The organism is Streptomyces sp. NPDC005533, from assembly GCF_042871845.1.
Classification (GTDB): Bacteria; Actinomycetota; Actinomycetes; order Streptomycetales; family Streptomycetaceae; genus Streptomyces.
Window position 1 is genome coordinate 2,576 of record NZ_JBIAJH010000034.1, and the last position, 54,759, is coordinate 57,334.

Below are 54,759 nucleotides of genomic sequence, written 5' to 3' on the forward strand. Positions count from 1 at the left end.
GAGGAGCCGGAGGGCCCCCCGGTGTCGACCTGGGGGACGGGGACCACTCCGGCGGAGTCTGATCAGCCGCAGGAGGAGCCGGAGAACGCCCCGGCGAACGAGGAGCCGGAGGGCCCCCCGGTGTCGACCTGGGGGACGGGGACCACTCCGGCGGAGTCTGATCAGCCGCAGGAGGAGCCGGAGAACGCCCCGGCGAGCGAGGAGCCGGAAGGCCCCCCGGCGGAGTGATGAGCCGCTGGACGTTCTGGAGAAGGTGTCGCTGGTCCCGCCGCGCGGGGATCCGTACGCAGTTACCCCTCCAGGATCACCAGCGGGATCTCGCGGGGCCGGGCGGCCCGCTGGTCGTCCTCGAACGGCGGCCAGAGGGCCGTCATCATGTCCCAGTACGTCTCCCGCTCCTCCGGCGTCGCCGTGCGCGCCACCGCCTTCACGGTGGCCGCGCCGACCTGGACGCGGACCTCCGGGTGGGCCGTGAGGTTCAGGTACCAGTGGGGGTGCTCCGGGGCGCCGTGACCCGCGGCCAGGACGACGAAACGGCCCGCGTCCTCGCCGTAGATCAGCGGGGTGCGGACGGTGCGGCCGGTACGGCGGTCCACAGTGGTGAGCAGCAGGGTGGGCACCCCGCGCCACAGGTGACCGTCGGCGCCCGCGGTGGTCACGTACGCGCGGACGTGGTCGAGCCGTGGCCCGGGTCGCGGGTCCGTGGGGTGTTCCCAGTCGACATCGAGTGCGTGCATTTACCTGTCCTTAGGGTCGTGGCCCCCTGGCGGCTAACGAGCATTAACGATTCTGGATGCGCACGACCCGTAGCGCACCCCTGTAGGTCTGGACCAAGCTCGTCGCATGGATCTGGAGCTGAGGCACCTCAAGATCGTCAGGGCCGTCGCCGACGCCGGGAGTCTGACCCGGGCCGCCACCGCCCTCGGCCTCGCGCAGCCCGCCCTCAGCACGCAGCTGAAGCGGATCGAGCGGGCGCTGGGCGGGTCGCTGTTCGTGCGCGGGCGCGAGGGCGTACGCGCCACCCCGCTCGGGGAGCTCGTCCTGGAGCGGGCGCGGGTGCTGCTGCCCGCCGTGTGCGAGCTCCAGGAGGAGGCCCGGCGGTTCGCCCGGCAGGGGGCGCACGGCCACCGGCTCGGCGGGACGCACGGTCCGCTGCTCGGCGGGCTCGTGGACCGGCTCGCGCGCGCGGAGCCCGGGGTGCCGGTGACCACGTACACCTCCTGGTCCGAGCGGGAGGTCGCCGGCAGCGTCGCCGACGGGCGGCTGGACTTCGCGCTGGTCGGGGTCTGCGGGGAGAGCGCGCCGCCCGAGCCGGGGCGGCTCGCCTGGATGGAGGTGGCGCGGGACCCGGTGCACGTGATGCTGGCCGAGGACCATCCGCTGGCCCTCGCCCCGCGCGACGAGGTCGACCTGGCCGAGCTGGCCGCCGAGGCGTGGGCGGACGTGCCGGGGGACGGGTGCTTCGGGGACTGCTTCGCCGCGGCGTGCGTGCGGGCCGGGTTCGCGCCCGCCTGCGTCTACGAGACCGACACCGCGTCGTGCGTGCACCTGGTCCAGGTCGGGCGGGCGGTCGGACTGTGCCGGGCGACGTTCCCGCCGACCCCGGGGGTGGTCACGCGGCCGCTGGCCGGGACGCCGCTGGTGTGGCGGCACCTGCTGGGCTGGCACCCGGCCGGGCGGGCCGCCGCCCGGGCCGCGGAGGTGCTGGCGCAGGCTCGGGGTGCGCATGCGGAGGCGTTGGGCAGGGCCGGGGGCCTGCGGCCCGCTCTGCCGTGGTCCGCGGCCTAGCCCGCCGCCCGGCCGCGGCTCCGCCCCGGACCCCGCGCCTCAAGCGCCGGCGGGGCTGAAAGATCGGGGCTCCGCCCCGGGCCCCGCGCCTCAAGCGCCGGCGGGGCTGAAAGACCGCGGCTGGGTGGGGCGGGGGCCGTGGGGCGGTCTTCGGCCCCGACTGCCTACGGCAGGTAGCGCTCGATGACCTGCGGGCCCTCCTTCTCCATCAGCTCGCGTGCCTTCGCGACCCGCTCCGGAGTCGGGTCGTGGCCGGTCACCATCACGAGGTCCTCGGGGTCGTACGGCCGTTCCCCGCCCGTGAAGAGCCGGTCCGACCGTGTGGGCTGCTCGTCGGGTTCACTGACCATCGCGTACCTCCTACGGTTTCCCCTGGCCCCATGGTCCGACCCCCGGCCCATGAACGCACCTCGGCGCCCGCCACGCCGCGGGCATAGCACCGGGGGAGGGGCCAACCGGCAGCTCCCGCCCGCCGGTTCGGGTTCCTACGGTTTCCGCAGACGCCACCGGAAAGCCCCGGAAACCGAGGAGACCCCCCATGCTCAAGCGACACGCCCGCACGGCGTGTACCGCCCTGGCCGCCGCCGGGCTGCTGCTGGCCGGGACGGGCGGCGCCACCGCCGACTCGGCCCCCGCCGCCCCCTCGGCGGCGGCCACCCTGCGCACCGCCGACGCCCCGCCCGAGCTGCTCGCCGCCATGCGGCGCGACCTCGGCCTGACCCCCACGCAGGCCAAGGCCCGACTGGCGCACGAGGCCGAGGCGGGGGCCATGGCCGCCCGGCTGCGGGACCGGCTCGGCGCGGCCTTCGCCGGGGCCTGGGTGGACGGGGCCGACGCCGCCACCCTCACCGTCGCCACCACCCGCGCGGCCGACACCGCCGCGATACGGGCCACCGGCGCCAGGCCGCGGCTCGTCACCCGCGCCCTGGCCGACCTGGACTCCGCCAAGGCGGCCCTGGACCGGGCGGCCACCGCCGGGACGCCCGTGCGCTACGTCGACCCGCGTTCCAACACCCTGGTCGTCGAGGAGGCCGAGCCGGGCGCGGCAGCGCGGCTGCTGGCCGCCACCGGGACCGACGCGGCCCTGGTCACGGTGGTCCGTACGGCCGAGGCCCCGCGTCCGCTCTACGACCTGCGCGGCGGCGACGCGTACTACATGAACGGCAGCGGCCGCTGCTCGGTCGGCTTCCCCGTCACCAAGGGGACCGTGAACGGCTTCGCCACCGCCGGGCACTGCGGTCGCGCCGGCACCACCACCAGCGGCTTCAACCAGGTCGCGCAGGGCTCCTTCCAGGCCTCGGTCTTCCCCGGCAACGACATGGCCTGGGTCGCCGCCAACGCGCAGTGGACCTCCACCCCGTACGTGAAGGGCAGCGGAGGTGCGAACGTGCAGGTCACGGGCTCGGTGCTGCAGCCCGTCGGGGCCTCGGTGTGCCGTTCCGGCTCGACCACGGGCTGGCACTGCGGCACGATCCAGCAGCACGGCACCAGCGTCACCTACCCCGAGGGCACCATCTCCGGAGTGACCCGTACGACGGTCTGCGCCGAGCCGGGCGACTCCGGCGGTTCCTACCTCTCCGGCAGCCAGGCCCAGGGCGTGACCTCGGGCGGCTCCGGCGACTGCTCCGGCGGCGGGACCACCTTCTTCCAGCCGCTGAACCCGATCCTGTCGGCGTACGGACTGACCCTCAAGGTCACCGGCAGCGACCCGGGCCCGGGCCCCGGCCCCGGCGAGCCCGAGCCGGGCGGCACCTGGCGGGCGGGCACGGTCTACGCGGCCGGCGCCACCGTCACTTACGGCGGCGCGAGCTACCGCTGCCTCCAGGGGCACCAGGCGCAGCCGGGCTGGGAGCCGCCGAACGTCCCGGCCCTCTGGCAGCGCCTGTAGCGGCGGGAGGGTGCGGGCCGGTGCCGTGGCTGCCAAGGGGGGAGTCACGGCACCTCCGCCAGCCCCGGGTCAGACGAGGACCGCGGCCAGGGTGCCGAGGGCGCCGAGCACGGTCAGCAGGCCGCAGATCGCGAGGTTCACCGTCCGGTGCTCCCAGAAGACCGCGACGAACTCCCGGATGGTGGCGCTCGGCCAGTAGTACTTCGCGGTGGGCGAGCCCAGCACCTGCCCGTTGACGCCGGTCTTGCGCGCCAGCATCGCCGCCCGGAAGGCGTGGAAGTTGTTGGTGACCACCACGCACCGGTAGTCCGGATCGTGCGCCTCCATGAGCTCCCGGCTGAAGCGCATGTTCTCCTCGGTCGTGGTGGAGCGGTCCTCCAGCAGGACGTGCTCCGCCGGCACGCCCTCCGCGATCAGCCAGTCCGCCATCGCCCGGGCCTCGGTGACCTTCTCGTCCGAGCCCTTGCCGCCCGAGACGAGCAGCATCGGCGGCCGGCCGCCCCGGGCCAGCTGGGCCGCGTAGATCTGCTGTCCCTTGCGTAGGCGCGAGGCCAGCAGCGGCGGCACGCGGTCCCCGCCGATGAGGCCCGAGCCGAGCATGACCACGTGGTCGACGTCGCCGCGGACCTTGATCCGGCCGTAGAGGAAGGCGTAGCCCAGGAAGCAGAAGAAGACGAAGGAGACGTAGCCGGCCACCACGGTGAGCGTTCCGGCGATGCCGCCCAGTACGGGGGAGCCGACGACGCCGACGAGGACCAGCAGGGCGATCAGCGCGAAGATCGCGAGGCCCGCGAGCATCGACAGCAGGTTGGCCGGCCGCAGGCCCTCCTTGCGGACCATGGTCACGCCGTTGCGGACGAGGAAGACGCCGAGCGCCAGGATGCCGAACGCGGGTGAGGCGAAGGCGAGTACGGCGACCGTGACGGCCGCCCAGGTGGGCAGCCTGCCCACCTGGAGGAAGAGCGCCGAGCAGGCGCTGAGGAAGGTCAGCCCCAGGAGCACGGCGTTGCTGAAGCGGCGCCGGTCCCGCCGGACGCTGATGCAGAACGCGAGGAACAGCAGGGCGGAGAGGGCGAAGGCGACCATGCCGCCCATCGTAGGTGTCCGATCTACCGGTGATCCCGGGCGGTGCGGCGCACGGAACGTCCGGCCAGCACGTCCGTCCGGCGCCCGTCGCGCAGGACGAACCGCCCCTCGATCAGGACGTGCGGGATGCCCGTCGGCAGCACCCGCGGCCGCTCGTACGTGGATCCGGCGGCGACCGTGCCGGGGTCGAAGAGGACGAGGTCGGCGCGGTACCCGACGCGGACCAGGCCGCGGTCGGGCAGGCGCAGGCGCGCCGCGGGCCGGCCGGCCAGGTGCGCCACGCACTCCTCCAGGGAGAGCAGGCCGAGTTCTCGGACGTAGTGGCCGAGGTAGTGCGGGAAGGTCCCGTAGGCGCGCGGGTGCGGCTTCGCGCCCTGGAGGATGCCGTCGGATCCGCCGGTGTGGACGCGGTGGCGCATGATCGCCCGGACGTTCTCCTCGTGGCCGACGTGCTGGAGGACGGTCGGCGCGAGCCGGTCGTCCAGCAGCAGCCGGCGGGCGGTCTCCCAGCCGTCCAGGCGCGTGCCGACGTACCGGGCGAGGGCGGGATCGGCGACGCCGGATATCTCGACCGTCGCCCAGTCGACGGGGACGCCGTGGCAGCCGTCCGCGCCCTCCACCTCCATCGCCCGGCGGATCCGCCCGGCCTGGGCGTCGTCGCGCAGGCGGGCCAGGACCGCCTCCGGGCCGCCCTCGTTCGCCCAACTGGGCAGGAGGGCCACCAGGGTGGTGCAGCCGGGGGTGTACGGGTAGCTGTCGAGGGTGATGTCGGCGCCCTCGGCCAGGGCCGCGTCGAGCAGGGCGAGCAACTCGGGCGCACGGCCCTCGTTCTCGCCGAAGTTCATGGTGGCGTGGGCCAGGTGCAGGGCGCAGCCGGCTTCCCGGGTCAGCGCGATCATCTCGGCGTACGCGGCCGGCGCGCCGCGGCCGTACGAGCGGTGGTGCGGGCAGTAGTAGCCGCCGTACTCCGCCACCACCCGGCACAGTGCGGTCAGTTCGGCGTCGGAGGCGTACATGCCGGGGGTGTAGGTGAGGCCGGAGGACAGGCCGACGGCGCCCTCGGCCAGGCCGTCGGCGACGAGCTGCCGCATCCGGTCCAGCTCGGCCGCGGTCGCGGGGCGGTCCTCCCAGCCGAGGGCGTAGGCGCGGACGGTGCCCTGCGGGACGAGGTAGGCGGCGTTGACGGCGATGCCGTGGCCGCCGTGGGCCCGGTCCAGGCGGTCGAGGTAGCCGCCGACCGTGCGCCAGTCGAAGTCGACGTCGTCCCCGGGGCCGTTCCACCCCGCGATGGCGGCCCGTACCTCGCCGAGGGTCCGGTCGTCGGCCGGCGCGTACGACAGGCCGTCCTGGCCGAGGACTTCGAGGGTCACGCCCTGGGCGGCCTTCGCGCTGTGGTCCGGATCGCGGAGCAGGGCGAGGTCGCTGTGGGCGTGCATGTCGACGAAGCCGGGCGCGAGGGCCAGGCCGTGCGCGTCGAGGGTCCGGCGGCCCCCGGGGAGCGAGCCGATCTCGGCGATCCGTCCCTCGTGGACGCCGACGTCCGCGGTGTACGAGGGCCCGCCCGTGCCGTCGACGACGCGGGCCCCCCGGATGACCAGGTCCACCGGTCCGTTCCTAGAAGAAGGTGCGGACGTAGTCGGTGACGGTGCCGTCGGCCTCCACGACGGGGATCAGCGGCCACTTCTCGAAGATCGTGCAGGGGTGGGACATGCCGAGGGCCACCCAGTCGCCGACCTGCACGTCGTCCGCCGAGTCGGTCTCCAGCCAGGCGTGCTGGTCGGACAGTTTGACCACGCGGATGCCGGTGGCGGGGCGTTCGACGCCGGTGAGGGCGTCACGGACCAGCTCGGCCTCGGGCAGGCCCAGGTCGTAGGCGATGTCGCGCTTGCCGGCGTTGACGAAGGCCTGGGTGGGGGAGGGGCGGGAGACGACCTGGGTCCACAGCCGGAACGCGGGCCGCAGACCGCCCTCTTCGGGATGGCGGTTGAAGGGGGTGAGGCGGGTGTACCAGCCGTGGTCGTGGGAGACGTACGCGCCGGACCGGAGCAGCTTCAGGGTGGGGCGGGACAGCTCCGGCAGCTCGGCGAAGACGTCGGCGACGGCGTCGAACCAGGCGGAGCCGCCGGCGCTGACGACGATCTCCTCCAGGTCGGCGGCGAACCGCCCGGCCTTGTCGAACTCGACGGCCAGGGCGGTGAGCCGGCGCAGGTACGCGTGGACGCGGTCCGGGTCGGCGTCGGGCACCTCGGCCTCGTAGCCGCCCACGCCGACCAGCCGCAGGGTGGCGGTGGCGGCGACCGCGTCGGCGACGGCGCGGCAGTCCTCTTCGGTACGGGCCCCGGTGCGGGCGCTCTCGCCGGCGCCGAGCTCGACGACGACGTCGACCACGGCCGGGGCGTCGCGCAGGGCCCGGTCCATGAGGTGGACCCCGCGCACGGAGTCGACGTAGCAGACGAAGCGGAAGTCGGGGTCGGCGGCGAGCTCGCCCGCGACCCAGCGCAGGGCGGCCGCATCGACGAGCTCGTTGGCGAGGAAGATCCGCTGGATGCCGAAGGCGCGGTAGACGCGCGCCTGGTGGGGAACGGCCGCGGTGATGCCCCACGCGCCGTGGTCCAGCTGGCGGCGGAAGAGCTGCGGGGCCATGCAGGTCTTGCCGTGCGGGGCGAAGGCGAGGTCGTGCCGGGCGGCGTAGGCGCCGAGCGCGGCGAGGTTGTGCTCCAGCGCGTCGGCGTCGAGGGTCAGGACGGGCGTGGTGAAGCCGCCGGTGTGGAGGTCCCGTCGCTGGGCGGCGAGCTGCCCGACGGTGAGGCCCTGCGTCAGGGCGTCCGGCGGGAGCCCCTTGAACCGGTGGTCTACGGGCTCGTCGGCGAGGTCCTGGACGGGGTCGCTGGCGCTGGCCATGCGGATGCCTCCGGGGGGTTGCGTGATGTGCAACGGTCGTTGCGTATGCCGCTGCATGCTGTCTAACATCCCGGGTGACGGCGGGTCAACGCGCGGCGCGGCAGCCGGGGCCGAAGATCAGCCCCCCCCGGCGTCGGGGGCGCCGGGGCCGGGGCGGAGCCCGGCGGCGAAGCCGTACCAGCGGCGACAACGGAGGCACGGCATGAGCCAGTCGGTGGAGCGGGCGCTCCGGATCCTGCCGCTGCTCGCGAAGGGCCCCGCCCCCCTGGGGGCGGTCGCGGACGAGCTCGGCGTGCACAAGAGCACCGCCCTGCGCCTGCTGCGCACGCTGGACGAGCACGGCTTCGTCTACCGCCAGCCCGACGGCCGCTACCGGCTGGGGTCGAGGCTCTTCGCGCTCGCCGCCGAGGCCGTCGAGAACCTCGACGTCCGGGAGATCGCGCACCCCCACCTCGTCGAGCTCAACCGGGCCACCGGCCACACCGTGCACCTCGCCCTCCACCAGGACGACGAGGTCGTGTACGTCGACAAGGTCGACAGTCGCTACCCCGTCCGCATGTACTCCCGCATCGGCAGGCCCGTCCCGCTCACGGTCGCCGCAGTCGCCAAGCTGCTCCTCGCCGACCTGCCCGAGGCCGAGCGCCGGGCCCTCGCCGAGCGGATCGAGTACCCCCGCTACACCCCCCGTTCCACCCCGGACGCCGCCGCCTTCCTCCGCGAGCTGGACCTCGTGCGCGAGCAGGGCTGGGCCACCGACCTCGGCGGGCACGAGGAGTCCCTCAACTGCCTCGGCGCGCCCGTGCACGGGCCGGACGGGCGGGTCGTCGCCGCGCTGTCCGTCTCCGCGCCCGGCGTGGTCGTCTCCGCCGAGGGGCTCCTCGCCCTGCTGCCGCAGGTACTCCGTACCGCCGTCGCCATCAGCCAGGACTACTCAGGAGCACAGGAGAGCACGTGACCGCGAACACCGCAGGCACCGCAGACACCGCGAAGACCGCCATCACCCCCGGCACCCACACCGTCCCGCCCGCGAGGTTCTCGCACGGCGTGCGCAAGGGGAACATCCTCCAGGTCGCCGGCCAGGTCGGCTTCCTCCCGCACGTCGAGGGGCAGCCGCCCACCCCCGCCGGACCGACGCTGCGCGAGCAGACCCTCCAGACGCTGGAGAACGTCCGCTCCGTCCTGGAGGCGGGCGGCGCGAGCTGGGACGACGTGCTGATGATCCGCGTCTACCTCACCGACACCGGGCACTTCGCCGAGATGAACGGCGTCTACGACGCCTACTTCGAGCAGCAGGGCCTCAAGGAGGCCCCCGCCGCCCGCACCACCGTCTACGTGGGCCTGCCGGCGGGGCTGCTCGTCGAGATCGACGCCCTCGCCGTCCTCGGCTGAGCCCCGGCCGGACACGCGGGCGGGGCGCCCCCCTGGCGGCGGGGCGCCCCGTTCACACGCGTGCTACGTGCAGTACTGCGCTTCCTTGCCGATCGAGCGGTACATGCAGTCCGCGTTCTCCAGCAGCTGGAGCACGGCGTCCTTGTTCCGCGCGGTCTCGCGGTCGATCACCTCGTCCGGCGGGTAGAAGCCGCCCCCGCCGCTCTCCGGGTACATCTCGAAGGTGTAGGCGAAGATCTTCTGGTTGCCCCACAGCCAGTCGTCGATCGTGCCGTCGGTGATGTACAGGTCGCTCGACTGCTCCGGCGTGTAGCCGTTGCTCGCCGCCATGCTCGTGCCGATCTTCTTGTAGACGGCGAGGTCGTCGGCGGTCAGGCCGGGTGCGGTGTCGTTGTAGGTCCAGCCGAAGGGCCACAGGACCAGTTCGCTGTACGTGTGGAAGTCGATCGCGGCCTTGATCTGCTGCTTGCCGCCGATCACCCGGCTGCGGACGAAGTCCGAGACGACCTTCACCTCGGGCGCCGACTCGGCGGCCGCGCCCCGGTAGGTCTCGGAGCTCTTGCTGCTGCTGGAGCCGCCGCAGCAGCCCCACTTGTAGTTCCAGTTCCGGTTCTCGTCCGTGCCGACGTAGGAGGAGCCGCTGTTGGGCTGGCGGTTCTTGCGCCAGGAACGGTAGGAGCCGGTGGCGATGTCGTACTCGCCGCCGTCCGGGTTGAGGTCCGGGACGATCCAGATCTCGCGGCTGTCGACGGCGTTGGTGACCCGGGAGTCGGTGCCGTACTTGGAGCCGAACTCCTTGAGCAGGTAGAGCGCCATCTCGACGGTCAGGTGCTCACGGGCGTGCTGGTGGTGGGTGAAGAGCACCTCGGGCTCGGCCTCGTCGGTCGCGACGTTGTCGCTGATCTTGATGGCGATGAGGTCCCGGCCCTGGTACGACTTCCCGATCACCCGTTTGCTCATGATGCCCGGGTACTGGGCGATGCGCTGGTCGATCTCCGCGTTCATCTCGGCGTAGTTGTGGTACTTCGAGTCCGCGGAGGGGAAGTCCATCGGGCTGGCCGCGATGCCGGGCACGGAGCGGTCCGGCGGTCCGGGCAGCGCGGTGAGCCGGTAGCCGAGCGCGCGCAGGTCCTTCGCCTGCATGGTGTCCGCGCTGACCACGACCGTGTGGTCGTCCACCTCGTCGATCGAGACGCCCGTACGGAGCAGGGCGGTGCGGTCGGCGGGGGTGGAGGGGCCGTGGATCCGGTACTGGACGATGGCCTCGTCCTGGGTGGCGGTGGACGGGGTGGGCGGTGGCGATGCCGTCGCGCTCATGCCGTAGGCGGGTGCGCCCAGCGCGAGCGCCAGCAGGGCCGCCGTGACGGCGGCCCTCCGGCGGGTATGGAGCCGCATGCGTTCTCCTGGGTGGGAGTGTGGGGGTAGCCGTGCGGACGCGCACAGCGTGCTCTCATGGCATGTCCCGGTCAAGGACCCGCCGTGCGGGCCGAACCGATCCGGCCACCCCCACACGTACCGCCTACGGGAGCCCGTGGACCTTGGGACCCACCGAGTTCGACCAAGCACTACCCGCCTTGGCGTCCCAGTTGGTCGACCAGGTCATCGCACCGCGCAGCCCCGGGTAGGTCTTCGACGGCTTGAAGGATCCGCAGTTCGTCCCCCTGGCCAGGCAGTCCAGGGCGTTGTTGACGACGGTCGGGGAGACGTAGCCGCTGCCCGCGCCGCTCGGCGAGGCCGGGACGCCGATGCCCACCTGGGAGGGGTCGAGGCCGCCCTCCAGCTGGATGCAGGCGAGCGCGGTGAGGAAGTCCACCGAGCCCTGGGAGTAGACCTTGCCGTCGCAGCCGTTCATCGAGCCGCTGTTGTAGTACTGCATGTTGACGACGGTGAGGATGTCCTTGATGTTCAGCGCCGTCTTGAAGTAGCCGCCCTGCGTGGACTGCATGTCGATGGTCTGCGGGGCCATGGTGATGACCAGCGACGGGCCGGCCTTCGCGGACAGCGAGCGCAGCGCCTGCGTCATGTAGGTCGGGTTGAGGCCGTTCTCCAGGTCGATGTCGATGCCGGTGAAGCCGTACTCCTGCATCAGGGCGTACGCGGAGTTCGCGAGGTTGTTCGCGGAGGCCGAGTCGTTGACCGAGATGGTCCCCTTCTCACCGCCGACGGAGAGGATGACCGACTTGCCGGCCGCCTTCTTCGCGGCGATGTCGGCCTTGAACTGGGCGACCGTGTAACCGCCGAGGCCGGCCGAGTCGAGGTTGAAGGCGATGGCGCCGGGCGTGGTGGTCGCGTCGGCGAAGGAGACGGCGATGATGTCGTACTGCGCGGAGACGTCGGAGATCTTCTGGACGGTCGCGCCGTTGTTGAAGTTCTGCCAGTAGCCGGTCAGGGCGTGCTTGGGGACGGCCGGACCGGGTCCCGGCCCGGGGCCGGTGCCGGTCGTGGTGCCGGTGACCGGGGCGGACTTGGCGCCCTCGCCCGCGGCGTTGTACGCGCTCACCTGGAAGGAGTGCGAGGTGGCGGCGGCGAGCCCGGTGATCTGGGTGGAGGCGCCGGAGGTGACGGTCTGGACGCGGACGCCGTCCTGATACACGTAATACCCGGCGGCCCCGCCGACCGCGTTCCACGAAAGGGTGAGAGCGCTCGCGCTCTGGCCGGAAACGGCGGTCCCCCCGGGGGCTCCCGGGACGCTCGGGCCGGGGTCCGTGCCGCCGCCGCCGTCCGGCCCGAAGACGCTGAACTCGTCGACGACGTAGGCCGGCTGGCCGTACCAGCCGTGCGTGTAGACCGTGACCTGGGTGGTGCTCGGGCCGGTGGTGAAGGTGGTGGAGAGCTTCTGCCAGCCCGCGCCCGATCCGGGGGTCCAGGTGGACACGTCCTGGGTACCGGTCCCGGTCGCGCCGAGGTAGACGTAGCTGCCCTGGACCTGCGTGCTGAGCGTGTAGGTCGAGTTCGGCTTGACTGTGACGGTCTGACTACAGCGGGCGTTGTCCTGTCCGGCCGGGGTGGCCTTCAGGGCGCCGGCTCCGGCGTACACGGGCGAGGAGACGGAGGCGCCGGTTCCGCCGGTGCAGGACCAGTTGGCGAGGCCCGACTCGAAGCCGCCGTTGCGGGCGACGTTGACGTCGACGGCCTGTGCGGTACCGGTGGCGAGGGCCGTCAGGGCGCCCGCGGCGAGGGTGACGGCGAGGGGGAGGGCGAGGGAGCGTATCCGGTTCACGTGGGCTCCGGTGGGGGGAGGAAGGTGGTGAAGGAAGAGGGGGACCGGGTGGGGTGGGTCCGACTCAAGGCGTGCGCTGCCAAGTTGGTCCAGACCAATCCTCGTGTCAAGAGTCTTCGCGATGTGGCTTGAAATGACCGAAGCGTCGATCCCTGTTGTCCGGGTTTCCCGCCACCTGTGACAGAGGGCGGTCGCACGGGAATCGGCAAGGCCCTGCCCCGCCTGGGGTGACGCGGATATGGTGCTGAGGCAAGGGGGAAGCTCGTCGATCGTTTGCGGTCGCGCAGTGGGTGCGCGTGCGCGGCGTCTTCGCGTCCGGCGCGCGACGGGCCCGTGGCACACGGGGTGAACGTGGGGAACGGGGGAATTCACGTGCCGACCGCCATCGCTGTCACCAGCGCCGATCTGGTCCTTCCGGCCCCTGACCGGCACACACCCGGGGCCGCCGTGCTGCACCCGCCCGAGCAGCTCGACCTGGAGGGCGCCCTCGCCGAGACCGGCGCCCTGCTGGAGCGGCACGGCCACCTCGTGGCCCTCGTGCCGCCCTGGCTGCCGCGCGCCACCGTCCAGCGGCTGCACACCGTACGCGCCATCCTGGAGACCGACCGGATCGCGCTCCTCGGCATCGACCTGCCGCCGCTGGGCACGGCCCTGCTGGTCCGTCAGCTGCGCCAGCTCAGCGTCTGCGACTTCAGCCCCGGGATCATCGCCTCCGCGGCCCGGCTGCTGTCCCACTACGTCTACGCGGGCGCCCTCCTGGGCTCGGTCGCCAAGCTCGACCGCGTCCGGGTCCCGGTCGGGCTGGGGGCACACGCCCGGTCCTGGTCGCCGAGCGCGCAGTTCGCCGTACTGGCCCACCCGACGCCGCACCTGGCCAAGCTCGGGGCCGCCGGGGCGCAGGCCTCGGCGGCGGTGCCCGCCGGACCCGGCTTCGCCACGCAGCTCACCTTCGCCCGCGGCCAGCTCACCTCCGACTGGGTCACGGCCGAACTGGCCCCCGCCTGGCAGGTGCAGGGCGTCCTGGAGAACCCGCTGCCGGCCGGCTCGCCCGGCTGGTGGGGCACCCAGAAGCTCGTCGAGTTCGCGGCCGGCATCCCGGACCTGTCCGTGCTCTACCAGCTCGTCGCCTCGGTCCGCCGCGAGCAGTGCCGCTGGTGCGGCCTCGAACTCATCGGCGACCGCTGCGGCTTCTGCGCCGCCCCGCTCACGGCCGCGCCCGCCGCGCCACCGCCCCCGGCGAGCACCGCCCGATCCAGACCCTGACCGACCGACCCCTGCGAACGAACGAAGAACGGCGAGGTAGGAAGACCGATGAACTCACGCCAGCGCCGCGGCGTCATCCTGCTGCTCCTGTCGGTCCTGTGCGCCCTGGGGGCCTTCGCCGGAGTCCTCGTGGTGATCGGCGACGTCAACTCCAAGGTCGGGGCCGAGGTCGTGGCCTACCGCGCCAAGGGCGACATAGCGCCGTACAGCCCGCTCGCCGCAGGCCAGTTCGAGGAAGTGCGGATCCCCGAGCGCTGGCTGTCCGAGACCGCCGTCACCGACCTCGGCGCGCTCAAGGACAAGATCGCCCTCACCACCCTGAAGAAGGGCTCGCTGCTCCAGACGGACATGTTCGTGGACCGTCCGCAGCTCCAGCCCGGCGAGCAGGAGATCGCCATCATGATCGACGCGGCGACCGGCGTGGCCGGCAAGATCACCTCCGGCGCCAAGGTCAACATCATCGCCACCTTCAAGGGCGCCAAGGACACCGACCCCTCACGGTCGGTGATCATCGTCGCCAACGCCCGCGTCCTGGGCGTCGGCCGGCTCACCGCCCTCGAAGCCAAGGACAGCGACCGCAAGGGCCCCGCCGAGGCGGTCCCGATCACCTTCGCCCTGAACACCAAGGACACCCAGCGCGTCGCCTACGCCGAGTCCTTCGCGGAACACGTACGCCTGGCCCTGGTGGCCCCCGGCACCGACTCGGCACCCGCCCCGGGCGACCGTACGTACACCCTCGACGGGGACAAGTGAGGCAGCACGGATGACCACCCGAATCCTCCCCGCGGCCGGCGACCCGGACGCCGCGCGTGCCCTCTCCACCCTCCTCGGCCAGCTCCCGTCGGCAGAGCCGGCCGCACCGGTCCCCGACTCGACCACGCTGCTGGACATGCTCGCCCGGCTGGCCGTCGACTCCATCGACGAACTGCCCGAGGTCGTCCTCGTCCACGAGCGCATCGGCCCGGTGCCCGCACTGGAACTGATCCGCGAGGTCGCCCTGCGCTTCCCCGCGGTGGGCGTCGTCCTGGTCTCCTCCGACGTCGGCCCCGCGCTCTTCTCCGCCGCCATGGACGCGGGCGCGCGCGGCCTGATCGGCCTCCCGCTCTCCTACGAGGAACTCGCCGCCCGCGTCCAGGCCGCCGCCCAGTGGGCCGTGGGCGTACGCCGCCACCTCGGCAAGGGCTCGGCCGCCGACGTCTTCACGGGGCCGGGCGGCCGCGTGGTCACCGTCACCGGAGCCAAGGGCGGGGTCGGCACCACCTTCACCGCCGTGCAGTTCGCGCTGGCCGCGGCCGCCTCGGGGCGGCGTACGGCACTGGTCGACATGGACCTCCAGGCGGGCGACGTGGGCTCGTACCTCGACGTGCAGTTCCGCCGCTCGATCGCCGACCTCGCCGGGATCCAGGACGTCTCCCCGCGGGTCCTCCAGGACGCCGTGTACGACGACCGCACCGGCCTGGCGCTGCTGCTGGCCCCCGCCGACGGGGAGCGGGGCGAGGAGGTCGACGACCGCGCCGCCCGGCACATCGTCGGGGCGCTGCGCAGCCGCTACGAACTCGTCGTCATCGACTGCGGCACCCAGGTGACCGGCGCGAACGCCGCCGCCGTGGAGATGGCGGACGTGGCGGTGCTGGTCACCACCCCGGACGTGGTCGCGGTACGGGCGGCGAAGCGGATGGTCCGCATGTGGGAACGCCTCCAGGTGCGCAAGGCGGAGGACACGACGATGGTCGTCAACCGCTGGAGCAAGCACACGGAGATCCAGCCCGCCCTGATCGAGAAGATCACCAAGACCCGCGCCACCCGCACCCCCGTCCCGGCCGCCTTCAAGGAACTCCAGGCGGTGGTCGACGCGGGCCGGGTCCAGGACCTCGACAACCGCTCGACGGTCAAGCAGGCGCTGTGGACGCTGGCGGGCGAACTCGGCCTCCTGTCCGCCCCGGACACCGCCGCGGCCCCCGCCACCCCGGGCGCGGCGGTCGCGGTACGCGCCGCCGGCGCCGTCTCCCGCCTGCGCCGCGGCCGGGAGGGCTGACGGATGCCCGCCCGGAGAGGGGACCGGGGCCAGGTGGCGATCGAGTTCGTCGGCATGGTCCCGCTGATCCTGCTGCTCGTGGCGGCGGTGTGGGAGTGCGTCCTGATCGGCTACGCGTTCTCCCTGGCGGGCAACGCGGCGGACGAGGGCGCGCGGGCGGGGGCGGTGACCGGGAAGGCCGCCTGCGAGGCGGCGGCCAAGGAGCACATCGGGGACGCGTGGAAGTTCGACGTGCAGTGCGGAAAGTCCGGGGACATCTACCAGGCGAAGGTCCGCCTCGGGGTCCCGGTCCTCTTCCCGGGACTCGACTTCGGCGAGATCGACGGCACCGGCGGCGCGGCGTTGGAGAAGGAGGCGGAGTGACGTGAGGCGGCGTATCCGCTCCGATCGGGGGCAAGTGGCCCTGGAGTACATCGGTTTCGTGCCGATCCTGCTGTTCGTCGCCCTGTGCGCGATCCAGCTCGGCTGGGTCGCGTACGTCCACGAGCAGGCGGACACCGCCGCCCGTACGGCGGCGCGCGTGGAGGCCCAGCACCCGGGACGGGGGGAGGCCGCGGGTTACGCCGCCATCCGCGAAGGGCTCCCGGCGACCGTCAGCGTGCCCGCAGGGGGCGACGCGGTCACCGCGACCGTGACCATCCGGATCAACTCGATCATCCCCGGGCTTCCCGCCGGCGAGGCCAGGGCAACCGCCGTCATGCCCAACGACGACCCGAAGGTGACCGGACCATGAGCCTGCGTTCCCGGGTCAACACCCCCGACGACCGGCACAGCCCCCGCGAGGACGGCCGGCTGGTCTCCTCCTACCGCGCCAAGCTGCTGGAGGAGATCGACCTCGCCGAGATGTCCGCGCTCGCGCCCGCCGAGCGCCGGGCGCGCCTGGAGCGCGTACTCGGCCACATCATCAGCCGCGAGGGCCCCGTACTCTCCACCGTCGAGCGCGCGCAGCTGATCCGCCGCGTCGTCGACGAGGCCCTCGGCCTCGGTGTGCTCGAACCGCTCCTCGAAGACGCCTCGATCTCCGAGATCATGGTCAACGGCCCCGACCAGATCTTCGTCGAGCGCGCCGGCCGCGTGGAGCAGCTCCCGCTCCGCTTCGCCTCGCACGAGCAGCTGATGCAGACCATCGAGCGGATCGTCTCCACCGTCAACCGCCGCGTGGACGAGGCCAATCCGATGGTCGACGCGCGTCTGCCCAGCGGCGAACGCGTCAACGTCATCATCCCGCCGCTCTCCCTGACCGGCGCGACCCTCACCATCCGGCGCTTCCCGCGGGCCTTCACCCTGCACGAGATGATCGCGCTCGGCTCCCTCGACGAGCAGATGCTGCTCCTGCTGTCCGGGCTCGTCGCCGCCAAGATGAACCTGATCGTCTCCGGCGCCACCGGCACCGGCAAGACCACCCTCCTCAACGCCCTCTCCGGCCTGATCCCGGAGGGCGAGCGCATCATCACCATCGAGGACTCGGCCGAACTCCAGCTCCAGCAGGCACATGTGATCCGCCTCGAATCCCGTCCGCCGAACGTGGAGGGCAAGGGCCAGATCACCATCCGCGACCTCGTCCGCAACTCCCTCCGCATGCGCCCCGACCGCATCATCGTCGGCGAGGTCCGCGGCGGCGAGACCCTCGACATGCTCCAGGCGATGTCCACCGGCCACGACGGCTCCCTCGCCACCGTCCACGCCAACAGCTCCTCGGACGCGCTCATGCGCCTGCAGACCCTCGCCTCCATGTCGGAGGTGGAGATCCCCTTCGAGGCCCTCCAGGACCAGATCAACAGCGCCGTCAACGTCATCGTCCAGCTGACCCGCTTCGGCGACGGCTCACGCCGCATCACGGAGATCTCCATCCTGGAGTCCCACGGCCGGGAACCCTTCCGGATCACCACCGTCTGCCGCTTCGCGGCCCAGCCGATAGGGGCGGACGGGCGGGTGCACGGCTACTTCGAGTACTACCCGCTGCCGCGCCGGATCGCCGAGCGGCTCTACATGAACAACCAGCCCATCCCGCAGGCCTTCGGGGTCGCCCTGCCGGACGACCCCCTCACCACCCCGCACATCACCCGGACCGCCCTGTGAACCCACTGATCCTCCTCACCCTCGGCGCCACCCTGCTCGCGTGCGTGCTCGTCGTCGCGGGCCTGCAGGCGTACGTCGCCGGGCGCGCCCAGCGCGCCGCCCTGATCGAGCGCCTCTCGTCGAGCGGAATGCCGGAGCCCCTCGGGCGCCGGCGCCGCTTCCGGGGCGTCGACCGGCGGCTGCGCACGACCAGGCTGGGCCGCCGCATCGAGCTGAAGCTGGCGACCACCGGCCTGGACCTCACCCCGGGCGAGTTCTTCGTCTACATGCTGGGTTCCATCGCGGGCGTCTGGCTCGTCGCGTCCGCCCTCCTCGCCCCGTTCTTCGGTCCGGTGGCGGGCGTGATCGGCGTCTGGGCGGCGAACGCCTTCCTCAACTGGCAGCGGGCGCGGCGCACGGAACGGTTCATCAACCAGCTCCCCGACCTGGCCCGGATCCTCGCCAACGCCACCCAGGCCGGGCTGGCCCTGCGGACGGCCATCGGCATGGCGGCCGAGGAGCTGGAGGCTCCGGCGGGCGAGGAACTGGCGCGCGTCGCCGACCGCCTCGCCGTGGGCCACTCCATCGAGGAGTCCCTGGGCGAACTCACCGAACGTCTGCCCTCGCGGGAGCTGGTCGTCCTCGTCTCCACCCTCGTCCTGTCCGCCCGCGCGGGCGGCGCGATCGTGGACAGCCTGCGCAACCTGACGGTGACGCTGGAACAGCGCAAGGAGACCCGCCGTGAGATCCGTACCCAGCTGTCCCAGGTGACGGTGACGGCGTACCTCGTCCCGTCCATCGGACTCGGCTCGCTGCTGCTCGTCGACATGATGATGCCGGGCGCCCTGGACCGGATGACGGGCGCTTTCCTCGGCCAGACGGCCGTACTGGTCGCCCTCGGCCTCTTCGCCCTGGGCTTCATCCTCATCCGCCGCCTGTCGAAGATCGACGTGTGAGGGGGCGGACGGGACGATGATCGGACTTCTGCTCGCACTGGCCGTGGCCCTGTCGGTCCTCGGCGCGTTCCACGGCATCCGCCTCTACCGCGCGGACGTGAAACTGCCCACGGACCTCGCGCTCGCCCTGGAAGTGGGGGCCACCCGCACGACGGCGGTCGGTTCCCTCGTCGACCGCATGGGCATCCGCTGGGCCCCGCTGGTCCTGAGCGCGATGGGCCCGGCCCGGGTCGCCCGCAAGCGCCGCCAGATCGACATGGCGGGCAACCCCGCCGGCCTGACGATCGACCGGTACGCGGCCCGGCGGGCGGTGTACGGGGCCCTGGGCGCCCTCGGCGCCTTCTCCATGCTGATCAACGGCCAGCTGGTCGCCGCCCTGTTGATGGTGGCCTTCGGGCTCTTCTGGATCGAGGCCGGCCTGTGGTCGGCGATCAGGGTCCGCCGCGACCACATCGAGCGGACCCTGCCCGACTTCCTCGACGTGCTCGCCGTGGTGGTGAGCGCCGGGCTGGGCTTCCGGCAGGCGCTGGACCGGGTCGCGGACAAGTACGAGGGGCCGTGGGCGGACGAGATCCGCATCACGCTCCAGCAGATGGACATGGGCGTCAGCCGCCGCCAGGCCTTCGACGAACTGCGCCGCCGCAACGACAGCGAACAGGTCGCGCAGTTCGTGACGGCCCTCCAGCAGGGCGAGGAGCTCGGCTCCCCGATCGTCGACACCCTGATTGCGATCGCCGAGGACATGCGCCGCACCGACGCCCAGAACGCCCGCCGCCGGGCGGCCCGGGCCGTCCCCAAGGCGACGTTCGCCGTCACCATGTTCATGCTCCCCGGCACGCTGATCCTGCTGGTCTGCGGCTTCGTCTACGGCGCGAACGTCGACTTCGGCGCGCTGTTCGGGGGTGGCTGAGCCATGGCACGGCTGAGCGTGCTCATCGCCGACGGCAACCCGGTCGTCCGGGCGGGCCTGGCGGCGATCCTGAGCGCGGCCGGGGACCTCGACGTGACGGCCCAGGCGCAGGACGGCCGCGAGGCACTGAGCCTGACCCGTCGGCACGCCCCGGACGTGATCCTGCTGGACGTCCGGATGCCGGGCGTGGACGGGATGTCGGCGCTGCCGCACCTGGTGCAGCTGGCTCCCGTACTGATGCTGACGTACAGCAGGGAAGCCGACATCATCTGCGAGGCCCTGTCGTTGGGCGCCGGCGGCTATCTCGTGCACGGCGAGTTCACCACGGACGAGCTGCTGAGGGCGGTACGGGACGCCCCGCTGGGCCGCCCGCACTTCACCCCGACGGCGGCGAGCGCAGTGCTCGCGGAGGTCCGGGCCCTGCGGGCCTCTTCGCATCCGCAACGAGCTGTGGCACAGTCTTCAGAGCGGATGCACAACTCTGTTGTCTTCGGGCTGAGTTCCCGGGAGGTGGAGATCATGGATCTGATCGCGTCCGGGATGAGCAACCAGCAGATCGCCGCCGCCTGCTTCATCAGCGAGAAGACCGTCAAGAACCACATCAACCGCATCTTCGCGAAGCTCCAGAGCGCCACGCGCAGCGAGGCGATAGCCCGCTGGCTGGGAACCGCCCGTCCAGGAGTGACCGGTCATGGGTAGACAGAGTGCGCAGTGGGTCCGTAATTGGGTCCCGGGACCCTTGGTCACGACTGGTGACTCGCCGTACCGTCCGCAGATCGACACCGGTACCGGCCCGGGAGGGAACCCCCATGTCACAGAACACGCTGCTGAAGGCCGCCGTGGAGGCACGGATCAGGGTGAACGGCTGGGCGGACACGGCCGTAACAAGCCTCCGCAAGCGCCACCCCCACCCCGACCGCGGCCAGACGGCCTTCGAATACCTGGGCATCATCCTGGTCGTCGTGGTGATCATCGGCGCGATCGTGGGCACGGGTATCGGGCAGGAGATCACCACCAAGATCAAGACCGCGATCACCAATATCAAAGCCGGTACGTGATCACACGGCAGCTATCGGGTGATCGAGGACAGGCGTTCCCCATCTATGTCGTCGCAGTGGTGGGTCTGCTCTTCGCCGCACTCGCCTTCTTCGCCATTGGTCAGGCGTCAGTGACCAGGAGCAACGCGCAGGGGGCGGCCGATGCGGCTGCGTTGGCGGCAGCCCGAGAGGCCAGAGACCACCTGGTCCCGGGTCTGGACCTGGCGGCACTGAAGCCCGAGGGCTGGCAGGACGTGCTCGGCGGCAAGCGTTTGTACCTGGAGGGCGGCTGCGAGAAGGCGCCGGGCTTCGCGGCGATGAACGATGCGGAGGCAACGTGCCGGAGGTCGGCTCTGAGTTTCACCGTCGAGGCCAGGACGAACGGAACCGTAGGCGAGTCGGTGATCCCCGGGACCGACTCGATGCACGGAACGGCCAATGCGACTGCGGTGATCGAGCCGCGCTGCCATCTGAGCTCGCTTCCCACACCCACCCGATCGCCCAGTCCCGCCGAGCCCGGTGAGGAGAAGCCCGGGCCGGTCAAAATCCGGTGCAAGGGCGGGCATGACATCGACTTCGACCCGCTGAAGCCCGACCCGTGGCGCACGCTGGCGAGGGCTCTCTTCGACGTGAGACTGACCGACTGACAGCGACCGCGAGACAAGGAAGCAGCACACATGAGCATTCGGCACACGGTGAACGTCCGCGGGGGAGCGGCCGTCGCGGTTGCGGCGGTCATGGCACTCACGTTGGCCGGATGCGGTGGCGGCGACGACGGGAAGGCGAAGGATCCTCAGAAGCCCAACGCCCCGCAGTCTCAGGGGGCAGGCTCACAGGCCGCGCCCAGCCAGGGGCAGAGTTCAGCGCCGCCGCAGATCATCGCCACCGCGGACGGAGCGAATGGCATGGTGCTGACCATCAACTCGGCGACGCGTGATGCAGGTGGATTCCTCACCGTGAACGGGCAGTTGAAGAACAACGGCAAGGAATCCTTTGTCGGTACGGCGGCCTGGCGGGGCAATGAGCTGACGCAGAGCGGCGAGTCAGTGGCTGGGGCGACCCTCGTGGACAAGACGGCCAAGAAGCGCTACTACGTGCTGCGGGACACCGACGGAAGGTGCCTTTGCACGACAGGGATCTCCAGTGTGGGACCAGGGCAGACCGTGCCCATTTTCATCCAGTTCCCTGCGCCACCGACGAACACCACCGAGGTTGAGTTCAGCCTCCCCACTTTCGCCACGGCCGTCGTCAAGGTTTCCGGGTGACCCCATGACAAATAGCCACCGCACCATCGCCGCAACGGCCGTAGCCGGTCTCGTCATAGCCGGCGCCAACCTGATCGCGGCCACCGCCGCCTACGCCGATGACGTGAAGCCATCCGTACCCCCCGGCACCGAGCCGTCCGCCTCCGCCCCCGTGGCCATCGAATCCAACGCCCCCGGGCTCAAGATCCCGCAGGGCGGGACGCTCGCCCCCGTCAAGGTGCTGGACATCGCCGAGGTCGTCGAGGACCTCGGTGGGGAGCAGCGGCGGCAGGAGACGAACCAGACCGTCATGATGGCCCTGCAGTCCGAGGTGCTGTTCCCGGAGAACAGCGCCGTGTTCAACGCCCAGGCCGCCGCCCGGATCCAGGCCATCGCCGCCGAGATCAACACGCAGAAGGCCACCCGCGTACGGGTGTTCGGCTTCACCGACGACCAGGGCAGCTACGAGCACGGCAAGGAGCTGTCCAAGCAGCGCGCCGACGCCGTGCAGGCCGAGCTCTCCAAGACCGTCACCAATCCCAGCGTCGTCTTCGACGTCCGCGGGTACAGCGAGGACTACCCGATCGCCGACAACAGCACCGAGGAAGGCCGCAAGAAGAACCGCCGCGTCGAGATCACCTTCCCCCGCAGCGCCGACGGCGGCTGAGGGGCCGCAGAGATGCCGCCGCTGGACCGCCACGTCCGCTTTCACACCCCAGGCCATCAGGGCGTCCCGCCCGTGGGTGCAGGCGCGCCCTACCGGCCGGTCGGAGTGCGGGGAACGCCGCGTCGGAGGCGGCCGCGCAGGCCTTCCACCAGTGTGCCGAGGGCGAGCGACTGGGCCAGTACGCACAGGACGAGCTCGGTCAGGAGGAGCCACGTCTCGGGCTGTCCTTCCCCGCGGAACGCTCCCTCGACCAGCGTCACGAAGAAGAACAGCGGGAACGCGAACAGGGCGGGGAACACCCAGATGAAGCCGGGGTCCGGGGCGAACAGCGTGACGGCCGTGGCGATCGCCACGACGACGCCGACGAGGCCCAGGTAGGTCGCCGAGGCCGGGTTGGCGAAGGTCAGGCGGACGAGCGTGCGAGCGGTCATCGGTTCCCCCCGGGGCGTGTGGACTCCTCCCATGGTCGGGAGGATCCGGGGGTCTGTCGTGAGTACGCGTACCCAGCCCGGCCCCCGGACCGGCCCCTCCCCTGTGGGGGCCGGTCCGGCGAGGGTCCGCGGGGCGGGGGGCCTGCGGGGCGGGGGGCCTGCGGGGCGCGGGTCCGCGCCGCGCGTGCCGTGCGCGATCAGTCGAACTGGCCCGGCTGGTAGTCGCCCGCCGGCTGCTGGACGATCACGTTCATGCGGTTGTACGTGTTGATCAACGCGATGAGCGAGACCAGCGCGGCCAGCTGGTCCTCGTCGTAGTACTTGGCCGCCTCGGCCCAGGCCTCGTCCGTGACCCCGCCGGCCGCATCGGCGATGCGGGTGCCCTGCTCGGTCAGCTCCAGGGCCGCCCGCTCGGCGTCGGTGAACACCTTCGCCTCGCGCCAGGCCGCGACCAGATTGAGCCGGATCGGGTCCTCCCCGGCGTGCGAGGCGTCCTTGAAGTGCATGTCGGTGCAGAACCCACAGCCGTTGATCTGGCTGGCCCGGAGCTTCACCAGCTCCTGCGTGGCGTGCGGCAGGGTCGAGTCCGAGATGACCTTGCCGGCGGAGTTGATGTACCGGGCGAACTTGTTCGCGACCGCGTTGCCGAAGAAGTTGAGACGCGCTTCCATCGTTCTCTCCTTGCCGTGTGGACCGTTACACAGCTTTGACGGAAACTGCGGCCCGGATGTGACAGCTTCGCGGACCGAGTGGATGTGACCTGAGTTACATGACCGGGAGGAGGAGTTCCGCGATCTCCCGGGCCCGGTGCGCCGGCTCCGGGCCCGGGTTCAGCGCGGCCACCGCCGTCGCCCCCTCCGTCAGGATCAGGAGCTGGTCGGCGAGGGCCGGGTCGGCGGTCAGGTCGGCCAGCAGGGCGCGGAGTTCCGCCTTGTGGACCCGCACGATCTCCGGCGTCGCCGCGCCCAGCTCCCCGTACGTGTTAAGGAACGCGCAGCCCCGGAAGTCGGGCTCGGTGAACCAGTCCGCCAGCCAGTCGAACACCGCCAGCACCCGCGCCCGCGGCTCCGCCGGGGCCAGCGCCGCCGTGCGCAGGGAGTCCAGCCAGCGCTGGTCGCGGCGTTCCAAGTAGGCGGTGACCAGGGATTCCTTCGCCGGGAAGAGTCGGTAAAGGCGCTTGAGGGGGACGCCGGAGGCGGTGCGGACGCGGTCCATGCCGACGGCTTGGATGCCGTGCCGGTAGAACAGCTCCTCCGCCGCGTCGAGCAGTCGGGTCCGTGCCTCTTCGTCGTCCATGAAGGCAGGGTAGCCCGTTTGTGCTTGCGGCGAGAACGACCGTTCTCCTAGACTCCAGAGCGGAGAACGATCGTTCTCATCACTCCCCTCCCGGAGGATCCGCCATGACGCGTCCGCCCCTGCCCCCCCTTCACCGAAGAGTCCGCCCGAGCCAAGGTCCAGGCCGCCGAGGACGCCTGGAACAGCCGCGACCCCGAGCGCGTCGCCCTCGCGTACACGGAGGACTCGGTCTGGCGCAACCGCGACCGCTTCCTCGTCGGCCGCGCCGAGATCCGTGCGTTCCTCGCCGACAAGTGGGAGCGCGAGCTCGACTACCGCCTGCGCAAGGAGCTCTGGGCCTTCACCGGCAACCGCATCTCGGTCCGCTTCGAGTACGAGTGGCACGACGCCACCGGCCAGTGGTGGCGCAGCCATGGCAACGAGCAGTGGGAGTTCGCCCCCGACGGCCTGATGAGCCGCCGCGAGGCCAGCATCAACGACGTCCCGATCACGCCCGAGGACCGCCGCCTGCGCTGACCCGCCCGCCCCCGGCGCCCACTCCGGCGCCGGGGCCCGGTGGGTGCTGGGGCTCAGGCGCCGGGCCTGCACCTGAGTACGTCCACCCCTTGCCGGCCCCGGTCCCGGCTGCTACGTCACCGCAGGTCAATCCCCATGTCGCCGCCCTCTGAGCTTGCGTTCGAGAACGCGGTGTTGGTTTCGTACGACGCGGGGGCGCGGGGAGCGCCCAGGGGGAGCGGAACGGCGCATGCGTACACAGACGGATCTGCCGGCGCGCTGGCAGGAGTTGTTCGGCGAACCGGCGGCGATGCGACTCGCGTCGGCGCACGCCCCGGGCGGCGGCGGTGGAGAGGACCTGGCCCACTCCGGCGGGCCCTGGTCCAAGGCCGCGGTGGCGGCCGGCGAGTTGCGCATCACCACCGCGGAGGGCCCGGGCAAGATGGCCGCCGCCCACGAGGGAATCGAGGCCGGTACGGCGGGCCTCTCCGCCACGGCCGCGCTGGCCGCGGTCCGCGCCTCCTGTACGGATCGCTGACCGTGGGCCAGGCGGCGCCGCACAGCGGCGGGGTCCCGGGCGTCGACGACATCGTCCTCGTGGGCAGCGGAGCACTCATCGGAGGCGTCGTCATCGGGGCAGAGGGTTTCTTCGGTGCCCACCGATTCAAGGTGGACGACGGGCCCAGGTCCATCGTCGGGGGCGACGGCCCCATGGCCGCCCACTCGAACTACTTCAATCCCACGAAGGACAAAGAGTCCGCGACCAACATCGCGCTGATCGTCGCGGGGCACGCCCAGGACACCAGCACCGAGGAGCCCCGATGAAGCCACCCCGCACCGCAGGCGCGCTCCTCGCACTGGCAGCTCTCATTGCCGGCTGTGGGCAGATTGCCGACGACGGAACAGCCAAGAGGACCCCCCATGCAGCTGCAGCAGGGCGCCGATCGCGCCGACGCCATCCTCCAGGAGACCCTGGCCGCCGTACAGCCGGAAGTGAAGTGGAACCACGGTCCGTCCTCGGACGCCGGTTGCACGGACGTTCTAGGCAACGCGACGGGCATGGGGGCCGCCGACCGGTCGATCACCGTCCTGACCATCGTTTCCCTGAACAGCGCCGGGGTGCCCTGCTGGGCATCATCGAGAGGGCCTGGAAGGGGCGCGGCTACAAGATCACCAACGTGCGCAAGAGCCCGACCTTCCCCGCCATCTACGCCAGTACTCCCGACGGCTACAGCCTGGAGGTCCAGGTCGCCGGCCAGGGGCAGTTCTTCCTGAAGGCGGCCACGCCTTGCCTGACCGACTCCTCCGTCGGCCAGCCCACCGGCAAGCCCAACACCCCGGACCGGAAGGGAGAATTCCCGCAGCGGCCGGACGTTCAGGACGAGTTCTGGTCCGCCACCACGCCGACGTCGGCAGGCAGTTGATCTTGCCCCGCGCAGCCGGGACGCGGCCGACGGGCCCGGCATCGCGGATTGCTGCCGCGACCCGCCGGGGGCAGGTCATGCCGGAGCGGGGCCCTGCAGGACTGGGGTGGCGGGGCCGGTGACGCCGACGTTCAGGCCTCCGTGGTCCGCCCGTGCCAGCTGGGCCGCCACTTCGTCGGCGGGGTTGAGGGCGACGAGGCGGCCCGCGATGCTGCGGACCCGCCAGCCGGAGCCTCGAAGTACGCCTGCGCCCGACCCATCGCCCGGGCCGCACGGTCTTCGTCCAGGGGCTCGGTCCCCCAGGCGTGGTGGACGTACGTCGCGCCCTCGTTCTCCACCGTACGCAGGTCCTCGCCGCCGGCCGCGTCGTGCCGGACTCGCAGCGCGTCGTAGATCCGGCTGGAGTGCGCGAGCACTGCCTGCTGAGAGGCCTCGTCGGCGGACTGCGACTGCGACTGCGACTGGGACGGGGACTGCGATTGCGCGGTGGGGGAGGTCGACGCGCCTGCCGTCGGGACGTAGCAGGGGGAGGTGACGGTGAGGATGGCGGTACCGTCGCCGGTCGCCGGGTCCGTGACGCTGTTCTGGATGCTCATCCAGTAGTCGTCGGGAACCGTGCGCATGTGCACGCCCGTGCCCGGATCCGCCCAGTCGCCGTCGGACGTGGCGCTCTGGAACTTGTGGCCCAGCCCGACCCACGCATCGCGGGCCTGGCGGACCAGCTGCCGTCCGGCCGAGCCGGGAACGCCTTCGAGCCGGTAGCTGATGTGGACCTGCTGGCGATCGCTCTTGCCGTGGTCGGCGAGGCATGCACCGGCCCCGTACCGGCCGTCACGCTTCGGGGTGGGCTTCGGCGACATGGCACCCAACGTCTGCCGGACGATCTCCTCGGCGCGGGCGATGACCTGCTGATCGTCCATGACCACTTTCTTCTGCTCCCCTGCTCCCGAGCATGCTGTGAGGGCGAACGCGAGCCCGGTCAGCGCTGCTGCCGTCCTTGTGCGGCGATTCATTTCGCCTTCCCTGTCACGATGTCCGCCATGTGCCCGAGGGACTCGCCTTCCCAGTACTGCGAGTGCGCGGGCATGAACTCCCCACCCTCGCCGACCTCTTTGCCGGGGGCCACACCGAAGGTCCGGCCGCCGAAGTCATCCGTGGACGGGTCCGTTCCGTACAGGATGGAGTGGTCATCGAGGAGCTCGATGAGCCCCGGCGGGTAGAGGGGTCCGAGCCACGCGCCGGCGACCGCGTCAGGGGAAGGGGCCCAGTTGATGAGGTCGTGGTCGGCCGTGGCCGCCCACACCTTATCCGGGGGACCCCCAGGTCCTTCGCGTGGTCCACGCCCACGCCCGGGCTGCCGACGAAGATGACGTTGTCCACGGGCAGGTCCGGGTTCTCGGCCAGGGCCTTGCCCGCGACCAGGGTTCCGTAGCTGTGGCCAAGCACGGTGGAGTTCACCGGGCCGTCGGTGTGGGCAGTGTCGACCCCGGTGAGGAACCGATTCAGCGGGTCCTTCGCGGCGTTGGCCCAGCTGTCGCTGGCGGCCTCCGGCACGATGCTCTGCGGTGCCTCGTAACCGAGCCAGAGGATCGATGCCGTCTCCCGTCCGGGATCCGCGTCCCTTGCCTTCCTCTGGAGGTCCTCGGCTCGTGTGAGGTCACCGTCGATGCCCGCCAGCGTCGAGTACGTCCCCGGCACGTACGTCACCACGTTGTCCGCCTTGTCCGGGTTGCCGATCGACACGATAGCCTGGCCGCCTTTGGGGTCGGCGAAGCCCAGGAGGTAGCCCTCCGGCCGGCGGCCGGCCTCGGACGAGGTGAGCCGGTCCTGGACGTGCTGCATCCCGTCCAGCCGGTCCTGCATCTCCTTGCGCTTCTCGTCCCAGTCCTTCCATGCCTTCGACTCGATCTGCGCGCCCTTGACCTCGCGGCCGGTGATCGGGCTGATGTACTTCTCGTATCGGGGCGGCTCCTTGCCGCGCCAGGCGTCCAATTCCACCTGGCGGGTGCCGTGGTTCTCGGCGAGGACGACGCGGTTCGCCGTGTCGCGGACCTCCGACGGGATGCCGTCCAGGGCTCCGACGCTCGCAGGGTAGAGGGAGATGTACTCGTCCCGCCGCTCCTGGTTGAGGCCGTTCCACCAGGCGGCGTTCTCCGCGGGGGACTTGCCGTGCGGGATGTCCGCGTCCTTGAGGTACGTACCGGCGGCCTCGCGCGTGCGCTGGAGGTCCTTTGCCGCATCGGCCCAGACCTTGTCGTCGACGCGCAGCCCGCGCTCCGCCTTGAGCTCGGAGAGGGTGGTGCGGTAGCGGGAGTCGATCTCCGCCGCCGTGCGGCACGCGGAGGCTATGCGCTGCGCTATGCCCTCGGCCTTGGCCTTGTTCGGGTTGATGACCAGGCCGCCGTTGGGCGCCGGGGACAGCGGGTTGCTCGTCCCCGGGAGCAGCGGGCCGACGGGGGACGGGCCGGCCGTGCCCGCCTCGGTGGGCTTGAGGTACGGGCTTGACGGGGTGCCGGCCGGGTACGAGACCGAGCCGTCCTGGTGGACGGTGAAGCCGTAGCCCTCAGCGTCCTCCAGAGCCGCCTTGAGAAGGCTCTGCGGAGCGGCCACTTCGGCGGCGAAGCCGTTCAGGGCGGTACGGACGAGCCCGCACTCGGCGTGGATGTACTGGAAGTTGCGGGCCAGCCGGCTGAGGTCGCCGAGGGCCGCATCGGCGGTCTGCGCCGTCTGCGTGTCGCGAAGCTTGCCGAGCATCTCGTTCTCGACGCGTTCCTTGGCCGCGTAGGCGCGGCTGCTGACTTCGCCCCAGCCGTCTGCAGCCTCCTCGTACTCGGTCCGCTTGAGGTCCTTCAGGTGCTGCCAGGTCATCATCGGGTGCTACCGGCCCTTGACCGCGCGGTGCTCGGCGTCCGCTCCGCCGGGGTGGAGGGTGCCGAACCCGTCCTTCACGCGCTGATCGACCTCGCCGAAATCCTTGCCCGCGGTCTTCAACGCGCCCTCCAGGCGCGTGCACTCGGCCCGGACGTCCTCGATGCGGCCCTTCCAGGACGTGCGGACCTCGCCGAGAACCGCGGGCAACATGAAGCCCTCGAGCGTGGGGACGACGCCTTCGTGCGCACTGTCCAGCCGAGTCAGGGCCGTGTTGGCGGTGACGGTGAGTTCGGCGGAGACGCCGGAGGCCCTGGTCCACGGCCCCTGACTCACGTCGAGGTCCTTGCTGTCCCCGCCGGCGCCGCCGCCCCCTGCGGGTGCGTTTGCCGAAGCCAGGCTCATCCGGGGGGAAGCCTCGAACAGCTTCTCCCACTCGGGGCTGAGCCCCATGTTTCCCTCCCGCGTCACACGCCATCAGATCCCCCGTAACGTACGGGGGATCAGATGGCAGGACATGAGTAGGAATACCTACGTACCCGCCCACCGACCCCGCCGGGTCGGGCCGGGGGCTACGCGTGGTGGTGGGCCTGGGTGATGAGGTCCGTGGCGACCTCCAAGGCGGCCAGGCGGGTCTCCTCCGGGTCGCCCTCCACGTGCTGGAGGAACATCATCCCGGCGTGCAGCGTGAACAGCGCGCTGACGCAGCGGACCTGGTCCGTCAACGGACCGTCCTGCGTGCGCAGCAGCTCCACCAGGCGGAACAGCCGTGCCTTCACCGTCTCGCCGATGCTCAGCTCGCGCATGGTCGCCTGGTTCTCCTGCATGAACCGGTACAGCGCCGCGCCCGCCGCCATCGCCTCGCTGTAGCGGCGCAGCACCTCGCGCTTGGTGTCCAGGGTGCGCGGCTGCTCCTCGGCCCACGTGATCAGCTCGTCGATGGGCCGGGTCAGGTCCTCGAAGATGCTGATGATGATGTCTTCCTTGGTCTTGAAGTGGTAGTACAGCGCCGCCTTCGTGACCTCCAGCCGCTCCGCGATCTCGCGCAGCGACGTCTTCTCGTACCCCTGCTCGACGAAGAGCTCCAGCGCGACGTCCTGGATGCGCTGACGCGTGTCGCCACGGCGGCGCTGCGGACTGCTGCTGGACATGGCTCTCCCCAAATTACTTACTTGACGCCCGGCTAGTTACGGGTCTACCGTCCCCAGTGTAGTGAACTAGCCGGGCGGCAAGTAAGTGCCGGTGCGGGACGAAGTGCGAGTAGTAGGGCCAGGGGAGTGGACATGGTGGACTCAGTCAAGCCTGCGGCGACTTCGGAGGAGGTGAAGCCGCGCAGCGTACGGGTCGTCCTCATGGCGCTCATGATCGCGATGCTGCTCGCGATGCTCGACAACATGATCATCGGCACCGCGATGCCCACGATCGTCGGCGAGCTCGGCGGCCTGGAGCACCTCTCCTGGGTGGTCACCGCGTACACGCTGGCCACCGCGGCCTCCACTCCCATCTGGGGCAAGATCGGCGACATGTACGGGCGGAAGGGTTCCTTCCTCACCTCGATCGTCATCTTCCTGATCGGCTCCGCGCTGAGCGGCATGGCCCAGGACATGGGCCAGCTGATCGGCTTCCGCGCGATCCAGGGCCTCGGCGCCGGCGGTCTGATGGTCGGCGTCATGGCGATCATCGGCGACCTGATCCCGCCCCGTGAGCGCGGCAAGTACCAGGGCATGATGGCCGGGGTGATGGCCCTCGCCATGATCGGCGGCCCGCTCGTCGGCGGCACCATCACCGACCACATGGGCTGGCGCTGGTCCTTCTACATCAACCTGCCGCTCGGCGCCGTGGCGCTCGCCATGGTGACGGCGGTGCTGCACCTGCCGAAGAAGACGGAGCCGGGGGTCCGCCCGAAGATCGACTACCTCGGCGCGGCCCTGCTGACCATCGCCATCACCTCCACCGTGCTCGTCACGACCTGGGGCGGTACCGAGTACGCCTGGGACTCCGGCCAGATCATCGGCCTGATCGTCGTCGGCGTGCTGTCGACCGCCGCCTTCCTCTACGCCGAGACCAAGGCCGAAGAGCCGGTCATGCCGCTGCACATCTTCCGCAGCCGCAACTTCACCCTCATGTCGGTGATCGGCTTCCTGGTCGGCTTCGCGATGTTCGGCGGCGTGCTGTACCTGCCGCTGTTCCAGCAGTCGGTGCAGGGTGCGTCCGCCACCAACTCGGGCCTGCTGCTCCTGCCGATGCTGCTCTCGATGATGGTCGTCTCGCTGATCGCGGGCCGCGTCACCACCAGCAGCGGCAAGTACAAGATCTTCCCGATCGTCGGCGGCGCGCTGATGGTCGTCGGGCTGTTCCTGCTCGCGACGATGGACACCGACACCACCCGCCTGGTGTCCGGGCTCTACATGGCCGTCCTCGGCGCCGGGCTCGGCTTCCTGATGCAGATCACCATGCTGGTCGCGCAGAACAGCGTCGAGATGAAGGACATGGGCGTCGCCTCGTCATCGGCGACCCTCTTCCGTACGCTCGGCGGCTCCTTCGGCGTCGCGCTGATGGGTTCCCTCTTCACCAGCCGGGTCACGGACACCATGGCCGAGCGGCTGGGGCCGGAGGCGGCCGGGGCCGCGGGGTCCGCGCAGCTGGACGCGGCGAGCCTGGCCAAGCTGCCGGAGGTCGTGCGGGACGCCTACCAGCACGCGGTGGCCGCCGGTACGCACTCGGCGTTCCTGCTCGGCGCGGGCATCGCCGTACTGGGCTTCGTGGCGGCCTGGTTCGTCAAGGAGGTGCCGCTGCGCGGGGCGGGACCTGCGGCGCCGGCCGCGGTCCAGGATGAGGCCGCCGCCGCCTCCGCTCCGACGGCGCAGGAGTCCGTCGCGCGCTGACGGTTCCAGAGCGGCGGCAGCCGGACGGCAGGACAGCAGGCGGTATCACCGGAGGGTCGGTGGTGCCGCCTGTCGGCTGCCCGTTGGCTGCGCCGCTTGGGCGGGGTCGGGGTGGGGGGGGGGGGGGGGGGGGGGGGGGGGGGGGGGGGGGGGGGGGGGGGGGGGGGGGGGGGGGGGGGGGGGGGGGGGGGGGGGGGGGGGGGGGGGGCCGCGCGCCGGGGCGTCTCCTCGGGTGCCGAACGTGTCGGGTCCGTCGGAAAGCTCGGCGGCAGTGCGTTCGGCACCCTGCGGGGATCACCCCGACACACACCCACCCCCACCCCAACCGACCCGGCTGATCCGCCTCCACTCTCCAGTGCCGACGCACCATCCAGCCTGGCCACACCCATCCAGCCTGGCCACACCCATCCAGCCTGACCGCACCCATTCAGCTACGCCGCACAAATCCAGCCCCGCCGGCGTTTGAGGCGCGGGGTCCGGGGCGGAGCCCCGATCTGTAAGCCGCACCCTCCAGCTGCGCCGCACCAATCCAGCCCCTCCGGCGTTTGAGGAGCGGGGTGCGGGGCGGAGCCCGGTCCGATCGAGGCGCGGGCTGAAGGGAGTTGGGAACGGACTAAAGTCCCATCGGTCACTTTGGTGTCATTACGTGGAATTTAAGGCCCAATTGGCTGGAACTCCTCGGCGGACCCGCACGTCCTGATCCACAGAACGCTCGCACAGCGGATGGGGAGTGGACATGGCGGGAGAGAGCAAGCGGAGCATTCGGGCAGGGGCGGTCGTCGTGGCCTCGGCCGTCGCCGTCGCGGCGACCGTGTGGGGGGTGGCGACCCTGGTGGAGCCGGGTAAGGCGGCCACGCAGCAGAACGTGTCCCCGGCGGACCCCGGTGGCGCCGGGTCGCAGCCCCAGGGGATACCCGAGGGCATCGCCCACGGGTCGGAGGCCGGGGGGAACGCCGTCAACATCACCATCGACGACGGCCCCGACCCCCGCTGGACCCCGAAGGTGCTGGAGGTCCTCCAACGGCACGGCGCCAAGGCGACCTTCTGCATGGTCGGCCCGCAGGCCAAAGCCCACCCCGACGTCGTCAAGAAGGTGGTCGCGGCCGGCCATCGGCTCTGTGACCACACCATGGACCACGACACCGTCATGGACAAGAAGCCCGTCGCCTACCAGGAGCGGCAGATCCTGGACGCGAAGAAGCTGATCGAGGAAGCCGCGGGCGGTGGTGCGAAGGTGGAGTACTACCGGGCCCCCGGCGGCGCGTTCACCCCCGACAGCCGGCGCATCGCGGCCGCCCACGGGATGCGGCCGCTCGGCTGGAACGTCGACACGAAGGACTTCGGCAAGCCCGGCACCGCCGCCATCGTCGACGCCGTGAAGCGCGAGATCGGCAACGGCCCCACCGTCCTCTTCCACGACGGCGGCGGCAACCGCGCGCAGACCGTCGACGCCCTCGACCAGGTGCTGGACTGGCTCGAGGAGCAGGGCCGCCCCACCGGTTTCCCGGTCCGCACCGCCCCCTGACACGCCGTCCGCCCGGCGAACGGGTGACGGTCGACCGTGCGGAGCCGGCCGCGTTGTTCCCTGGTAGGAACACTCGTACGCACCACCAGGAGGCTCCCGTGGCCATCGCCCCCGGCAGACTGTCCGACCCCTCGGTCGGCGCCCTCGTCGCCGCCGTCAACGCGCACGACAAGGACGCCTTCCTCGCGGTCCTCACCGCCGACGCGACCATGTCCGACGACGGTTCCGAACGCGACCTGCACGAGTGGATCGAACGGGAGATCTTCGACTCCGGCGGCCACATGGACGTCCAGTCCGAGTCCGACGGTGGCCGCACCCTGCTCGTCAACTACCGCAACGACACCTGGGGCGAGATGCGCACCACCTGGCGCTTCGTCATCGCCCCCGGTGGCGGCCGGATCAGCCGCTTCGAGACCGGTCAGGCCTGAGCAGGCCGCCGCTCCCGTACGGGTGAAAGCGCGCCCGGCGTCGTTCCGGCCCGCCGGAGGGTCCCGTTGGGCCGGGCATGAAGCGCACCCGCATCGCAGCCCTCGCCCTCGCCACCGCCGCGGCGGCCCTCGCCCCCGTCCTCGGCCAGCCGGCCACGGCCGCGGAGGCGCCGTACCTCCAGGACCCGGCAGGCGGCGAGAAGGGCATGAAGTCGATGTGGACCAAGGACGAGATGCACAAGGTGGAGGGGCAGTTCCGCCTCTACCCGGGGGTCCAGTACAAGACGGTCACGCGTCCCGGTCACCCCGACGCGCCGGACTACGAGCGCCGGGTCGGCGACCCGAAGACGCTGGCGTGGTTGCCCTCGTACGAGTTCGCCTGGTCCGTGTCGGACTCGACGGTGGTGAAGAAGGCGGTGACGGTCAAGGAGGGCACGCACCCGATCGTCGTGCGCGCCGTGCTGCGGACGTCCGAGGGGGTCGAGGTGGCGCAGGTGCGCAAGGAGCTGACGGGGAAGCCGGCGAGCGGGCGCGAGAAGGTCGCGGGCGACAAGCGGATCGCCTGTGACACCGGTGAGTACGCGGTGGAGTGGTCGGTGACGCGTTCGGGCTACGGGACGCTCACGGGCACGCTGCGCTGGAACTCCAGCTGCGAGCAGTACCGGACGGCGTTCGCCGCGAACCACGGACAGCAGCGCTGACGAGTGGGGTCCGGCCGCCCCGCGCACCTTGTGGGTGCTCGGCGGGCGACTGGGCCGCGGCCTTGGATCAAGTGCCGTAGGGGCCATGGTGCCGCACGGGGTGCTCCGCGGCAGGGGGCGAGAGTCCGTGTCGAGGGTCTTTCAGTTCTTCTTGGCGGCCTGGTTCGCCTGGGCGGCGATGTCCTCCAGGACGCCCTTCGGGTCGCCGTCGGGTTCCACGGCGCGACCGATGTTGCGCTTGATGGTGTCGCTGACCGTGAGCCAGGTCGGGTCGTTCACCGGGTAGAGCTGGGCGCCGCGCAGTGCGTCCAGGAACTGCTGGTCGTTCTTGTCCAGGCCGCCTCCGGCCGGGGTGCGCGACGCGGTGACGGTGGAGGGCAGCAGGTGGTAGCGGTCGGCGAACTCGGTCAGGTTCTTGTCCTGGTAGAGGAAGTCCAGGAACTTGGCGATCTCCGCCCGCTTCCCGTTCTGCTTGAAGGCCATCATCCAGTCGGCCACGCCGACGGCCGGCGGGCTCTCCCCGACCCCGAGGTCGTCCGAGACGGGCATGGCGGTGGTGCCGACGGTGATGCCCTTGGCGCGCGCCTCGTGGGCGAGCGACGGGTAGCCGTTGAGCATGCCGACCTCGCCGCGCAGGAAGGCGGCGAAGGCGTCGGCGCGGTTGAGCTTGGAGGGCGCGATCGGGCCGGTGAGACCGGGCGCGACCAACTGGTCCTTGACCCAGCCCCACGTCTTGATGTTCTGATCGGAGGCCAGGGCGTAGTTGCCGGCGCTGTCGGCGTAGCCGCCGCCGTTGCTCAGCTCCCAGATCATCGCCTCGGCGTGCGCCTCTTCCGGGCCGAGGGGCAGGGCGTACGGATACGACACACCCTTGTCCTTGAGCGCCTTCGCGGCGGCCTTGAGCTCGGACCAGGTCTTCGGGGCCTCCTTGATGCCGGCCTTGGTGAAGAGCGCCTGGTTGTAGAAGAGGAGGCGGCTGCTCGCCACGAAGGGCAGGCCGTAGAGGGTGTTGCCGACGGACCCGGCGTCGGCGAGCGGCTGGAGGAAATTCGCCTCGGCGGTGACCGAGAGCAGTTCGTTCGCGGGATAGAGCTGCCCCTGGGCCGCGAAGTCCGAGTAAGAGCCCATGAGCGCGACGTCCGGCGCCTTGCCGGCCTTGACCATACGGGAGACCTCGCGGTCGATGTCGGCCCACGGAAGGAGCTTGACGTCGACCTTGATTCCGGGGTTGGCCTCGGTGAAATCGGCCGTCATCTTGTCCCAGTAGGGCTTGGAACTGGTGGCCGGGCTGTCGCCGTATTCGGCGGCGACCAGATGCAGCGTACCGCCGTCACCTGCACCGTCTCCGGAGCCACCACATCCGGCCAGCGGCATCAACAGGCCGAGCACGACCGTGGTGGCGGTCGTGCCGAAGATTGTTCGTCGCACGGGTGTATTCCCCTGATTTTCTTTTGGATCCCGTTGTTACTTATGAGTTGCTCCGGGCTGAGGTGTAACTGGATGTGCCCGTTGGCCGGAATTCTCTCCCGACGCGGGGGTGCTTGATTGCATTGGGGGCGTAGTTGTGGTCAATGCTCCAAGTGCGGCTTTTCCGGCTGGTGTTTTCCGATATGTGATCCATCAATGGGACGCGCGTAGACCTGCCGAAAAGCCCGTTTCCGGTCACGGAAACGGGCTGGGGGCGGGTGAGGTCCTCGACGGGCCTCTGCGGGCCGCGACGGGCCCCGCGGCTCAGTCGGCGAACTCGCCGGCGTACGGGTCGGGCTCGCCCGTCTCCGGGTTGCGGCCCTCCTGCCAGCGCCGCTGGGCCTTGCGCCAGTGCACGAAGCTGAGGTGCCCGCCGTCCCAGAAGGTGATGCTGACGGGGCTCACGTCGAACTCGTCGGAGCAGAGCCGGTGGAGGAACTCGGCCATGCCGTACGGATACACCGCGAAGGAGTCGGCGGTGTGCCGCCCGCAGACCAGGACCGGCCACCGGTCCGGGTCCGGGTCGGAGGTGAGCCAGCACAGGATGTCCGAGCCGCCGGTGACGCCCCAGGCGATGATCGCCTCCGGGTCCACGTCGAAGGCGGCCCGGCCGCCCTCCGCCTCCCAGGCCTGCCGGGCGTTCTCGGTCTCCTCGGCCATCTCCGCCGGGTCCCACTGGAGCCCCGGCTTGGGCAGCGGCAGCAGGATGCTCGCCTCGCCGTTGATGGAACCGGCGCCGAAGCGGCCCATGAACGCAATGAAGTCGGCAGGGAACCGCGTCCCCCAGGCGGCCTCGGCCGCCTGCCAGTCGATGTCCTCGTCGGCGCCGTGCGTCGCCGGCATGATCTGCTCCAGCGCCTTGATCCGCGCGTTCTCCGTCATGCCGCTCCCCTGATGCCCCAGCTCAACCGCCCCAACCTACTGCCGCGGAGGGGTGTCGCCTAGCCGGGCGTGAGACGCCCCGGTACGTCCACCTTGACGGTGGTCCCGGGGCGCAGCCCCCAGCCGGCCATGGCTCCGGCCGCCGCCTCCAGGACGTGCCGGGAGCGGAGGCGGGGCAGCCCGAGGCGGCCCGGGGGCATGGTGACCACGGCCAGCACGCGGAGGTTCCGGTCGAGGTGGGCCACGTCGATCGCGAACCGCATCCGGAAGGTGTGCACGCTCGCGGCGGGGGTCAGCAGCAGCGCGCCCTCGATCCCGTCCCGGCCGAGCAGGCCGCGGGTGCGGGCCCGGTAGGAGGCGGCGACCTCCAGGGGGATGCGGGCCGCGTCGATGTGCAGGGTGCCGGGGCCGTCCTGCCAGTTCGCCATGGCGACCAGGGTAGGGGGCGGCGCGTCGAGGGTGCGCCGCCCCGCGCCTCGATCGCCGGCGGGGCTGCACGATCGGGGCTCCGCCCCGGACCCCGCGCCTCAATCGCCGGCGGGGCTTCAATTCCGGCCCGGAGCACCGTGCCACGATCGTCGGCGGGGCTGCACGATCGGGGCGGAGTTGCGGAAGGCCCGCCTGGCGCGGCGCGTCGGCGCTACCGTCGGCGCATGGGTGCCGCCTTGATCGTTCTCGCCGCCGGCTACGGCGCCACCGCGGGATGGCTGCTGCCGCGTGCCGCGTACCGGTTCTCCGTCGAGCCGGGGGAGCCCTGGCGCACCCGCTGCCCCCGGGGGCACCGGGTGCGGGGCTGGCTCGGCCCGGCCCGCTGCCCCGGTGCCGCAGCCGGGGCCCCGCACTGCTATGGGCGCCCCGCCGCCCCCCTGGCCGCCCTCGTCGGGGCGTTCTGCGCCGTCCTCGGGGCAGCCGTCGGGGCGCGGCCCGAGGCGGTGGTCTTCGTGGGGCTCGCCCCGGTGGTCGTGCTGCTCGCCCTCGTCGACCGCGCCGTGCACCGGCTGCCCGACGTACTGACCCTGCCGCTCGCGGCCGGGGCGGCGGCCCTGCTCGGGGTGGCCGCCCCGCTGCCCCGCGCCGGAGGCGACTGGCGGCTCGCCCTGCTGGGCGGCGGCGCGCTCGCAGGCGCGTACCTGTTGCTCCACCTGATCAACCCCGCCGAGATGGGCTTCGGCGACGTCAAGCTGGCGCTCTCGCTGGGGGTCGCTCTTGGGTGGTACGGGTGGGGGGTATGGGCGGCGGGGGCTTTCCTGGGGCTTCTCTACGGGGCCCTGTACGGCCTCACCCTGCTGCTGCGCGGCGCCGCGACCCGCGACCAGGGCTTCGCCTTCGGCCCCTTCATGGCGGTCGGCGCACTCACCGGATTGCTGCTGGGTGGTTTCGGAGCGTAATCGTGGCGCGCCAATGCACGCAGCATGCTTTACGAAGGGTTATGGTGGAACCCCCCCCTCGGGCCGGTCCGTATCCCCCCCACGGACCGGCCCGTTTTTCGTTTCCCCGCCCTTCGACCGGGCGGCGAGACGAATGCGCAGGTCAGCCGCGCTGGGCCCAGATGTTGGTGCCGGGGGTGGACACCGCGAAGGAGTCGATCTCCTTCAACTCGGCCTCGGAGAGCGGCGCGGACGCCAGCGCGGCCACGTTCTCCTCCAGCTGCTTCACGCTGGAAGCGCCGATCAGAGCCGACGTCATGCGGTCGTCGCGCAGCACCCACTTGAGCGCCAGCTGGGCCAGCGACTGGCCGCGGCGGGCCGCGATCTCGTTCAGGCCGACGAGCCGGCGGAGCACCTCGTCCGACAGCAGGTCCGGGTTCAGGGACTTGCCCTGCGCGGCGCGCGAGTCCGACGGGATGCCCTTCAGGTACTTGGCCGTCAGCAACCCCTGCGCGAGCGGCGCGAAGGAGATGCAGCCCATGCCGGCGTCCTCCAGGACGTCCAGCAGCCCGTCCTCCTCCGTCCAGCGGTTGATCATGGAGTACGAGGGCTGGTGGATGAGGGGGCGCACGCCCATGTCGCGCAGGATGCGCACGGCCTCGGCCGTCTGCTCCGCCGTGTACGAGGAGACGCCCACGTACAGCGCCTTGCCCTGCTGGACCGCGGACGCGAGGGCGCCCATGGTCTCCTCCAGCGGGGTCTCCGGGTCGAAGCGGTGCGAGTAGAAGATGTCGACGTAGTCGACGCCCATCCGCTTCAGCGAGGCGTCGAGCGAGCTGAGCAGGTACTTGCGGCTGCCCCATTCGCCGTACGGCCCCTCGTGCATGAAGTAGCCGGCCTTGGTGGAGAGGACCAGCTCGTCGCGGTAGGGCGCGAAGTCCTGCGCGAAGATCTTCCCGAAGTTGAGCTCCGCCGAGCCGGGCGGCGGTCCGTAGTTGTTCGCCAGGTCGAAGTGGGTGACGCCGAGGTCGAAGGCCCGGCGCAGGATCGCCCGCTGGGACTCCAGGGACCTGTCGTCGCCGAAGTTGTGCCAGAGGCCGAGGGAGATCGCGGGGAGCTTGAGGCCGCTGTGGCCGGTGCGCCGGTACTCCATGGAGTCGTAGCGCGAGGGCTCTGCCCGATAGGGATTGGTATCAGTCACGTTGTCCTCCCTATCACGGACTTGTGACAGACCGAGTTGGGTACCCCATCCCGCCGCGCAGTAATGTGGCCGCCTCGGGGGAGACCGCAAATGGCACGGGGGCATTGCACGGAGGGGCTGGAAGATCGTGAAGCTGCGCGACCTGGTGTACAGGCTCTACGCACGCCGGGTGGAAGGCCGCCTCGACCATGACGCGGCGCCCAAGCACATCGGCGTCATCCTGGACGGGAACCGTCGCTGGGCGAAGGCGTCCGGAGGCACGACGGAACAGGGCCACCAGGCCGGAGCCGACAAGATCTCCGAGATGCTCGGCTGGTGCACCGAGACGGACGTCGAGGTCGTCACCCTGTGGATGCTGTCCACGGACAACCTGGACCGGCCCGAGGTCGAGCTCCGGCCGCTGCTCAACATCATCGAGAACACGGTCCGGGGCCTCGCCGCGGACGGCCGCTGGCGCGTCCACCACGTCGGCAACCTCGACATCCTGCCCGCCGGGACCCAGAACGTCCTGAAGGAGGCCGAGGAGGCCACCCACGGCGTCGACGGGATACTCGTCAACGTCGCCGTCGGCTACGGCGGCCGACAGGAGATCGCCGACGCGGTGCGCTCGCTGCTCCTGGAGCACGCGCAGAAGGGCACCTCGTTCGAGGAGCTCGCCGAGATCCTCGACATCGACCACATCGCCGAGCACCTCTACACGCGCGGCCAGCCCGACCCGGACCTCGTGATCCGCACCAGCGGCGAGCAGCGGCTGTCCGGATTCATGCTGTGGCAGAGCGCGCATTCCGAGTACTACTTCTGCGAGGTCTTCTGGCCGGCCTTCCGCAAGGTCGACTTCCTGCGGGCCCTGCGCGACTACGCGGCCCGCCACCGGCGCTACGGCACCTGACCCGCGCGGGGGCCGACGGGTCCCCGCAGGTCCCCTCGGCCCCGCCCCGCGAACCCGCCCCTCGAACCCTTCACCAGGGATTCACCGAGCGTCCGTCATATGCCATGGCATGGCCTGGCCTGATCGGGGAATATCCCTTTCAGGTCGATGCCCGATCCACGGGTGTCGAGTCTCAGCGGACGGCATGGGGTCGTCCGCCCGGGAGGCCCTTTGCACCAGGACGCACGTGCGATGCGCACGGACGGAGTGGGAGGGCCGGAAATCGGCCCCGGCATGGGTGCCGATGACCGGTCCGGTCTTCATGGCCCGACCTCTTCCGAGGGGGTACGTCCTTCCGTGGTGACCAGCACAAAGCGCCGCCTGCCCGACAGGCGGACCTACGTCCTCGACACCAGCGTCCTGCTGGCAGACCCCAACGCGATCTCCCGCTTCGACGAGCACGAGGTCGTGCTCCCGATCGTGGTGATCACCGAGCTGGAGGCAAAGAGGCACCATCCCGAACTCGGCTACTTCGCGCGCCAGGCCCTGCGCCTGCTCGACGACTTCCGGGTTCGCTACGGTCGCCTCGACGCCCCCATCCCGCTGGGGGATCTCGGCGGCACCCTGCGTGTCGAGCTCAACCACTCCGACCCGGGTGTCCTGCCCGCCGGCTTCCGACTGGGGGACAACGACTCGCGGATCCTCGCCGTCGCCCGCAATCTGCAGGCCGAGGGCTATGACGTCACGGTGGTCTCGAAGGATCTTCCCCTGCGCATCAAGGCCTCCTCCGTGGGGCTGATCGCCGAGGAGTACCGGGCGGAGCTCGCGATCACCGATGCCGGCTGGACGGGCATGAGCGAGGTCGCCCTCTCCGGGGAGCAGGTGGACCTCCTCTACTCGGAGGAGCGGCTCTACGTGCCGGAGGCCGCCGAGCTGCCCGTGCACACCGGCCTGGTCCTGCAGTCCGAGCGCGGCAAGGCGCTCGGCCGGGTCACCGCGGACGGCAACGTGAAGCTCGTACGGGGCGACCGCGAGGCCTTCGGCCTGCACGGCCGCAGCGCCGAGCAGCGGATCGCGCTGGACCTCCTCCTCGACCCCGAGATCGGGATCATCTCGATGGGCGGCCGGGCCGGCACCGGAAAGTCCGCGCTGGCGCTGTGCGCCGGCCTGGAGGCCGTGCTGGAGCGGAGGCAGCATCAGAAGGTGATGGTCTTCCGGCCGCTGTACGCGGTGGGCGGCCAAGACCTCGGCTACCTGCCCGGGGACGCCGCCGAGAAGATGAGCCCCTGGGCCCAGGCGGTCTTCGACACCCTCTCGGCGGTCGCCGGGCGGGAGGTCATCGAGGAGGTGCTGAACCGCGGGATGCTGGAGGTCCTGCCGCTCACCCACATCCGCGGCCGTTCGCTGCACGACGCCTTCGTGATCGTGGACGAGGCGCAGTCGCTGGAGCGGAACGTCCTGCTGACCGTTCTGTCCCGAATCGGCGCGAATTCGCGGGTCGTTCTGACCCACGACGTGGCCCAGCGGGACAACCTCCGGGTCGGCCGGTACGACGGAGTCGTGGCCGTGGTCGAGAAGTTGAAGGGACATCCGCTCTTCGCGCACATCACGCTCACGCGGTCCGAGCGCTCCCCGATCGCCGCACTGGTCACCGAGATGCTCGAAACCCTCTGACCCCGACGGCCCCCACCCAGGAGGTCGAAACGGTCAAAAACCCCATAGCGGGAAGGTGAGTTGGCGCCGCCCGGCAAAGGCCCGAGAGCCTAGCCGGGCGGCGTCGCGCTGCACAGGCCTTTGGCGAAACAGACGGCGACATGCCAGGTGTGACCTTTCCCACGCAACGGAGAATTGCCTTGCGGTGTCGCGTTCCGGCAGAGTCTGGTTTCCGTCAGGCCCCGCATACGGCACTCCTGTATCTCCCGTGAGGTACGCGCAGCACCACAACTCCACAGTCGAATGCCGTATGCCGCCCGGAGTTTCACGGAGCAGCCCCCGCGAGGGAGTTGTCCACGGGCCCGCGCCTCCAGTGACCGCAGAACCACGGAGGCCAGAGTCGAGGGGCACTTTTGCGCCCGCGCGGTCACTGCGGACGCTGCTGGAAGGACACCGTGTGAGCCGGATCTCGGTCCGGGGGTTCGCCGTGGCTTCGGCCACCGCGGTCACCACCGTCGGCGCAGTCGTGGGCGTTGCCACCGGCGACCCCACGAACGATTTCGAGACGACCGCTTCCGGCGCGACTCTCCTTGCCGACATCCCGGTCGGCGACCAGGCGGAGGTCCAGAGCGCGTCCCTGACGCAGCAGGCCGACACCATCGCCCACGCCGCGGACGCCGATGCCAAGCGCTCGGCCGAGGAGAGCGCCCGCCTCCAGGCCGCCGAGGACGCCAAGGCCAAGAAGGCCGAAGCGCAGAAGGCCGCCGACGAGAAGGCGAAGAAGGAGCGCGACGCGAAGGCGGAGGTCGCCAGCCGCTCCGCCGCCCGCGACGCCGGCGACTTCGCCCCCCAGAGCAGCTACACGGTCGCCCAGGTCAAGGCCATCGCCCAGCAGATGGTCCCGGCCGGCCAGTTCCAGTGCTTCTCGAACATCATCAACCAGGAATCCACCTGGAACTACAAGGCCGTGAACTCGTCCTCGGGCGCCTACGGTCTGGTCCAGGCGCTGCCCGGTTCGAAGATGGCCTCGGCCGGCGCGGACTGGCGCACCAACCCCGCCACGCAGATCAAGTGGGGCCTGAACTACATGAACGTCCGCTACGGCAGCCCGTGCGCCGCGTGGACGTACCACCAGGCCAACGGCTGGTACTAGAGCGCGCTCAACCCCCGGGAGCCCCGCACCGTCCTACGGTGCGGGGCTCCTCGCGTGTACGGTCTTCGAGGCGTGCCCGAACACGGGGGCGGGGGAAGGAAGCGACATGGCGAAGCGGGAAGGCTGGCTCGGCCGGCTCGGAAACAGGCTGAACCGGATGGAGGCGCGGCTCAACGAGCGGCGCGCCGAGGTCGAGGCGGAGAGCGGTGAGGGCCTACGGGCTCCCGCCGCGGCCGCCCCTGCGCCGGCGGCCCCTGAACCGTCCGCCGCCGCGGCGGCCGCGCCCGCACCGGCCGTCGCCGCCCCGCCGGCCCCCGCACACCCCCCGGCCGTCCCCGGGCGCCCCGACCCGGCGAGCGTCGTCCCCTGGGGGATGCGCGTCGCCGCCGAGGCGAGCTGGCGGCTGCTGCTCCTCGCCGGGATGCTCTGGGTGCTGATGAAGGTGATCAGCGAAGTCCGGCTGGTCGTCCTCGCCTTCGCCGCCGCGATGCTCGTCACCGCGATGCTCCAGCCCTTCGTCGTGCGCCTGCGCAGGCTGGGCCTGCCGCGGGGGCTGGCCACGGCCGTCACGGCGATCCTCGGCTTCGTGGTCATCGGGCTCGTCGGCTGGTTCGTGGTCTGGCAGGTCATGGAGAACCTCGACGACCTGTCCGACCGGGTCCGCGACGGCATCAACGAGCTCAAGCTCTGGGCACTGGACAGTCCGTTCCACGTGACCGAGAAGCAGATCAACGACATCGCGAAGAACCTCAGCGAGACCATCGGCACGAACACCGAGCAGATCACCTCCGCCGGCCTCCAGGGCGTGACCGTCCTCGTCGAGGTCCTCACGGGCATACTGCTCGCGATGTTCTCGACGCTCTTCCTGCTCTACGACGGCAAGCGCATCTGGAACTGGGCCCTGGGCCTCGTCCCGAACGCCGCCCGGGCCGGCGTCGCCGGGGCCGGTCCGCGGGCCTGGCGCACGCTGACCGCGTACGTGCGCGGCACGGTCATCGTCGCGCTCATCGACGCCATCTTCATCGGCCTCGGCATCTACTTCCTGGACGTGCCGATGGCGGTGCCGCTGGCCGTCTTCATCTTCCTCTTCGCCTTCATCCCGCTCGTGGGCGCGGTGGTCTCGGGCGCCCTCGCGGTGGTCGTGGCGCTCGTGACCCAGGGCGTGTGGACCGCCCTGATGGTGCTGCTGGTGGTGCTCGCGGTGCAGCAGATCGAGGGCCACGTGCTGCAGCCCTTCATCCTCGGCCGTGCGGTACGGGTGCACCCGCTCGCGGTGGTGTTGTCGGTGGCCGCCGGCGGCATGATCGCGGGGATCGGCGGTGCGGTGGTCGCCGTCCCGCTGGTGGCGGTCACCAACACGGTGGTGGGATACCTGAGGGCCTACTCGCGCGAGCAGAGCCACCACGGAGCCGGCACGGTCGGTCCCGCCCCGCACGGCTCGACGGCCCTGGGCGTCGTACCCGACAGCGAGGACCGCAGGTCCTAGCCCGGACCGGTCACGGACTGCGATGATCAAGGACGGGGCGCACGCCGGGGGCGGCGCCCAGGACTTGGGACTGCGGGGGCGGGCATGATCACGGATCCGGAGCTGGACGGGGACTGGGGCGCGGCCGAGGCGGCGGAGGTGGCCGGGCCGCTCGCGCCGCGCGAACGGCCGGCGGCCGCCGCCTCACGGCCGTGGCTGTGGGCGCTGGGCGGGATGCTGGCGGCGTCGGCGGTGTGGGCCGGCGGGCTGTACGCCCTCGGGGGCCCGTCGGCGGCGCCCACGCTCGCGTACCGGGCGACGAAGAACCTGTGCGAGGACTTCAGGGGCCGGGCGCTGAGCGGCATCACCGGGGACCTGCACACGAGGCCGGTGAACAAGGAGGTCGGCCACCCGGCCGTGGACGCGGCGACGTGCGTCATGAACAACAACGCCGACTATCCGCGGGACTTCTTCGTGTACGCGAACGTCGAGCTGCACAAGAAGGCCGACCCCTCGACGGAGTTCGGCGTACCGTCCGTCGACGACCTCGCCAATGTCGGCGACCTGCGGACGGAAGAGGTGCCGGACCTCGGTGAGCGCGCCGTGATGACGGCGTGGGCCGGTGAGCAGGGGCTGAACCTCAAGGTGCTGGACGGCGGTGCGGTCTTCAACCTCCGCGTGTTCGCCACCACCTTCGCGGAGAAGGACGACCGGCCCGCCACGGACTCCAACGCGGTCCAGGCGGCGCTGATCGCGGACATGCGCGAGCTCATGGCGGCGCTGAAGGACTAGGCACAGGGGGCGGGGATGATCACAGAACCGGAACTGGACGGGGCGTGGGAGGCGGGGCGGCCGGCCGAGGTCGCGCAGGACACGGTGGTGCGCGAGGCGCGGGGGTCCCGCCGGCCGTGGTGGTGGGTGGCGGCGACGGCCGTGGCCACTTCCGCGCTGTGGGCGGGCGGGCTGTACGCCTACGGGGACCGGCTGGGCGAGCCGGAGATCCGCTACCGGGTCACGGACGATCTGTGCGGCCGGTTCACGGCGCCGGCCCTCGCCGGGGCGCTGGGCGGGTTCGCGGACGCCGACCCGGAGCGGGGCGGCCGGCATCCGGCCCTGGACTGGGCGTCCTGCAGCCGCAACGGTGACCGGTCGGCCGCCGTCGGGGGGTTCTTCGTGTCCGCCGTGGTCGAGCTGCACAAGAAGACCGATCCGACGCCCGAGTTCGCGCTCGGCTCCCGGTACGACCGCGGCGACGGCGCCGGCCGGTGGGAGCCGGTCCCGGGCCTGGGGGAGGAGGCCCTCGTCAGTACCCCCGGTGGCGGCGAGGGGGTCCGGGTGCGGGTCCGTGACGGCGGCGCGGTCTTCCTCCTGGAGCTGATGTTCTTCGACCGCTTCGAGGACGACCCCGATCCGCGGTCGAGCCCTTCCGCGCGGCCCGAGCGCGAGAGCCTGGTGGCCGCGGCGGTCGAGGACGTGCGGGCGCTGATGGCCGCCCTGCGGAAGTGAACGCGCAGGGCCCCCGCGGCCGGAGACGGCTGCGGGGGCCCTGACGGTCGTACGCGTGGCTACTCGGCGGCGAGGGCGGCCTCGGCGTCGAGGGTGACCGCGACGGCCTGGATCACCGAGGCGATCTTGAAGGCCTCCTGGATCGTCTCGCGGTCGACGCCGGCCTTGCGCAGGACCTGCTCGTGCGAGTCCAGGCACTGGCCGCAGCCGTTGATCGCGGAGACGGCGAGCGACCACAGCTCGAAGTCGACCTTCTCCACGCCCGGGTTGCCGATGACGTTCATCCGCAGGCCCGCGCGCAGCGTGCCGTACTCCGGGTCGGAGAGCAGGTGCCGCGTGCGGTAGAAGACGTTGTTCATCGCCATGATCGCGGCAGCGGACTTGGCGGCGGTGTACGCCTCCGGCGAGAGGTTCGCCTTCGCCTCGGACTCCAGCTCACGCAGGACGCGCGGGGAGCGGGCGGCGATCGCGCAGGACAGGACGGTGCCCCACAGCTGCTGCTGCGGGAGGTCGCTGTTGCCGATGACCGAACCGAGGTTCAGCTTCAGGTCCTTGGCGAAGTCCGGTACGGCCGACTTCAGGGAGTCCAGGGACATCCGTCACTCACCGGCCAGCAGCGCGCCGGCGTCGATGGTGGCCTCGCCCTTGTTCCAGTTGCAGGGGCACAGCTCGTCGGTCTGCAGGGCGTCGAGGACCCGCAGGACCTCCTTGGGGTTACGGCCCACGGAACCGGCGGTCACCATCGAGAACTGGATCTCGTTGTTCGGGTCCACGATGAAGACGGCGCGCATCGGCAGGCCGTCCTCGCCGAGGATGCCCAGCTCGGCCGACAGCTCGCGCTTGATGTCGGACATCATCGGGAAGGGCAGGTCACGCAGGTCGGCGTGGTCCTTGCGCCAGGCGTGGTGCACGTACTCGGAGTCCAGCGAGAAGCCGAGGACCTGCGCGTCGCGGTCGGCGAACTCGTCGTTCAGCTTGCCGAAGGCGGCGATCTCGGTCGGGCACACGAAGGTGAAGTCGAGCGGCCAGGCGAAGACGACCTTCCACTTGCCCTCGTAGGTCTTGTGGTCGATCTGCGCGAACTCGGAGCCGGCCTCGAGCGAGACGCAGGCGGTCAGGTCGAAGGCGGGGAACTTGTCACCAACAGTGAGCACGCGCTCTCCTTGAAACATGGAAAATAGCCCCTTTTGAGGGTTTTCCGTTGGGGTTGGACGTATCTCACATGCTGACACACCTGCATTGATTGCGGAAATAGCTACTCTTGAGCTGGGTGATCGGAGGTACCTATCAGTGGCCGTGGGTAACAGGGGAGCGAAACAGCCGACCCTCGCACAGTTGCGCGCCTTCGCGGCGGTCGCGGAGCACCTGCACTTCCGGGACGCCGCCGCGGCCATCGGGATGAGCCAGCCCGCGCTCTCCGGAGCCGTCTCCGCGCTGGAGGAGGCCCTCGGCGTGCAGCTGCTGGAGCGCACCACCCGCAAGGTGCTGCTCTCCCCGGCCGGCGAGCGGATCGCGGCCCGCGCGCAGCTGGTGCTCGACGCGATGGGCGGACTGCTGGAGGAGGCCGAGGCGGTACGGGCCCCCTTCACCGGGATCCTGCGGTTCGGGGTGATCCCCACGGTGGCCCCGTACCTGCTGCCGACCGTGCTCGGGCTCTTCCACCGGCGCTACCCCCGCATGGACCTCCAGGTGCACGAGGAACAGACGGCCACCCTGCTGGAGGGGCTGGCCACCGGACGGCTCGACCTGCTCCTGCTGGCGGTGCCGCTCGGGGTCCCCGGGGTCACCGAACTGCCCGTCTTCGACGAGGACTTCGTCCTGCTCGCCCCCAGGGAGCACGCGCTGGCCGGGCGCCGGGACATCCCGCTGGAGGAACTGCGGGGACTGCAGCTGCTGTTGCTCGACGAAGGGCACTGCCTGCGCGACCAGGCCCTCGACATCTGCCGCGAGGCGGGACGCACCACCGGGGCGGACGTCACGACGACCGCCGCGGGGCTCTCCACCCTCGTCCAGCTGGTCGCCGGCGGACTGGGCGTGACGCTGTTGCCGCGCACCGCGCTGCGGCTGGAGACCGCCCGCAACGAGTACCTCTCCACCGGGTACTTCGCCGAGCCCGCTCCCTCGCGGCGGATCGCCCTGGCCATGCGCACCGGGACGGCCCGCCAGGAGGAGTTCCGGGCGATCGCCGCCGCACTGCGCGAAGCCGTACGCCCGCTCCCGGTGTGGCCCACCGACTAGGGCGCGAGACGGCCCGGCGGATCGGGGGCGTCGAGGGGAACGGGCGTACGGGTCAGGGGGCGCGCGGCGCTCACTCCGTGCGCAGGCCGTCCGGGCGCATCAGGCGCAGCAGCGGAGGCAGGCTGAGCAGGGTCACCACGACCACCACGCCCGCGCCGGCCCCCGTCATGCCGAGCACCGACGTCCAGTCGATCCGGACCGGTGTGGCGGCCATGCTCATCAGGACGGCGCCCAGCCCCACACCCACCCCGGTCGCCAGCACCAGGCCCAGCGCGATCGGCACGGCCGTCTGCCACAGCACCGACAGGCTCAGCGTGGAGCGCTTGGTACCGAAGGCGACCAGGGACGAGAGCAGCCGCCGGCGCTCGCGCAACTGCTCCAGCTGGGAGACGAGGAGGCTTCCGCCGATCAGCACCAGCACGGCCGTGGCGCCGAAGAACAGCCCCGTGCGGATCGAGGAGTAGCCGGCGGCCTGCCTGGTGTCCCGCAGCGTCATCGCCGTGACGAGCGGGTCGGCCTTGAAGACGGCGTTGCGCGCCCGGTCCAGGGCGTCCTGCCCGGACTCGTCGACCTGGACGAAGATCCGCGCGTCCGGGAAGTCGCCGATCTCCTTCGGAGCCGCCGACGGGGTGACCAGCAGGCCGCTGCGCAGCTGCCCGGTGGGGTCCTCCCGGCTGGGGACCGTACGGGCGTCCGCGGGGACCTTCCACTTCGCCGGGGCGGGTCCGTCGGCCGTCCCGGACTCGGATCCGAAGCCGTACCCCCGGACGTTCCCGACGAACACCTCGTCGCCGGGCTTCGCGGTCGCCCCGTAGACGGACTCCGAGGGGGAGCCGGTCAGGACGAAGGAGTCGCCCTCCTCGCAGGAGTCGAGCGTCGCGACCTCGCCGAGCGCGTCGCAGGTGCCGATGGTCACCTGGACCGTCTCCTCCGCGGGCACCCGGTGGGCGGCCTGGGCGGAGGTCAGGGGGACGGCGCGGGTGACGCCCCGCACGGCGGAGATCCGCTGTGCGAGCTCGTCCATGCGCGTCTGCGACTCGGGGTTCAGCATGACCGCGACGGCGGCCCTGCCGGGATCCTGGCCGGTGGACTTGGTGTAGTCGCCCTCGACGCCCGCGAAGAGCATCTGGAGGGCGATGGCGCCCGCGACGGCCACGGCGATGCCGTTGACGAGGCGGGCCGCGGCGCCGCTGTCGACCTGGAGCCGGCGCACGGCCAGCTGCCAGGAGACCGGGCCGGCGGACATCCTCGCGACGAGACGTTCCAGCAGCCAGGGGAGCAGCACGGTGATCCCCACCAGCAGCAGCACCACCCCCGCGGAGACCTGCCACTGGTTGAACCGGCCGTGGTCGTTGCCGCGGCCGCCCAGGGGCACGAGCAGGCCGAGCCCGACCAGCGGGAGCAGCAGCCGCCACCAGATGCGCCGCCGCGCCGGCTTGGCCGTACGGACGACGCCCAGCGGCTCGATGACCACACCGCGCAGCGCGAACAGCGTGACGGCCACCGCCGCCGCGGGCACCGCGAGGGCGACCAGGACGGCGAGCCAGGGCGCCGGGTCCAGGTCGGCGGGGAAGACGCTGCGCTGGCGGAGGCTGACGCTGCCGACCAGGGAGCGGCCGACGGCGAAGAAGCCGGTGCCCAGCACCAGTCCGACCAGGGAGCCGGCCAGCGCCTCCCCGGCCGCGATCCGGCGCACCATCCTGCTGTCCGCGCCGACCAGCCGCAGCGCGGCGAGCCGGCGGTCGCGCCGCTCACCGCCGAAGCGGACGGCGGTGGCGATGAACACGGTGACGGGCATCAGCAGGGCGACGAACGTCAGCACGACCATCAGCATGAGCACGGGGTCGAGGCCTTCGCGCTGCGCGTCGTAGCCGAAGCCGGTGACGCGCTCGACGCGGTAGTCCTCGGCGCCGTTCTTCCGGAGGGTGTCGCTGCCCAGGTAGAAGAGGAGCTCGCCGGGGCCGACCAGCCCCGGGTCGCCGACGGTCTCACTGATCCGCGCGTCGAGCCGCTCGCGCAGCAGGGCGCCGTCGGAGGACTTCAGCAGCGCGTGGAGGGCGGGGGAGACGGCCATCTCGCCGGGGCCCGGGATCCGCTCCAGGCCGGGCGGCAGCGGGGCGTCCGGGCCCTCGGCCCGCACCACGTGCCCCTCGATGTCCTTGTGGTGGTACGTCTGGCCGATGCGGGCGATCAGCAGGGTGTCGGGCCCGGGGGCGTCGGCGGCCCGCGCGGAGTTCATCGTCGACCGCGCGTCGCCGCGCTCGTACCGGGCGGCGAGGGCGCCGGGGATCGCGGTGCTGATCAGCAGCAGCGCGACGCCGAGACCGACACCGACGCCGGTGAGCACGGTGCGGGTCCATCCCTCGCGGCCGCCGCCGAAGGCGAAGCGGGTGCCCATGCCGAGATCGCGGGCCCAGACCCGGAGCCGGCTCATACGATCCGCTCCATGTCGCGGGACTTCCCGTCGCGCACGACGATCTCACGGTCGGAGTAGGCGGCCACGCGCGTCTCGTGCGTGACGAGCACGACCGCGGCGTTCGCGGACCGGGCGGCCTCCGTGAGCAGCTGCATGACGAGTTCGCCGTTGAGGGAGTCGAGGGCTCCGGTGGGCTCGTCGGCGAAGATCACCCGGGGGCGGGTGACCAGGGCGCGGGCGACGGCCACGCGCTGCCCCTGGCCGCCGGATATCTCGCCGGGCCGCTTGGCCCCGAGGTCCTCCACCTGGAGCTGCTCCATCCAGTGCAGGGCGGTGCGTTCGGCCTCCCGGCGCTTGACGCCGGTCAGGCGCAGCGGCAGGGCGACGTTCTCCACGCAGGTCAACTCCGGTACGAGCTGGCCGAACTGGAAGACGAAGCCGAACTCGGTGCGGCGCAGCTCGCTGCGCTCGGCGTCGTTCATGGAGGTGAGCTCGCGGCCGGCGTAGGTGACGGAGCCGGCGTCGGGCGGGACGATGCCCGCGAGGCAGTGCAGCAGCGTCGACTTGCCGGAGCCGGAGGGGCCCATGACGGCGACGACCTCGCCGGGGTGGACGGAGAACTCGGCGCCGTCGAGGGCCTTGGTGGTGCCGAACGCCTTGCGCAGGTCCGTCGCGGCGAGGAGGGAGCCGGCGGGGGCCGTCATCGGCGGACCTCCCGGGCGAGCTGGTCGAGGCGGGCCGCCGTGAGCTCCAGCCACCGCAGGTCCGCCTCCAGGTGGAAGAGGGCGTGGTCGCAGACGAGCTGGTCGGCCATGTCGCCCTTGCGCTTGCGCTGGGTGAGGATGCGCATGAGGCGCAGGTGCTCGGCGCGCTGGGTGTCCAGCAGCTCGTCGGCGCGGCGGCCGGTGAGCAGGGCGAGGACGACCTTGGTGTAGAGGGTCGAGTGGAGGTAGGGCTCGGGCTTCTCGGGTTGCGAGAGCCAGGCCTCGACGTCGGTGATGCCGGCGTCGGTGATGGCGTACCGCTTGCGTTCGGGACCGCCGCCGCTCTCCACGCCGTCGACCTCGACGAGGCCGTTCTTCAGGAGGCGGGACATGGTCGAGTAGACCTGCCCGTAGGCGAGGGGGCGGTCGTGGCCGAACTTCTCGTCGAAGGCGCGCTTGAGGTCGTAGCCGTGGCGCGGGCCGGCCTCGAGGAGGCCCAGGAGCGTGTGACCGATGGACATGCCCGCGACTCTACACCGTGTGTATACGCCCAGTGTATAGAGGGGGGAAGGGGAGGGGCCGGACCGCGTGGAGAGCGGTCCGGCCCCGGTGTGCGGTCAGTCCGTGGACTTCGGTGGGCGCCCGCGGCGGGGGATCGGGCCGGGGCTGGCGGGGAGGCGGCCGGCCTCGGCGAGGGCGCGGCGGAGCAGGAACTCGATCTGCGCGTTCGCGCTGCGCAGCTCCTCGCCGGCCCAGCGGGCCAGCGCCTCGTACACCTGCGGATCGAGCCGCAGCAGCACCTGCTTGCGCGCCTGCCGGCCCGCCGGGCTCTGCTCGCCGCCGGGGGTCACTGGTAGAGGGTTCCCGTGTTGACCACCGGCTGGGCGGCGCGGTCACCGCAGAGGACGACCATCAGGTTGGAGACCATGGCGGCCTTGCGCTCCGGGTCCAGGTCCACGATGTCCTCCTCGGCCAGGCGGGTCAGGGCGAGCTCGACCATGCCCACCGCGCCCTCCACGATCTGCTTGCGGGCCGCCACGACGGCGCCCGCCTGCTGGCGCTGGAGCATCGCGGAGGCGATCTCCGGAGCGTACGCGAGATGCGTGAAGCGGGACTCGATGATCTGCACCCCGGCCGCCTCGACGCGCGCGTGCAGTTCGACCGCCAGCTTCTCGGTGATCTCCTCGCTGTTCCCGCGCAGCGACAGGCCGCCCTCGTCGTGAGCGTCGTAGGGGTATTCGATCGCGATGTGCCGGACCGCCGCCTCGGTCTGGGTCTCGACGAACTCCGTGAAGTCCTCGACCTCGAAGGTGGCCCGCGCGGTGTCCTCGACCCGCCACACGACGACCGCCGCCAGCTCGATCGGGTTGCCGTAGGCGTCGTTGACCTTCAGGACGGCCGTCTCGTGGTTGCGCACCCGGGTGGAGATCTTCTCGCGCGAGGTGAGCGGGTTGACCCAGCGCAGTCCGTCGGTGCGGATTGTGCCCCGGTAGCGGCCGAACAGCTGCACGACCCGGGCCTCGCCCGGCGCCACCGTGTTCAGGCCGCTCATGGCTATCGCGGAGCCGAGTGTCGTGAGCACGCCGAGGGCGATGAGGGTCGCCTTGGCCGCGGCGGCCGTCGCCACCGCGCCCGTCGCGATGAGGCCGCCGCCCACCAACAGGCCTGCCAGGCCGAGGAGTAGGGCCAGACCGCCGCCCACGCTGCGCGCGGTGAACTCCCGTACCCCGTCCGGATTGGCGATTTGCTTCGTCATCTTTTGCCCCGTTTCTCATGTCACGGCCGCTCGGACCGCCTAGCAAATTGATATCACTTTTTTGCGTTGCGGCAACCCTTCGGCTTAGGTGAGCGTCGGTTCCAGTGATGTGGGTGCTGATTCTCACGTCCGAATTGACCGGTATTGGTCATGGTTGACCATCCTTTGTCACAGCCTGCGGTGTTAGCTTTCTGAGCTGACGTCGGGGGGGTAATCGAGCGGAGCGGGAGCGATGGGCCGAGCAGAAGTGCGTAAGGCGCAGCAGCGCGGTGCGGGGCGTGCGCCGAGCAGACGCGCGGGCGGCGCCGAGGGCAAGGGCGACGCCGGCAAACGCAGCGGCATACGTCGCTTCTTCACATGGAAGAAGATCCTCGGGACGTTCCTCGGGATGATCCTGCTCCTGATGGCCGCGGCGATCGTCCTCTACTTCTCGGTGGACGAGCCCAGCGACCCCAACAAGCAGGCCACGCTCCAGAGCAACACCTACCGGTACTCCGACGGCTCGATCATGGCCCGCACCGGTGAGACGAACCGCGAGATCGTGCCGATCGACAAGATCCCCGAGGACGTCCGCACCGCCTTCATCGCGATCGAGAACAAGTCCTTCTACAGCGACCGCGGCATCGACGTCATGGGCGTGGCCCGGGGCCTGTTCAACACGGTCACCGGCAAGGGCAAGGCCGGCGGTTCGACGATCACCCAGCAGTACGTCAAGAACTACTACCTGACGCAGGACCAGTCGGCGACGCGCAAGCTCAGGGAGCTGGTCATCTCCCTCAAGGTCGACCAGCGCATGGAGAAGGACGACGTCCTCGTCGGCTACCTGAACACGAACTTCTACGGCCGCAACGCGTACGGGATCCAGGCCGCGGCCCAGGCCTTCTACGGGGTCGACGTCGACAAGCTCACGCTGGAGCAGGGCGCCTACCTCGCCGCCGTCATCCAGGCCCCCAGCCAGTACGACCTGGCGACGGCCGGCCCGAACGGCACCCGGCTGGTCAACATCCGCTTCAACGCCGTCCTCGACAACATGGTCGAGATGGGCAAGCTGGACCCGGCCAAGCGCAAGACCATGACCCTCCCGCCGCCGATCAAGCCCAAGCCCCGCCCGGGCATGGACGGCCAGAAGGGCTACCTGGTCCAGGCCGCCAACGACGAGCTGAACAACCAGGACATCGACGACGCCCAGATCGCGGCCGGCGGCTGGAGCATCACGCTCAACGTCGACAAGGCGAAGCAGGCGGCGCTGGAGAAGGCCGTCGACGACGAGCTGGAGTCCAAGCTCGACCGCAAGGACACCAAGGGCCGCCCCCAGGACCAGAGCGTCCAGGCCGGCGCGACCTCCGTGGACGCGAAGACCGGTGCGATCGTCGCCATGTACGGCGGCCAGGGCCTGACGGAGAAGTCCGAGAGCAACGCCCTGCGCAAGGACTACCAGCCGGGCTCGACCTTCAAGCCGCTCGTGCTCGCCTCCGCCCTGGAGAACGGCTCGAAGACGCAGGACGGCAAGCCGATCACGCCGAACACGCTCTACGACGGCACCAGCAAGCGCCCCGTCGTCGGCAGCAAGATCCCGTTCAACCCGCAG

The 54,759-nt window shown here is 71.4% G+C and carries 58 protein-coding genes and 2 pseudogenes (1 of these 60 running past the window's edge); 35 read left to right on the forward strand and 25 right to left on the reverse strand.

Features of this window, described 5'->3' with window-relative positions; translation table 11 throughout:
• Positions 1–228 (forward strand): annotated as a pseudogene (locus ACFYP3_RS27815) (hypothetical protein); the annotation flags it as partial.
• Between the two features lie 62 nt (positions 229–290).
• Here the strand turns inward: ACFYP3_RS27815 and ACFYP3_RS27820 are convergent.
• The gene (locus ACFYP3_RS27820) at positions 291–737 is read right to left on the reverse strand and encodes a nitroreductase/quinone reductase family protein (RefSeq protein ID WP_388838010.1); all 447 of its coding nucleotides are present in this window, start codon (positions 735–737) and stop codon (positions 291–293) included.
• Between the two features lie 106 nt (positions 738–843).
• On the opposite strand from ACFYP3_RS27820, the gene ACFYP3_RS27825 reads away from it, so the two are divergent.
• Entirely contained in the window at positions 844–1,788 is a 945-nt protein-coding gene (locus tag ACFYP3_RS27825; RefSeq protein WP_388838013.1) for a LysR family transcriptional regulator, read from the forward strand.
• 164 nt (positions 1,789–1,952) lie between these two features.
• Here ACFYP3_RS27825 and ACFYP3_RS27830 read toward each other — a convergent pair whose 3' ends face one another.
• Positions 1,953–2,138 (reverse strand): hypothetical protein, encoded by a 186-nt coding sequence (locus ACFYP3_RS27830; RefSeq protein WP_030714122.1) that lies wholly within the window; start codon positions 2,136–2,138, stop codon positions 1,953–1,955.
• A gap of 188 nt (positions 2,139–2,326) precedes the next feature.
• Here ACFYP3_RS27830 and ACFYP3_RS27835 point away from each other — a divergent pair, with 188 nt between their 5' ends.
• Positions 2,327–3,676 (forward strand): carbohydrate-binding protein, encoded by a 1,350-nt coding sequence (locus tag ACFYP3_RS27835; protein ID WP_388838016.1) that lies wholly within the window; start codon positions 2,327–2,329, stop codon positions 3,674–3,676.
• 69 nt (positions 3,677–3,745) lie between these two features.
• Here ACFYP3_RS27835 and ACFYP3_RS27840 read toward each other — a convergent pair whose 3' ends face one another.
• From ACFYP3_RS27840 to ACFYP3_RS27850, 3 genes are read right to left on the reverse strand one after another with little or no spacing between them, the layout of a single operon-like run.
• Positions 3,746–4,762, reverse strand: coding sequence for a YdcF family protein (locus ACFYP3_RS27840; protein ID WP_388838019.1), 1,017 nt, complete (start codon positions 4,760–4,762; stop codon positions 3,746–3,748).
• A gap of 23 nt (positions 4,763–4,785) precedes the next feature.
• On the reverse strand, positions 4,786–6,366 hold the full coding sequence (locus tag ACFYP3_RS27845) for an amidohydrolase family protein (protein ID WP_388838022.1): 1,581 nt from the start codon (positions 6,364–6,366) through the stop codon (positions 4,786–4,788).
• 10 nt (positions 6,367–6,376) lie between these two features.
• A complete protein-coding gene (locus ACFYP3_RS27850; protein WP_388838025.1) occupies positions 6,377–7,663 on the reverse strand; it encodes an alanine racemase in 1,287 nt (428 codons plus the stop codon).
• 202 nt (positions 7,664–7,865) lie between these two features.
• Here ACFYP3_RS27850 and ACFYP3_RS27855 point away from each other — a divergent pair, with 202 nt between their 5' ends.
• The gene (locus tag ACFYP3_RS27855) at positions 7,866–8,618 is read left to right on the forward strand and encodes an IclR family transcriptional regulator (RefSeq protein WP_388838028.1); all 753 of its coding nucleotides are present in this window, start codon (positions 7,866–7,868) and stop codon (positions 8,616–8,618) included.
• A complete protein-coding gene (locus tag ACFYP3_RS27860; RefSeq protein ID WP_388838031.1) occupies positions 8,615–9,052 on the forward strand; it encodes a RidA family protein in 438 nt (145 codons plus the stop codon). The genes ACFYP3_RS27855 and ACFYP3_RS27860 overlap by 4 nt, the downstream gene beginning before the upstream one ends.
• A 63-nt stretch (positions 9,053–9,115) precedes the next feature.
• On the opposite strand, the gene ACFYP3_RS27865 is transcribed toward ACFYP3_RS27860, so the two are convergent.
• Both ACFYP3_RS27865 and ACFYP3_RS27870 read right to left on the reverse strand, forming a co-directional pair.
• Entirely contained in the window at positions 9,116–10,447 is a 1,332-nt protein-coding gene (locus ACFYP3_RS27865) for a M14 family metallopeptidase (protein WP_388838034.1), read from the reverse strand.
• 124 nt (positions 10,448–10,571) lie between these two features.
• On the reverse strand, positions 10,572–12,272 hold the full coding sequence (locus tag ACFYP3_RS27870) for a chitinase (RefSeq protein ID WP_388838037.1): 1,701 nt from the start codon (positions 12,270–12,272) through the stop codon (positions 10,572–10,574).
• 372 nt (positions 12,273–12,644) lie between these two features.
• On the opposite strand from ACFYP3_RS27870, the gene ACFYP3_RS27875 reads away from it, so the two are divergent.
• From ACFYP3_RS27875 to ACFYP3_RS27935, 13 genes are all read left to right on the forward strand, one after another.
• On the forward strand, positions 12,645–13,535 hold the full coding sequence (locus ACFYP3_RS27875) for a hypothetical protein (protein WP_388838040.1): 891 nt from the start codon (positions 12,645–12,647) through the stop codon (positions 13,533–13,535).
• 48 nt (positions 13,536–13,583) lie between these two features.
• The gene (gene cpaB / locus ACFYP3_RS27880) at positions 13,584–14,288 is read left to right on the forward strand and encodes a Flp pilus assembly protein CpaB (RefSeq protein WP_388838043.1); all 705 of its coding nucleotides are present in this window, start codon (positions 13,584–13,586) and stop codon (positions 14,286–14,288) included.
• A gap of 10 nt (positions 14,289–14,298) precedes the next feature.
• Positions 14,299–15,570 carry a CpaE family protein gene (locus ACFYP3_RS27885; protein ID WP_388838046.1) on the forward strand — a complete coding sequence of 424 codons (1,272 nt, stop codon included), beginning with the start codon at positions 14,299–14,301 and terminating at the stop codon, positions 15,568–15,570.
• A gap of 3 nt (positions 15,571–15,573) precedes the next feature.
• Entirely contained in the window at positions 15,574–15,933 is a 360-nt protein-coding gene (locus tag ACFYP3_RS27890) for a TadE/TadG family type IV pilus assembly protein (protein WP_388838049.1), read from the forward strand.
• A 1-nt stretch (position 15,934) separates the two neighbouring features.
• The gene (locus tag ACFYP3_RS27895; protein ID WP_388838052.1) at positions 15,935–16,303 is read left to right on the forward strand and encodes a TadE/TadG family type IV pilus assembly protein; all 369 of its coding nucleotides are present in this window, start codon (positions 15,935–15,937) and stop codon (positions 16,301–16,303) included.
• Positions 16,300–17,649 (forward strand): CpaF family protein, encoded by a 1,350-nt coding sequence (locus ACFYP3_RS27900; RefSeq protein WP_388838055.1) that lies wholly within the window; start codon positions 16,300–16,302, stop codon positions 17,647–17,649. Before ACFYP3_RS27895 ends, ACFYP3_RS27900 begins: the two co-directional genes overlap by 4 nt.
• Positions 17,646–18,584 (forward strand): type II secretion system F family protein, encoded by a 939-nt coding sequence (locus ACFYP3_RS27905; protein WP_388838058.1) that lies wholly within the window; start codon positions 17,646–17,648, stop codon positions 18,582–18,584. The genes ACFYP3_RS27900 and ACFYP3_RS27905 overlap by 4 nt, the downstream gene beginning before the upstream one ends.
• Positions 18,585–18,603: 19 nt before the next feature.
• Positions 18,604–19,494 (forward strand): DUF5936 domain-containing protein, encoded by an 891-nt coding sequence (locus ACFYP3_RS27910; protein WP_030714066.1) that lies wholly within the window; start codon positions 18,604–18,606, stop codon positions 19,492–19,494.
• Between the two features lie 3 nt (positions 19,495–19,497).
• Entirely contained in the window at positions 19,498–20,193 is a 696-nt protein-coding gene (locus ACFYP3_RS27915) for a response regulator (RefSeq protein WP_388838061.1), read from the forward strand.
• Positions 20,194–20,303: 110 nt separating this feature from the next.
• Positions 20,304–20,552, forward strand: a complete 249-nt coding sequence (locus ACFYP3_RS27920; RefSeq protein WP_388838064.1) for a hypothetical protein — start codon at positions 20,304–20,306, stop codon at positions 20,550–20,552.
• Positions 20,549–21,178 (forward strand): pilus assembly protein TadG-related protein, encoded by a 630-nt coding sequence (locus ACFYP3_RS27925; RefSeq protein WP_388838067.1) that lies wholly within the window; start codon positions 20,549–20,551, stop codon positions 21,176–21,178. Before ACFYP3_RS27920 ends, ACFYP3_RS27925 begins: the two co-directional genes overlap by 4 nt.
• A gap of 30 nt (positions 21,179–21,208) precedes the next feature.
• Complete coding sequence (locus tag ACFYP3_RS27930; RefSeq protein ID WP_388838070.1) at positions 21,209–21,796, forward strand: hypothetical protein; 588 nt, start codon at positions 21,209–21,211, stop codon at positions 21,794–21,796.
• A 4-nt stretch (positions 21,797–21,800) separates the two neighbouring features.
• Complete coding sequence (locus ACFYP3_RS27935) at positions 21,801–22,442, forward strand: OmpA family protein (RefSeq protein ID WP_388838072.1); 642 nt, start codon at positions 21,801–21,803, stop codon at positions 22,440–22,442.
• Positions 22,443–22,531: 89 nt separating this feature from the next.
• On the opposite strand, the gene ACFYP3_RS27940 is transcribed toward ACFYP3_RS27935, so the two are convergent.
• From ACFYP3_RS27940 to ACFYP3_RS27950, 3 genes are all read right to left on the reverse strand, one after another.
• A complete protein-coding gene (locus tag ACFYP3_RS27940) occupies positions 22,532–22,873 on the reverse strand; it encodes an SCO4225 family membrane protein (protein WP_388838075.1) in 342 nt (113 codons plus the stop codon).
• Between the two features lie 197 nt (positions 22,874–23,070).
• Positions 23,071–23,544, reverse strand: coding sequence for a carboxymuconolactone decarboxylase family protein (locus ACFYP3_RS27945; protein ID WP_388838078.1), 474 nt, complete (start codon positions 23,542–23,544; stop codon positions 23,071–23,073).
• Positions 23,545–23,638: 94 nt separating this feature from the next.
• On the reverse strand, positions 23,639–24,169 hold the full coding sequence (locus ACFYP3_RS27950; RefSeq protein ID WP_388838081.1) for a TetR/AcrR family transcriptional regulator: 531 nt from the start codon (positions 24,167–24,169) through the stop codon (positions 23,639–23,641).
• 117 nt (positions 24,170–24,286) lie between these two features.
• On the opposite strand from ACFYP3_RS27950, the pseudogene ACFYP3_RS27955 reads away from it, so the two are divergent.
• The 4 genes and pseudogenes from ACFYP3_RS27955 to ACFYP3_RS27970 all read left to right on the forward strand — a co-directional run.
• Positions 24,287–24,685 (forward strand): annotated as a pseudogene (locus ACFYP3_RS27955) (nuclear transport factor 2 family protein); the annotation flags it as partial.
• A 229-nt stretch (positions 24,686–24,914) separates the two neighbouring features.
• Positions 24,915–25,202, forward strand: coding sequence for a hypothetical protein (locus tag ACFYP3_RS27960; RefSeq protein WP_388838084.1), 288 nt, complete (start codon positions 24,915–24,917; stop codon positions 25,200–25,202).
• Positions 25,203–25,204: 2 nt separating this feature from the next.
• Positions 25,205–25,489 (forward strand): hypothetical protein, encoded by a 285-nt coding sequence (locus tag ACFYP3_RS27965; RefSeq protein WP_388838087.1) that lies wholly within the window; start codon positions 25,205–25,207, stop codon positions 25,487–25,489.
• 353 nt (positions 25,490–25,842) lie between these two features.
• Positions 25,843–26,088, forward strand: a complete 246-nt coding sequence (locus ACFYP3_RS27970) for a hypothetical protein (protein ID WP_388838089.1) — start codon at positions 25,843–25,845, stop codon at positions 26,086–26,088.
• Between the two features lie 131 nt (positions 26,089–26,219).
• Here ACFYP3_RS27970 and ACFYP3_RS27975 read toward each other — a convergent pair whose 3' ends face one another.
• From ACFYP3_RS27975 to ACFYP3_RS27990, 4 genes are all read right to left on the reverse strand, one after another.
• Positions 26,220–27,008 (reverse strand): hypothetical protein, encoded by a 789-nt coding sequence (locus ACFYP3_RS27975; RefSeq protein ID WP_388838092.1) that lies wholly within the window; start codon positions 27,006–27,008, stop codon positions 26,220–26,222.
• A gap of 106 nt (positions 27,009–27,114) precedes the next feature.
• Positions 27,115–28,956 (reverse strand): alpha/beta hydrolase, encoded by a 1,842-nt coding sequence (locus ACFYP3_RS27980; protein WP_388838095.1) that lies wholly within the window; start codon positions 28,954–28,956, stop codon positions 27,115–27,117.
• A gap of 9 nt (positions 28,957–28,965) precedes the next feature.
• On the reverse strand, positions 28,966–29,409 hold the full coding sequence (locus ACFYP3_RS27985) for a hypothetical protein (RefSeq protein ID WP_388838098.1): 444 nt from the start codon (positions 29,407–29,409) through the stop codon (positions 28,966–28,968).
• A gap of 119 nt (positions 29,410–29,528) precedes the next feature.
• Complete coding sequence (locus tag ACFYP3_RS27990) at positions 29,529–30,107, reverse strand: TetR/AcrR family transcriptional regulator (RefSeq protein WP_388838101.1); 579 nt, start codon at positions 30,105–30,107, stop codon at positions 29,529–29,531.
• 132 nt (positions 30,108–30,239) lie between these two features.
• On the opposite strand from ACFYP3_RS27990, the gene ACFYP3_RS27995 reads away from it, so the two are divergent.
• From ACFYP3_RS27995 to ACFYP3_RS28010, 4 genes are all read left to right on the forward strand, one after another.
• A complete protein-coding gene (locus tag ACFYP3_RS27995; RefSeq protein ID WP_388838104.1) occupies positions 30,240–31,841 on the forward strand; it encodes an MDR family MFS transporter in 1,602 nt (533 codons plus the stop codon).
• 736 nt (positions 31,842–32,577) lie between these two features.
• On the forward strand, positions 32,578–33,366 hold the full coding sequence (locus tag ACFYP3_RS28000) for a polysaccharide deacetylase family protein (RefSeq protein ID WP_388838107.1): 789 nt from the start codon (positions 32,578–32,580) through the stop codon (positions 33,364–33,366).
• 98 nt (positions 33,367–33,464) lie between these two features.
• Entirely contained in the window at positions 33,465–33,794 is a 330-nt protein-coding gene (locus ACFYP3_RS28005) for a nuclear transport factor 2 family protein (RefSeq protein ID WP_388838110.1), read from the forward strand.
• A 77-nt stretch (positions 33,795–33,871) separates the two neighbouring features.
• Positions 33,872–34,495, forward strand: a complete 624-nt coding sequence (locus ACFYP3_RS28010; RefSeq protein WP_388838113.1) for a hypothetical protein — start codon at positions 33,872–33,874, stop codon at positions 34,493–34,495.
• A 141-nt stretch (positions 34,496–34,636) separates the two neighbouring features.
• On the opposite strand, the gene ACFYP3_RS28015 is transcribed toward ACFYP3_RS28010, so the two are convergent.
• From ACFYP3_RS28015 to ACFYP3_RS28025, 3 genes are all read right to left on the reverse strand, one after another.
• Positions 34,637–35,869, reverse strand: coding sequence for an extracellular solute-binding protein (locus tag ACFYP3_RS28015; RefSeq protein WP_388838184.1), 1,233 nt, complete (start codon positions 35,867–35,869; stop codon positions 34,637–34,639).
• Positions 35,870–36,226: 357 nt separating this feature from the next.
• Positions 36,227–36,844: an SMI1/KNR4 family protein gene (locus ACFYP3_RS28020; RefSeq protein ID WP_388838116.1), complete on the reverse strand. Its 618-nt coding sequence runs from the start codon at positions 36,842–36,844 to the stop codon at positions 36,227–36,229.
• A 59-nt stretch (positions 36,845–36,903) separates the two neighbouring features.
• The gene (locus ACFYP3_RS28025) at positions 36,904–37,272 is read right to left on the reverse strand and encodes a DUF192 domain-containing protein (RefSeq protein ID WP_388838119.1); all 369 of its coding nucleotides are present in this window, start codon (positions 37,270–37,272) and stop codon (positions 36,904–36,906) included.
• 225 nt (positions 37,273–37,497) lie between these two features.
• Between ACFYP3_RS28025 and ACFYP3_RS28030 the strand changes: the two genes are divergently transcribed.
• Positions 37,498–38,232, forward strand: a complete 735-nt coding sequence (locus ACFYP3_RS28030; protein ID WP_388838122.1) for a prepilin peptidase — start codon at positions 37,498–37,500, stop codon at positions 38,230–38,232.
• Between the two features lie 142 nt (positions 38,233–38,374).
• Here the strand turns inward: ACFYP3_RS28030 and mgrA are convergent, their stop codons facing one another.
• Entirely contained in the window at positions 38,375–39,412 is a 1,038-nt protein-coding gene (gene mgrA, locus ACFYP3_RS28035) for an L-glyceraldehyde 3-phosphate reductase (protein ID WP_388838125.1), read from the reverse strand.
• 127 nt (positions 39,413–39,539) lie between these two features.
• Here mgrA and ACFYP3_RS28040 point away from each other — a divergent pair, with 127 nt between their 5' ends.
• The 6 genes from ACFYP3_RS28040 to ACFYP3_RS28065 all read left to right on the forward strand — a co-directional run bounded on the left by ACFYP3_RS28040 (position 39,540) and on the right by ACFYP3_RS28065 (position 46,057).
• A complete protein-coding gene (locus ACFYP3_RS28040) occupies positions 39,540–40,301 on the forward strand; it encodes an isoprenyl transferase (protein WP_388838128.1) in 762 nt (253 codons plus the stop codon).
• 336 nt (positions 40,302–40,637) lie between these two features.
• Complete coding sequence (locus tag ACFYP3_RS28045; protein WP_351301811.1) at positions 40,638–41,954, forward strand: PhoH family protein; 1,317 nt, start codon at positions 40,638–40,640, stop codon at positions 41,952–41,954.
• A gap of 436 nt (positions 41,955–42,390) precedes the next feature.
• Positions 42,391–43,086 (forward strand): transglycosylase SLT domain-containing protein, encoded by a 696-nt coding sequence (locus tag ACFYP3_RS28050; RefSeq protein WP_388838130.1) that lies wholly within the window; start codon positions 42,391–42,393, stop codon positions 43,084–43,086.
• Positions 43,087–43,192: 106 nt separating this feature from the next.
• Positions 43,193–44,572: an AI-2E family transporter gene (locus ACFYP3_RS28055; RefSeq protein WP_388838133.1), complete on the forward strand. Its 1,380-nt coding sequence runs from the start codon at positions 43,193–43,195 to the stop codon at positions 44,570–44,572.
• An 84-nt stretch (positions 44,573–44,656) separates the two neighbouring features.
• Entirely contained in the window at positions 44,657–45,343 is a 687-nt protein-coding gene (locus ACFYP3_RS28060) for a hypothetical protein (RefSeq protein ID WP_388838136.1), read from the forward strand.
• A 15-nt stretch (positions 45,344–45,358) separates the two neighbouring features.
• Entirely contained in the window at positions 45,359–46,057 is a 699-nt protein-coding gene (locus ACFYP3_RS28065) for a hypothetical protein (RefSeq protein ID WP_388838139.1), read from the forward strand.
• A 59-nt stretch (positions 46,058–46,116) separates the two neighbouring features.
• Here the strand turns inward: ACFYP3_RS28065 and ACFYP3_RS28070 are convergent, their stop codons facing one another.
• Both ACFYP3_RS28070 and ACFYP3_RS28075 read right to left on the reverse strand, forming a co-directional pair.
• Complete coding sequence (locus tag ACFYP3_RS28070) at positions 46,117–46,653, reverse strand: alkyl hydroperoxide reductase (RefSeq protein WP_388838143.1); 537 nt, start codon at positions 46,651–46,653, stop codon at positions 46,117–46,119.
• A 3-nt stretch (positions 46,654–46,656) separates the two neighbouring features.
• A complete protein-coding gene (locus ACFYP3_RS28075; protein ID WP_361590593.1) occupies positions 46,657–47,211 on the reverse strand; it encodes a peroxiredoxin in 555 nt (184 codons plus the stop codon).
• Positions 47,212–47,347: 136 nt separating this feature from the next.
• Between ACFYP3_RS28075 and ACFYP3_RS28080 the strand changes: the two genes are divergently transcribed.
• Positions 47,348–48,295 (forward strand): hydrogen peroxide-inducible genes activator, encoded by a 948-nt coding sequence (locus tag ACFYP3_RS28080; protein WP_362797488.1) that lies wholly within the window; start codon positions 47,348–47,350, stop codon positions 48,293–48,295.
• 70 nt (positions 48,296–48,365) lie between these two features.
• Here the strand turns inward: ACFYP3_RS28080 and ACFYP3_RS28085 are convergent, their stop codons facing one another.
• The 5 genes from ACFYP3_RS28085 to ACFYP3_RS28105 form a co-directional block, all read right to left on the reverse strand.
• Positions 48,366–50,729, reverse strand: coding sequence for an ABC transporter permease (locus tag ACFYP3_RS28085; RefSeq protein WP_388838146.1), 2,364 nt, complete (start codon positions 50,727–50,729; stop codon positions 48,366–48,368).
• Positions 50,726–51,415, reverse strand: a complete 690-nt coding sequence (locus ACFYP3_RS28090; RefSeq protein ID WP_388838149.1) for an ABC transporter ATP-binding protein — start codon at positions 51,413–51,415, stop codon at positions 50,726–50,728. Before ACFYP3_RS28090 ends, ACFYP3_RS28085 begins: the two co-directional genes overlap by 4 nt.
• Positions 51,412–51,936 (reverse strand): PadR family transcriptional regulator, encoded by a 525-nt coding sequence (locus tag ACFYP3_RS28095; RefSeq protein ID WP_030713941.1) that lies wholly within the window; start codon positions 51,934–51,936, stop codon positions 51,412–51,414. The genes ACFYP3_RS28090 and ACFYP3_RS28095 overlap by 4 nt, the downstream gene beginning before the upstream one ends.
• Positions 51,937–52,032: 96 nt before the next feature.
• Positions 52,033–52,266, reverse strand: a complete 234-nt coding sequence (locus ACFYP3_RS28100; protein ID WP_388838152.1) for a hypothetical protein — start codon at positions 52,264–52,266, stop codon at positions 52,033–52,035.
• On the reverse strand, positions 52,263–53,171 hold the full coding sequence (locus ACFYP3_RS28105; protein WP_388838155.1) for an SPFH domain-containing protein: 909 nt from the start codon (positions 53,169–53,171) through the stop codon (positions 52,263–52,265). The genes ACFYP3_RS28100 and ACFYP3_RS28105 overlap by 4 nt, the downstream gene beginning before the upstream one ends.
• Before the next feature lie 232 nt (positions 53,172–53,403).
• Between ACFYP3_RS28105 and ACFYP3_RS28110 the strand changes: the two genes are divergently transcribed.
• Positions 53,404–54,759 carry the 5' portion of a transglycosylase domain-containing protein gene (locus tag ACFYP3_RS28110; protein ID WP_388838159.1) on the forward strand. 927 nt of this gene lie beyond the right edge of the window, so 1,356 of the gene's 2,283 nt are visible here — the first part of the coding sequence; it begins with the start codon at positions 53,404–53,406; its stop codon lies off the right edge, out of view.

Excerpts from the sequence above, each read along its gene's own strand:
- ACFYP3_RS27945 (WP_388838078.1), bottom strand. The coding sequence starts at position 23,544 with ATGGAAGCGCGTCTCAACTTCTTCGGCAACGCGGTCGCGAACAAGTTC.
- ACFYP3_RS27930 (WP_388838070.1), top strand. The coding sequence starts at position 21,209 with ATGAGCATTCGGCACACGGTGAACGTCCGCGGGGGAGCGGCCGTCGCG.
- ACFYP3_RS27915 (WP_388838061.1), top strand. The coding sequence starts at position 19,498 with ATGGCACGGCTGAGCGTGCTCATCGCCGACGGCAACCCGGTCGTCCGG.
- ACFYP3_RS27950 (WP_388838081.1), bottom strand. The coding sequence starts at position 24,169 with ATGGACGACGAAGAGGCACGGACCCGACTGCTCGACGCGGCGGAGGAG.
- ACFYP3_RS27975 (WP_388838092.1), bottom strand. The coding sequence starts at position 27,008 with ATGGACGATCAGCAGGTCATCGCCCGCGCCGAGGAGATCGTCCGGCAG.
- ACFYP3_RS28020 (WP_388838116.1), bottom strand. The coding sequence starts at position 36,844 with ATGACGGAGAACGCGCGGATCAAGGCGCTGGAGCAGATCATGCCGGCG.
- ACFYP3_RS28105 (WP_388838155.1), bottom strand. The coding sequence starts at position 53,171 with ATGACGAAGCAAATCGCCAATCCGGACGGGGTACGGGAGTTCACCGCG.
- ACFYP3_RS27890 (WP_388838049.1), top strand. The coding sequence starts at position 15,574 with ATGCCCGCCCGGAGAGGGGACCGGGGCCAGGTGGCGATCGAGTTCGTC.
- ACFYP3_RS28055 (WP_388838133.1), top strand. The coding sequence starts at position 43,193 with ATGGCGAAGCGGGAAGGCTGGCTCGGCCGGCTCGGAAACAGGCTGAAC.
- ACFYP3_RS28085 (WP_388838146.1), bottom strand. The coding sequence starts at position 50,729 with ATGAGCCGGCTCCGGGTCTGGGCCCGCGATCTCGGCATGGGCACCCGC.
- ACFYP3_RS28015 (WP_388838184.1), bottom strand. The coding sequence starts at position 35,869 with ATGCCGCTGGCCGGATGTGGTGGCTCCGGAGACGGTGCAGGTGACGGC.
- ACFYP3_RS27830 (WP_030714122.1), bottom strand. The coding sequence starts at position 2,138 with ATGGTCAGTGAACCCGACGAGCAGCCCACACGGTCGGACCGGCTCTTC.
- ACFYP3_RS27980 (WP_388838095.1), bottom strand. The coding sequence starts at position 28,956 with ATGACCTGGCAGCACCTGAAGGACCTCAAGCGGACCGAGTACGAGGAG.
- ACFYP3_RS27935 (WP_388838072.1), top strand. The coding sequence starts at position 21,801 with ATGACAAATAGCCACCGCACCATCGCCGCAACGGCCGTAGCCGGTCTC.
- ACFYP3_RS28025 (WP_388838119.1), bottom strand. The coding sequence starts at position 37,272 with ATGGCGAACTGGCAGGACGGCCCCGGCACCCTGCACATCGACGCGGCC.
- ACFYP3_RS27865 (WP_388838034.1), bottom strand. The coding sequence starts at position 10,447 with ATGCGGCTCCATACCCGCCGGAGGGCCGCCGTCACGGCGGCCCTGCTG.
- ACFYP3_RS28070 (WP_388838143.1), bottom strand. The coding sequence starts at position 46,653 with ATGTCCCTGGACTCCCTGAAGTCGGCCGTACCGGACTTCGCCAAGGAC.
- cpaB (WP_388838043.1), top strand. The coding sequence starts at position 13,584 with ATGAACTCACGCCAGCGCCGCGGCGTCATCCTGCTGCTCCTGTCGGTC.
- ACFYP3_RS27985 (WP_388838098.1), bottom strand. The coding sequence starts at position 29,409 with ATGGGGCTCAGCCCCGAGTGGGAGAAGCTGTTCGAGGCTTCCCCCCGG.
- ACFYP3_RS27900 (WP_388838055.1), top strand. The coding sequence starts at position 16,300 with ATGAGCCTGCGTTCCCGGGTCAACACCCCCGACGACCGGCACAGCCCC.
- ACFYP3_RS28010 (WP_388838113.1), top strand. The coding sequence starts at position 33,872 with ATGAAGCGCACCCGCATCGCAGCCCTCGCCCTCGCCACCGCCGCGGCG.
- ACFYP3_RS27835 (WP_388838016.1), top strand. The coding sequence starts at position 2,327 with ATGCTCAAGCGACACGCCCGCACGGCGTGTACCGCCCTGGCCGCCGCC.
- ACFYP3_RS28030 (WP_388838122.1), top strand. The coding sequence starts at position 37,498 with ATGGGTGCCGCCTTGATCGTTCTCGCCGCCGGCTACGGCGCCACCGCG.
- ACFYP3_RS27990 (WP_388838101.1), bottom strand. The coding sequence starts at position 30,107 with ATGTCCAGCAGCAGTCCGCAGCGCCGCCGTGGCGACACGCGTCAGCGC.
- ACFYP3_RS28095 (WP_030713941.1), bottom strand. The coding sequence starts at position 51,936 with ATGTCCATCGGTCACACGCTCCTGGGCCTCCTCGAGGCCGGCCCGCGC.
- ACFYP3_RS28090 (WP_388838149.1), bottom strand. The coding sequence starts at position 51,415 with ATGACGGCCCCCGCCGGCTCCCTCCTCGCCGCGACGGACCTGCGCAAG.
- ACFYP3_RS27960 (WP_388838084.1), top strand. The coding sequence starts at position 24,915 with ATGCGTACACAGACGGATCTGCCGGCGCGCTGGCAGGAGTTGTTCGGC.
- ACFYP3_RS27920 (WP_388838064.1), top strand. The coding sequence starts at position 20,304 with ATGTCACAGAACACGCTGCTGAAGGCCGCCGTGGAGGCACGGATCAGG.
- ACFYP3_RS28060 (WP_388838136.1), top strand. The coding sequence starts at position 44,657 with ATGATCACGGATCCGGAGCTGGACGGGGACTGGGGCGCGGCCGAGGCG.
- ACFYP3_RS27825 (WP_388838013.1), top strand. The coding sequence starts at position 844 with ATGGATCTGGAGCTGAGGCACCTCAAGATCGTCAGGGCCGTCGCCGAC.
- ACFYP3_RS27995 (WP_388838104.1), top strand. The coding sequence starts at position 30,240 with ATGGTGGACTCAGTCAAGCCTGCGGCGACTTCGGAGGAGGTGAAGCCG.
- ACFYP3_RS27840 (WP_388838019.1), bottom strand. The coding sequence starts at position 4,762 with ATGGTCGCCTTCGCCCTCTCCGCCCTGCTGTTCCTCGCGTTCTGCATC.
- ACFYP3_RS27855 (WP_388838028.1), top strand. The coding sequence starts at position 7,866 with ATGAGCCAGTCGGTGGAGCGGGCGCTCCGGATCCTGCCGCTGCTCGCG.
- ACFYP3_RS27850 (WP_388838025.1), bottom strand. The coding sequence starts at position 7,663 with ATGGCCAGCGCCAGCGACCCCGTCCAGGACCTCGCCGACGAGCCCGTA.
- ACFYP3_RS27820 (WP_388838010.1), bottom strand. The coding sequence starts at position 737 with ATGCACGCACTCGATGTCGACTGGGAACACCCCACGGACCCGCGACCC.
- ACFYP3_RS27885 (WP_388838046.1), top strand. The coding sequence starts at position 14,299 with ATGACCACCCGAATCCTCCCCGCGGCCGGCGACCCGGACGCCGCGCGT.
- ACFYP3_RS28000 (WP_388838107.1), top strand. The coding sequence starts at position 32,578 with ATGGCGGGAGAGAGCAAGCGGAGCATTCGGGCAGGGGCGGTCGTCGTG.
- ACFYP3_RS28065 (WP_388838139.1), top strand. The coding sequence starts at position 45,359 with ATGATCACAGAACCGGAACTGGACGGGGCGTGGGAGGCGGGGCGGCCG.
- ACFYP3_RS27940 (WP_388838075.1), bottom strand. The coding sequence starts at position 22,873 with ATGACCGCTCGCACGCTCGTCCGCCTGACCTTCGCCAACCCGGCCTCG.